The organism is Nocardia sp. NPDC056564 (assembly GCF_042793755.1).
GTDB lineage: Bacteria > Actinomycetota > Actinomycetes > Mycobacteriales > Mycobacteriaceae > Nocardia.
In genome coordinates this window covers 482653-540323 of the sequence record NZ_JBHTUR010000002.1, presented here as the reverse complement: position 1 = coordinate 540323, position 57671 = coordinate 482653, and the positions used below count along the sequence as shown (strand labels likewise).

At 68.5% G+C, this 57671-nt stretch carries 53 protein-coding genes (2 of these 53 only partly in view); 18 read left to right on the top strand and 35 right to left on the bottom strand.

The genetic code is table 11. The annotated features are described in order from the left end of the window. The 8 genes from ACFQ9K_RS06550 to rimP all read right to left on the bottom strand — a co-directional run. Window positions 1-446, bottom strand: the beginning of a protein-coding gene (locus ACFQ9K_RS06550) for an MATE family efflux transporter (RefSeq protein ID WP_378724247.1). It extends 973 nt beyond the left edge of the window; 446 of the gene's 1419 nt are visible here — the first part of the coding sequence; its start codon is at window positions 444-446; its stop codon lies off the left edge, out of view. A gap of 290 nt (window positions 447-736) precedes the next feature. Next, complete coding sequence (locus tag ACFQ9K_RS06545; protein WP_378724245.1) at window positions 737-1738, bottom strand: bifunctional oligoribonuclease/PAP phosphatase NrnA; 1002 nt, start codon at window positions 1736-1738, stop codon at window positions 737-739. A 13-nt stretch (window positions 1739-1751) separates the two neighbouring features. Continuing rightward, on the bottom strand, window positions 1752-2195 hold the full coding sequence (rbfA, locus tag ACFQ9K_RS06540) for a 30S ribosome-binding factor RbfA (protein WP_375903578.1): 444 nt from the start codon (window positions 2193-2195) through the stop codon (window positions 1752-1754). Window positions 2196-2219: 24 nt separating this feature from the next. Further along, entirely contained in the window at window positions 2220-2510 is a 291-nt protein-coding gene (locus ACFQ9K_RS06535; protein ID WP_357378586.1) for a DUF503 domain-containing protein, read from the bottom strand. Between the two features lie 96 nt (window positions 2511-2606). Then, window positions 2607-5639: a translation initiation factor IF-2 gene (infB, locus tag ACFQ9K_RS06530; RefSeq protein WP_378982876.1), complete on the bottom strand. Its 3033-nt coding sequence runs from the start codon at window positions 5637-5639 to the stop codon at window positions 2607-2609. 110 nt (window positions 5640-5749) lie between these two features. Further along, entirely contained in the window at window positions 5750-6109 is a 360-nt protein-coding gene (locus ACFQ9K_RS06525; protein ID WP_378726922.1) for a YlxR family protein, read from the bottom strand. A 68-nt stretch (window positions 6110-6177) separates the two neighbouring features. Continuing rightward, window positions 6178-7209: a transcription termination factor NusA gene (gene nusA, locus ACFQ9K_RS06520; protein WP_364720839.1), complete on the bottom strand. Its 1032-nt coding sequence runs from the start codon at window positions 7207-7209 to the stop codon at window positions 6178-6180. Next, window positions 7206-7880, bottom strand: a complete 675-nt coding sequence (gene rimP, locus ACFQ9K_RS06515; protein WP_378726915.1) for a ribosome maturation factor RimP — start codon at window positions 7878-7880, stop codon at window positions 7206-7208. The genes nusA and rimP overlap by 4 nt, the downstream gene beginning before the upstream one ends. A 257-nt stretch (window positions 7881-8137) precedes the next feature. On the opposite strand from rimP, the gene ACFQ9K_RS06510 reads away from it, so the two are divergent. Next, a complete protein-coding gene (locus tag ACFQ9K_RS06510; RefSeq protein ID WP_378726920.1) occupies window positions 8138-8647 on the top strand; it encodes a hypothetical protein in 510 nt (169 codons plus the stop codon). Further along, a complete protein-coding gene (locus ACFQ9K_RS06505; RefSeq protein WP_378726913.1) occupies window positions 8644-9078 on the top strand; it encodes a ferritin-like domain-containing protein in 435 nt (144 codons plus the stop codon). Before ACFQ9K_RS06510 ends, ACFQ9K_RS06505 begins: the two co-directional genes overlap by 4 nt. A gap of 65 nt (window positions 9079-9143) precedes the next feature. Here ACFQ9K_RS06505 and ACFQ9K_RS06500 read toward each other — a convergent pair whose 3' ends face one another. Then, entirely contained in the window at window positions 9144-10895 is a 1752-nt protein-coding gene (locus ACFQ9K_RS06500) for an acyl-CoA dehydrogenase family protein (protein WP_378727223.1), read from the bottom strand. Between the two features lie 161 nt (window positions 10896-11056). After that, a complete protein-coding gene (locus ACFQ9K_RS06495) occupies window positions 11057-12814 on the bottom strand; it encodes a proline--tRNA ligase (protein WP_378982872.1) in 1758 nt (585 codons plus the stop codon). A 58-nt stretch (window positions 12815-12872) separates the two neighbouring features. Here ACFQ9K_RS06495 and yaaA point away from each other — a divergent pair, with 58 nt between their 5' ends. Beyond that, window positions 12873-13616, top strand: coding sequence for a peroxide stress protein YaaA (yaaA, locus tag ACFQ9K_RS06490; protein WP_378726969.1), 744 nt, complete (start codon window positions 12873-12875; stop codon window positions 13614-13616). 9 nt (window positions 13617-13625) lie between these two features. Here yaaA and ACFQ9K_RS06485 read toward each other — a convergent pair whose 3' ends face one another. Then, a complete protein-coding gene (locus ACFQ9K_RS06485; RefSeq protein ID WP_378726967.1) occupies window positions 13626-14069 on the bottom strand; it encodes a hypothetical protein in 444 nt (147 codons plus the stop codon). Window positions 14070-14476: 407 nt separating this feature from the next. Between ACFQ9K_RS06485 and ACFQ9K_RS06480 the strand changes: the two genes are divergently transcribed. After that, entirely contained in the window at window positions 14477-15208 is a 732-nt protein-coding gene (locus tag ACFQ9K_RS06480; RefSeq protein ID WP_378726965.1) for a hypothetical protein, read from the top strand. A gap of 424 nt (window positions 15209-15632) precedes the next feature. Here ACFQ9K_RS06480 and ACFQ9K_RS06475 read toward each other — a convergent pair whose 3' ends face one another. Together ACFQ9K_RS06475 and ACFQ9K_RS06470 are read right to left on the bottom strand one after the other, a co-directional pair. Beyond that, window positions 15633-16310 carry an NADPH-dependent F420 reductase gene (locus ACFQ9K_RS06475; RefSeq protein WP_378722564.1) on the bottom strand — a complete coding sequence of 226 codons (678 nt, stop codon included), beginning with the start codon at window positions 16308-16310 and terminating at the stop codon, window positions 15633-15635. Between the two features lie 77 nt (window positions 16311-16387). Continuing rightward, window positions 16388-17986, bottom strand: a complete 1599-nt coding sequence (locus tag ACFQ9K_RS06470) for a PucR family transcriptional regulator (RefSeq protein WP_378722565.1) — start codon at window positions 17984-17986, stop codon at window positions 16388-16390. Between the two features lie 135 nt (window positions 17987-18121). Between ACFQ9K_RS06470 and ACFQ9K_RS06465 the strand changes: the two genes are divergently transcribed. From ACFQ9K_RS06465 to ACFQ9K_RS06455, 3 genes are read left to right on the top strand one after another with little or no spacing between them, the layout of a single operon-like run. After that, complete coding sequence (locus tag ACFQ9K_RS06465; protein WP_378722566.1) at window positions 18122-19612, top strand: CoA-acylating methylmalonate-semialdehyde dehydrogenase; 1491 nt, start codon at window positions 18122-18124, stop codon at window positions 19610-19612. 32 nt (window positions 19613-19644) lie between these two features. Beyond that, entirely contained in the window at window positions 19645-21012 is a 1368-nt protein-coding gene (locus ACFQ9K_RS06460; protein ID WP_378722567.1) for an aspartate aminotransferase family protein, read from the top strand. 56 nt (window positions 21013-21068) lie between these two features. Beyond that, window positions 21069-21482: a PPOX class F420-dependent oxidoreductase gene (locus tag ACFQ9K_RS06455; protein WP_378722568.1), complete on the top strand. Its 414-nt coding sequence runs from the start codon at window positions 21069-21071 to the stop codon at window positions 21480-21482. Window positions 21483-21500: 18 nt separating this feature from the next. Here the strand turns inward: ACFQ9K_RS06455 and ACFQ9K_RS06450 are convergent, their stop codons facing one another. The 5 genes from ACFQ9K_RS06450 to ACFQ9K_RS06430 form a co-directional block, all read right to left on the bottom strand. After that, on the bottom strand, window positions 21501-22961 hold the full coding sequence (locus ACFQ9K_RS06450; protein WP_378722581.1) for an MFS transporter: 1461 nt from the start codon (window positions 22959-22961) through the stop codon (window positions 21501-21503). A gap of 160 nt (window positions 22962-23121) precedes the next feature. Next, window positions 23122-24312: a uroporphyrinogen-III C-methyltransferase gene (gene cobA / locus ACFQ9K_RS06445; RefSeq protein ID WP_378722582.1), complete on the bottom strand. Its 1191-nt coding sequence runs from the start codon at window positions 24310-24312 to the stop codon at window positions 23122-23124. A gap of 292 nt (window positions 24313-24604) precedes the next feature. Beyond that, window positions 24605-24757 (bottom strand): hypothetical protein, encoded by a 153-nt coding sequence (locus ACFQ9K_RS06440; protein ID WP_378722569.1) that lies wholly within the window; start codon window positions 24755-24757, stop codon window positions 24605-24607. A 217-nt stretch (window positions 24758-24974) separates the two neighbouring features. After that, window positions 24975-27278, bottom strand: a complete 2304-nt coding sequence (locus tag ACFQ9K_RS06435) for an ATP-binding protein (RefSeq protein WP_378722583.1) — start codon at window positions 27276-27278, stop codon at window positions 24975-24977. Further along, window positions 27275-27940, bottom strand: a complete 666-nt coding sequence (locus tag ACFQ9K_RS06430; RefSeq protein ID WP_378722570.1) for a LuxR C-terminal-related transcriptional regulator — start codon at window positions 27938-27940, stop codon at window positions 27275-27277. Before ACFQ9K_RS06430 ends, ACFQ9K_RS06435 begins: the two co-directional genes overlap by 4 nt. Window positions 27941-28121: 181 nt before the next feature. Here ACFQ9K_RS06430 and ACFQ9K_RS06425 point away from each other — a divergent pair, with 181 nt between their 5' ends. Further along, window positions 28122-29093, top strand: a complete 972-nt coding sequence (locus tag ACFQ9K_RS06425) for a hypothetical protein (RefSeq protein WP_378722571.1) — start codon at window positions 28122-28124, stop codon at window positions 29091-29093. Window positions 29094-29184: 91 nt separating this feature from the next. Continuing rightward, window positions 29185-30570, top strand: a complete 1386-nt coding sequence (locus ACFQ9K_RS06420) for a purine-cytosine permease family protein (RefSeq protein ID WP_378722573.1) — start codon at window positions 29185-29187, stop codon at window positions 30568-30570. A gap of 276 nt (window positions 30571-30846) precedes the next feature. On the opposite strand, the gene ACFQ9K_RS06415 is transcribed toward ACFQ9K_RS06420, so the two are convergent. Continuing rightward, window positions 30847-32379: a PucR family transcriptional regulator gene (locus ACFQ9K_RS06415; protein ID WP_378722574.1), complete on the bottom strand. Its 1533-nt coding sequence runs from the start codon at window positions 32377-32379 to the stop codon at window positions 30847-30849. An 84-nt stretch (window positions 32380-32463) separates the two neighbouring features. Here ACFQ9K_RS06415 and ACFQ9K_RS06410 point away from each other — a divergent pair, with 84 nt between their 5' ends. Further along, window positions 32464-32937: a nucleoside deaminase gene (locus tag ACFQ9K_RS06410; RefSeq protein ID WP_378722575.1), complete on the top strand. Its 474-nt coding sequence runs from the start codon at window positions 32464-32466 to the stop codon at window positions 32935-32937. A gap of 106 nt (window positions 32938-33043) precedes the next feature. Next, window positions 33044-34003, top strand: coding sequence for an isopenicillin N synthase family dioxygenase (locus ACFQ9K_RS06405; RefSeq protein WP_378722576.1), 960 nt, complete (start codon window positions 33044-33046; stop codon window positions 34001-34003). Window positions 34004-34021: 18 nt separating this feature from the next. Here the strand turns inward: ACFQ9K_RS06405 and ACFQ9K_RS06400 are convergent, their stop codons facing one another. Next, window positions 34022-35323, bottom strand: coding sequence for a DoxX family protein (locus ACFQ9K_RS06400; RefSeq protein ID WP_378722577.1), 1302 nt, complete (start codon window positions 35321-35323; stop codon window positions 34022-34024). 397 nt (window positions 35324-35720) lie between these two features. Between ACFQ9K_RS06400 and ACFQ9K_RS06395 the strand changes: the two genes are divergently transcribed. Together ACFQ9K_RS06395 and ACFQ9K_RS06390 are read left to right on the top strand one after the other, a co-directional pair. Next, window positions 35721-36851 (top strand): phosphotransferase family protein, encoded by a 1131-nt coding sequence (locus tag ACFQ9K_RS06395; RefSeq protein ID WP_378722578.1) that lies wholly within the window; start codon window positions 35721-35723, stop codon window positions 36849-36851. A gap of 8 nt (window positions 36852-36859) precedes the next feature. Then, window positions 36860-37957 carry a hypothetical protein gene (locus tag ACFQ9K_RS06390; RefSeq protein ID WP_378722579.1) on the top strand — a complete coding sequence of 366 codons (1098 nt, stop codon included), beginning with the start codon at window positions 36860-36862 and terminating at the stop codon, window positions 37955-37957. A gap of 1 nt (window position 37958) precedes the next feature. Here the strand turns inward: ACFQ9K_RS06390 and ACFQ9K_RS06385 are convergent, their stop codons facing one another. The 7 genes from ACFQ9K_RS06385 to mqo form a co-directional block, all read right to left on the bottom strand. Beyond that, window positions 37959-38351: a VOC family protein gene (locus ACFQ9K_RS06385; RefSeq protein ID WP_378982868.1), complete on the bottom strand. Its 393-nt coding sequence runs from the start codon at window positions 38349-38351 to the stop codon at window positions 37959-37961. 85 nt (window positions 38352-38436) lie between these two features. Further along, a complete protein-coding gene (locus ACFQ9K_RS06380; RefSeq protein ID WP_378715268.1) occupies window positions 38437-38802 on the bottom strand; it encodes a cobalamin biosynthesis protein in 366 nt (121 codons plus the stop codon). A 270-nt stretch (window positions 38803-39072) separates the two neighbouring features. Next, window positions 39073-40494: a cobyrinate a,c-diamide synthase gene (locus ACFQ9K_RS06375; protein WP_378715267.1), complete on the bottom strand. Its 1422-nt coding sequence runs from the start codon at window positions 40492-40494 to the stop codon at window positions 39073-39075. Next, window positions 40488-41102, bottom strand: coding sequence for a cob(I)yrinic acid a,c-diamide adenosyltransferase (cobO, locus tag ACFQ9K_RS06370; RefSeq protein ID WP_378715266.1), 615 nt, complete (start codon window positions 41100-41102; stop codon window positions 40488-40490). Before cobO ends, ACFQ9K_RS06375 begins: the two co-directional genes overlap by 7 nt. Before the next feature lie 144 nt (window positions 41103-41246). Next, entirely contained in the window at window positions 41247-43244 is a 1998-nt protein-coding gene (locus ACFQ9K_RS06365; protein ID WP_378715285.1) for a magnesium chelatase subunit D family protein, read from the bottom strand. 170 nt (window positions 43245-43414) lie between these two features. Next, window positions 43415-43864, bottom strand: a complete 450-nt coding sequence (locus tag ACFQ9K_RS06360; protein WP_378715264.1) for a GNAT family N-acetyltransferase — start codon at window positions 43862-43864, stop codon at window positions 43415-43417. An 18-nt stretch (window positions 43865-43882) separates the two neighbouring features. After that, a complete protein-coding gene (mqo, locus tag ACFQ9K_RS06355; protein WP_378715262.1) occupies window positions 43883-45412 on the bottom strand; it encodes a malate dehydrogenase (quinone) in 1530 nt (509 codons plus the stop codon). A gap of 206 nt (window positions 45413-45618) precedes the next feature. Between mqo and ACFQ9K_RS06350 the strand changes: the two genes are divergently transcribed. Then, window positions 45619-46683: an alpha/beta hydrolase gene (locus ACFQ9K_RS06350; protein WP_378715260.1), complete on the top strand. Its 1065-nt coding sequence runs from the start codon at window positions 45619-45621 to the stop codon at window positions 46681-46683. Here ACFQ9K_RS06350 and ACFQ9K_RS06345 read toward each other — a convergent pair. The 5 genes from ACFQ9K_RS06345 to map all read right to left on the bottom strand — a co-directional run bounded on the left by ACFQ9K_RS06345 (window position 46663) and on the right by map (window position 50473). Then, complete coding sequence (locus ACFQ9K_RS06345; RefSeq protein WP_378715258.1) at window positions 46663-47226, bottom strand: alpha/beta hydrolase; 564 nt, start codon at window positions 47224-47226, stop codon at window positions 46663-46665. The two genes, ACFQ9K_RS06350 and ACFQ9K_RS06345, sit on opposite strands and share 21 nt — an antisense overlap. Window positions 47227-47271: 45 nt before the next feature. Then, the gene (locus ACFQ9K_RS06340; protein ID WP_040737245.1) at window positions 47272-47664 is read right to left on the bottom strand and encodes a PIN domain-containing protein; all 393 of its coding nucleotides are present in this window, start codon (window positions 47662-47664) and stop codon (window positions 47272-47274) included. Beyond that, on the bottom strand, window positions 47661-47954 hold the full coding sequence (locus tag ACFQ9K_RS06335; RefSeq protein WP_378715256.1) for an AbrB/MazE/SpoVT family DNA-binding domain-containing protein: 294 nt from the start codon (window positions 47952-47954) through the stop codon (window positions 47661-47663). Before ACFQ9K_RS06335 ends, ACFQ9K_RS06340 begins: the two co-directional genes overlap by 4 nt. A gap of 97 nt (window positions 47955-48051) precedes the next feature. Then, complete coding sequence (locus ACFQ9K_RS06330) at window positions 48052-49596, bottom strand: cobyric acid synthase (RefSeq protein WP_378715254.1); 1545 nt, start codon at window positions 49594-49596, stop codon at window positions 48052-48054. Window positions 49597-49609: 13 nt separating this feature from the next. After that, window positions 49610-50473: a type I methionyl aminopeptidase gene (gene map, locus ACFQ9K_RS06325; RefSeq protein ID WP_378715253.1), complete on the bottom strand. Its 864-nt coding sequence runs from the start codon at window positions 50471-50473 to the stop codon at window positions 49610-49612. 199 nt (window positions 50474-50672) lie between these two features. Here map and ACFQ9K_RS06320 point away from each other — a divergent pair, with 199 nt between their 5' ends. From ACFQ9K_RS06320 to ACFQ9K_RS06310, 3 genes are all read left to right on the top strand, one after another. After that, the gene (locus ACFQ9K_RS06320) at window positions 50673-51053 is read left to right on the top strand and encodes a hypothetical protein (protein ID WP_378715252.1); all 381 of its coding nucleotides are present in this window, start codon (window positions 50673-50675) and stop codon (window positions 51051-51053) included. A gap of 6 nt (window positions 51054-51059) precedes the next feature. Next, the gene (locus ACFQ9K_RS06315; RefSeq protein ID WP_378715250.1) at window positions 51060-53519 is read left to right on the top strand and encodes an ATP-binding protein; all 2460 of its coding nucleotides are present in this window, start codon (window positions 51060-51062) and stop codon (window positions 53517-53519) included. Between the two features lie 102 nt (window positions 53520-53621). Next, window positions 53622-54632, top strand: coding sequence for an LLM class flavin-dependent oxidoreductase (locus tag ACFQ9K_RS06310; protein WP_378715248.1), 1011 nt, complete (start codon window positions 53622-53624; stop codon window positions 54630-54632). 18 nt (window positions 54633-54650) lie between these two features. Here the strand turns inward: ACFQ9K_RS06310 and ACFQ9K_RS06305 are convergent, their stop codons facing one another. After that, complete coding sequence (locus tag ACFQ9K_RS06305; protein WP_378715246.1) at window positions 54651-55232, bottom strand: hypothetical protein; 582 nt, start codon at window positions 55230-55232, stop codon at window positions 54651-54653. Next, a complete protein-coding gene (locus ACFQ9K_RS06300) occupies window positions 55229-55882 on the bottom strand; it encodes a papain-like cysteine protease family protein (protein ID WP_378715244.1) in 654 nt (217 codons plus the stop codon). The genes ACFQ9K_RS06305 and ACFQ9K_RS06300 overlap by 4 nt, the downstream gene beginning before the upstream one ends. Window positions 55883-56154: 272 nt before the next feature. Between ACFQ9K_RS06300 and ACFQ9K_RS06295 the strand changes: the two genes are divergently transcribed. Further along, on the top strand, window positions 56155-57003 hold the full coding sequence (locus ACFQ9K_RS06295; protein WP_378715242.1) for a C1 family peptidase: 849 nt from the start codon (window positions 56155-56157) through the stop codon (window positions 57001-57003). Between the two features lies 1 nt (window position 57004). On the opposite strand, the gene ACFQ9K_RS06290 is transcribed toward ACFQ9K_RS06295, so the two are convergent. Then, window positions 57005-57671 carry the 3' portion of a GntR family transcriptional regulator gene (locus ACFQ9K_RS06290; RefSeq protein WP_378715283.1) on the bottom strand. It continues 62 nt past the right edge of the window, so only the last 667 of its 729 coding nucleotides appear in the window; the start codon falls outside the window, past its right edge; the stop codon is at window positions 57005-57007.

Genomic DNA, 57671 nt, shown 5'->3' with positions numbered 1-57671 from the left:
ATCTCCCCGCCGCCGGCGATCGCACTGGTCAGCGGCACCGCGAAGACCTGAACCAGCACCAGGATCAGCACCCCGACCGAGATCGCCAGCCAGCTCGCCTGCACCCCCTCGGCCACCGCGCCGCGCTCGTCGCCCGCACCGTGCTTGCGCGCGGCCCGCGCGGTGGTGCCGTAGGACAGGAAGGTGAGCTGCGAACTGGTCTGCGCCAGAATCAATCCGCCCACCGCGAGCCCGGCCAGCGCGAGCGCCCCGAGCCGCCCGACCACGGCGAGGTCGAACAGCAGGTAGATCGGCTCCGCGACCAGCACGCCCAGCGTCGGCACCGCGATCCGCAGGATCCGCCCCGGCCCGGCCTCCGCTGCGGGCTCGACCACCGCCCCGGTGGCCACCGTCGACGGCGCCGCGCCCTCCGCCGGGTCACCCTCGGTCGGCGACTCGCCAATCATGAAACCTCCCTCACCACAACGCATCCAGCGCACCGGCCAACCCGGCACCACGGTTGGATCGCGATCACCCAGCTGCCGGCAACGCACGCCGGCAGCCACTCCCGCTACCCTGCCACGAGCCACCGACAGACCAGCGAATTCACACACCTCATCACGGCTCGCACACCGAACAGGCCGCTCGACGCGTCAGCACTGTGCCGTCGGCTTCGATCGACCGCGGCGCACCGGTCGAGCAGTCCAGGACCGCACAGCCGCACCGTCGGACATCGCGCGACGACGACCGGCAGCGCTCAACCCAACGCGGCCAGCAAGGTGGCGACGAGCTCCTCCGCGGCCCCGTACGCCGTGTACCCAGCGGCAAAGCGATGCCCACCGCCGCCGAGCGCGGTCGCGACCTCCGCGACATCCACCCCGTCATCCGCCCCCGGCCTGCTGTCGCGCGCACGCAACGACACCGTCCACCGATCGGCACCGATCCCGGACTCCTTGAACACCGCGGCGATACCGGCCTCGGAAGTGGTGCGAACGATATCGATGACGCTCTCCGCCTCTTCGGAACTCACCTCGGCGATGTCGTCGAGCCGCACGAACGCGTACACCAGCCCGATACCGCCCCGCACATCCGGCACCAGCTGCGCGGTCGCGAGCACCCGGGACAGCATGGTCAGCCATCCGAACGGATGCGTGTCCAGCAGCGTCCTGGCGATCTCGCCGCCGTCGATCCCGGTGGCCAACAACCGCTCGGCCAGCTCGTGCGTGCCGGGCCGGACCCACCGGAACGACCCGGTGTCGGTCACCAGCCCCGCGTAAAGACAGTGCGCCACTTCGAGATCGATCGGCACGCCCCACACGTCGAGCAGTCGCACGATCAGGCTGGTCGTCGATTCCGCCCCGGCGTCGACCACGTTGATCGTCCCGAACCGGTCATTGGATCGATGGTGATCGATCACCAAAGTCTGTGCGGCACCGTCGATTCGATCGGCGAGCGCACCGAGCCGGCCGACGCTGCCGCAATCCACCGCGATCAGCAGATCGACCGACGCGGGCACCTCGGCGGGCGGCACCAGATGGTGCACCCCCGGCAGTGACCGCATCGATTCGGGCAGCTCCGCCGGTTCGGCGAACGACACCCAGACCGGAATCCCGCGCCGGTGCAGGACCAGCGCCAGCGCGAGACCGCTGCCGACGGTGTCGGCGTCCGGCTGTACATGGCAGACGATGGTGACCGAGCGGGCGGCGTTCAACGCCTCGACCGCAGCATCGAGGTCGACCGCGTCCCGCATTCTCGTCATCGTCTACCGCATGTCACTCGGTGTCGTCGCGTTCGACCTTGTACGGGTCGGCGTCGCCCGCGTGCCTGGCGTTGGCGGCGACCTTGGCCACCTCTTCGTCCGCGGCCTTGGCCCGAGCGAGCAGCTCTTCCATGTCCTTGGCGACCTCGGGGACCTTGTCGAGCACGAACGCCAGGGTCGGCGTGAACTTCACGCCGGTGCCCGCGCCCACCTTCGAGCGCAGCACCCCCTTGGCCTTCTCCAGGCCCGCCGCCGCACCGGCATAGTCCGGTTCGGCGTCCAGGGTTTCGCCCAGCACCGTGTAGTACACCGTCGCGTCGCGCAGATCGCCGGTGACCTTGGCGTCGGTGATGGTCACGAAACCCAGCCGCGGATCCTTGATCTCGTACTCGATCGCGGTGGCCACGATCGAGGAGATCCGCTTGGCGAGTCGGCGTGCCCTGGCTTGATCCACCATGGCTGAACCTTCCTCACTAGATAGTTAGTCTTCGGGTCCGAAGATCCTGCGGCGCACTGCCAGCAACTGTAACTCCGGACGTGCCGCGACGTGCCGCTCACAGCGGTCGAGTACCTCGGTCAGGTGATCCATACCGGAACTGACCAGGGCAACCCCCAGCAACGAGCGACGATGGCGGTCTTGTTCGCCGCCCTCGGCGGCACTCACGCCGAAGCGCTGCAATTCGGCCAGGATCGGCCGGATCACCGAGCGCTTCTCCTTCAGTGAGTGCACATCTCCGAGGAGAAGGTCGAACTCGAGTGCCCCCAGGAACAACTACGTACCTCTTCGTGTCGAAGAGGCCCGAGCTATCGACGGATCGGTCCGCACGTCACTCCGGGCGTGATGCCCGGAGTGACGTGCGGGTCCGAGTCAGTCGCGCGGCTTTTCGCGCAGCTCGTAGGCCTCGATGATGTCGCCTTCCTTGATGTCGTTGTAGGTCAGCGTCAAACCGCATTCGAAGCCCTCGCGGACCTCGGTGACGTCGTCCTTTTCCCGTTTCAAGGAGGAGATCGTGACCGTCTCCGCGATCACCACGTTGTCGCGGAGCAGGCGCGCCTTGGCGTTGCGCTTGACCGAACCCGAGGTGACCATGCAGCCGGCGATGTTGCCGACCTTCGACGAACGGAAGATCGCGCGGATCTCCGCCCGGCCCAGCTCGACCTCTTCGTAGATCGGCTTGAGCATGCCCTTGAGGGCCTTCTCGATCTCGTCGATGGCCTGGTAGATCACCGAGTAGTACCGGATGTCCACGCCTTCGCGGTTGGCCAGCTCGGTGGCCTTGCCCTCGGCCCGGACGTTGAACCCGATGATGATCGCGTTCGACGCCGATGCCAGGTTGACGTTGGTCTCGGTGACACCACCGACACCGCGGTCGATGACCCGCAGCCGAACCTCGTCGTCGATCTGGATACCGAGCAGCGCCTCTTCGAGGGCCTCGACGGTACCGGAGTTGTCGCCCTTGAGGATCAGGTTGAGCTCCGAAGTCTCCTTCAGCGCGGCATCGAGATCTTCCAGGCTGATCCGCTTGCGGCTGCGTGCGGCCAGCGCGTTGCGCTTGCGTGCGTTGCGGCGGTCGGCGATCTGGCGAGCGATCCGGTCTTCGTCGACAACCAGGAGGTTGTCACCGGCGCCCGGCACCGACGTGAAGCCGATGACCTGGACCGGCCGCGACGGGAGTGCCGCGATGACATCCTCGCCGTGCTCGTCGACCATGCGCCGGACGCGACCGTAGGCGTCGCCCGCCACGATCGAGTCGCCGACGCGCAGCGTGCCGCGCTGGATGAGCACGGTCGCCACCGGGCCACGACCGCGGTCGAGGTGGGCCTCGATGGCCACACCCTGCGCGTCCATGTCCGGGTTCGCCCGCAGGTCCAGTGCCGCGTCCGCGGTGAGCAGGACGGCCTCGAGGAGCGCATCGATGTTGATGTTCTCCCGCGCGGAGATGTCGACGAACATGGTGTCGCCACCGTATTCCTCGGCCACCAGGTTGTACTCGGTCAGCTGCTGCCGGATCTTGTCCGGGTTCGCGCCTTCCTTGTCGATCTTGTTGACCGCCACCACGATCGGCACGTCGGCCGCCTGCGCGTGGTTGATCGCCTCCACCGTCTGCGGCATGACGCCGTCGTCGGCGGCGACCACCAGGATCGCGATGTCGGTGGCCTTCGCACCACGGGCACGCATGGCGGTGAACGCCTCGTGACCCGGGGTGTCGATGAAGGTGATCAGTCGATCGTTCTCGCCGAGGTGGGTCATCACCTGGTAGGCGCCGATGTGCTGGGTGATGCCGCCGGCCTCGCCCTCCCGGACGTTGGCCTTACGGATCGTGTCCAGCAGTCGGGTCTTACCGTGGTCGACGTGACCCATGACGGTCACCACCGGCGGACGCTGCTCGAGATCGTCTTCGCCGCCCGCGTCCTCGCCGTAGGTCAGGTCGAACGATTCCAGCAGCTCGCGGTCCTCGTCCTCCGGGCTGACCACGTGCACGACGTAGTTCATCTCGCTGCCGAGCAGCTCGAGCGTCTCGTCGTTCACCGACTGGGTCGCGGTGACCATTTCGCCGAGGTTGAACAAGGCTTGGACCAAGGCAGCCGGGTTCGCGTCGATCTTCTCCGCGAAGTCCGAGAGCGAGGCGCCGCGGGCGAGCCGGATGATCTCGCCGTTGCCCCGAGGCAGCCGCACGCCGCCGATGGCGGGAGCCTGCATGCTCTCGTACTCGGCGCGCTTCGCCCGCTTCGACTTACGGCCACGACGCGGTGCGCCACCGGGACGACCGAACGCGCCCGCCGCGCCACCACGACCGCCGGGACCACCCGGACGACCGCCGCCGCCACCACCGGGGCGACCGCGGAAACCGCCGGGAGCGCCACCGGCACCGGGAGCACCCGTGCCGGCACCAGCGCCACCACCGGGAGCGCCGCCGCGGTAGCCACCGCCACCGCCGCCGCCGGGACGACCTGCGCCGCCACCGCCGCCGGGACGACCGCCGGGACCACCCGGACGACCGGCGCCGGGTCCACCGGCACCGCCCGGACGTGCCGCGCGAGACGGCATCGCACCCGGGTTAGGCCGCGGCGGCATCGAGCCGGGGCTCGGCCGCGGTCCGCCGGGACGGGGACCGCCCTGGCCGGGCGCGGGACGGGAGCCGCCCTGCGCCGGAGTGCCCGGACGCGGCGAACCCTGGGCCGGACCCGGACGGGGACCACCCTGGGCCGGACCCGGACGCGGGCCACCCTGGCCGGGGGCCGGACGCGGCGCGGGCCGCTCGGGCGCCGAGGAGTACGGATTGTTGCCGACCCGCGGGGTCTTCGGACCCGGACGCGGACCCGAACCACCCGGACGCGGCGAACCCTGTGCCGGGGTGGCACCGGGACGCTGCTGCTGACCCGGACGCGCGGCGTTCGGCGTCGGGCGCGGCCCGGCCGGTGTCGCGGGCGCGGAGCTCGCGGGCGCCTCGGTGGACGCCGACGCGGCGGGCGCCGGGGCGACCTCCTGAGCGGCGGCCGGCTTGGGCGCCGGAGCCGGGGTCGGACGTACTGCGGGACCCGGCTTCACGGCCGGCCCCTCGCTGGTCCGCGGGGTTTCGCGGACGGTTTCCTGCTGTGCCGCCGCGGCCGGGGCGGGCGCGGGAGCCGGCGGACGCGGTCCCGGACGGGGACCGTTTCCTGCGGGCTTCGCGGCCGGACGGGCCGACGAGGACGGGCCGGGGCGTGATCCCGACTTGGTGCCGTTCGCGGGGGCTGATTTGGATGCGAACGACTCACGCAGACGGCGTGCGACGGGAGCTTCCACCGTCGAGGACGCCGACTTCACGAACTCGCCCTGCTCCTTGAGCTGTGCGAGTAGTTCCTTGCTGGTGACACCGAGTTCTTTGGCCAACTCGTGCACGCGGGCCTTGCCTGCCACTGCTCTCCTCACTGAGAGGTCGAGCAGGTGCACCCGTTGTTCAGGGACGGGGCCCGCACGACCTCGGGTTATCTCCGATGGACGTTCATCGTTGGTGCTTCACGGTGTGCTCATGAGTGCTCGTGCCTGTTCTCGAGGTACTTCTCCAGGGCTGAGATATCCAGATTTCCGGACACTCTTAGTGCTCTGCCGAATGCTCGGCGCCGTTCTGCCGCAGTCAGACAAGCCGAGACGGGGTGCAACCAGGCACCCCGTCCGGGAAGTCTGCGCCGCGGATCGGGAAGGATCGTGACAGAACGCGGACCGTTTCCGGTATCCGTTTCCCGTGCAACGATCCGCAACAGATCGGCGGCCAACTCGCGCTTCCGGCATCCGATACAGGTCCGAATCGGTTGCGCGTGCTGAACCTGTGTCCACTCTACCGCCGACCCGGTCGGATCAACGAACCGCTCCCCTGCGGAAGTTACCAACATGTCATCCCGACCGTCTGATTCCCGACCCGAACTGCCTGACGAACGGTCCGCCGCGCCGGTTCCGGTCAACTCCGATGCGCCTCCGTCCGCACCGAGCCGCCACCCATGTCCGGGGCGGCGTCGCTGCGGATATCGATCCGCCAGCCGGTCAGCCGGGCGGCCAGGCGGGCGTTCTGCCCCTCCTTGCCGATGGCCAGCGACAGCTGGAAGTCCGGCACCACGACCCGTGCGGCGCGCGCCTCGGGATCGACGATAGTGACCGACACCACTTTCGACGGGGAGAGCGCGTTGCCGACGAAGGTGGCCGGATCCTCGGCGTAATCGATGATGTCGATCTTCTCGCCAGCCAGCTCGCTCATCACGTTGCGCACCCGCTGCCCCATCGGGCCGATGCAGGCGCCCTTGGCGTTGACCCCGGACACGGTGCTGCGCACCGCGATCTTGGAGCGGTGCCCGGCCTCGCGCGCCACCGCGACGATCTCCACCGAGCCGTCGGCGATCTCGGGCACCTCGAGCGCGAACAGCCTGCGCACCAGATTGGGATGGGTGCGCGAGAGGGTGATCTGCGGGCCGCGCGGACCACGCGAGACGCCGACGACGTAACACTTGATCCGGTCGCCGTGCTCGTAGGTCTCGCCCGGCACCTGCTCGGCGGGCGGGATCAGTCCCTCCGCGCCGTTGATCTCGCTGCCGATGCGGACCACGATGGTGCCGCGGGCATTGGCTCTCGCGTCGCGCTGCACCACGCCGCCGACGATGTCGCCCTCGTGCGTGGAGAACTCGCCGAAGGACTTCTCGTTCTCCGCGTCGCGCAGCCGCTGCAACACCACCTGCCGCGCGGTGGTCGCCGCGATCCGGCCGAATCCCTCTGGGGTGTCGTCCCATTCGGAGATCATGTTGCCGTCGGCGTCCAGCTCGCGCGCCATCACCCGGACCGTGCCGGTCTTCTGGTTGATGTCGATGCGCGCGTTGGGCTGGTGGCCCTCGGTGTGCCGGTAGGCGGTGAGCAGCGCCGACTCGATCGCGGAGATCACGGTCTCGATCGAGATCCCCTTGTCGGCGACGATCGCGCGCAGGGCTTCGATTTCGATGTTCATTCCACGGTCCCTTCGGTCGGCGAATCGGACGCTGTTACTGATTCGGGTAGTAATGGTGTTGATCCTCGAACATCCGCGGCGTCGACCGCCGGCTCATCATCGTGCTGGCCAGGTACCGGGCGACCGGGGATGATGCCCCCGGCGAGTTCCAGCTCTTTCGCGCCCGGCTTGGAGAATTCCACTTGCACGACCGCCTCGGCGATGTCGGCGAGCGGGACGTGCACCAGGTGTGGTTTGTGCTTGCCACCGAGCACCAGCGCCACTGTGTCGCCGCTGAGCTCACCCACCCTGGCTTCGAACTTCGCCGCACCGCCCGGCTCGGGAGCGGGCGCCCCCGCGCGGAGCAGGACGCGTACCTTGCGCCCGCGCGCCCGGCGCCAGTGCCGGTCCGCGCTGAGCGGACGGTCCACGCCCGGTGTGGTGACTTCCAGAAGATACGGCGTCTCGCCGAAATCGCCTGCCTCGTCCAGCAACTCCGACAATTCGGTGCTGAGCGTGGCGATGGTGTCCAAATCGGAAGGGCCGTCGCTGTCCACGGTCACCTTCGCTCGAGCCTGCGCGTCCGCATGCTTGCCGGTCGTCGAGATCTCGACGCCCTCGAGGTCGAATCCTCGGCGTTCGACGAGTCCAGCGATCAGCTGGCTCAGCCTTTCCTCGGTCGGCATCGGCATATGGGGCGGCTCCTGGTTCAGTTGTGACGGCGGTGGGAATTACTTATACCGAGGGTCTAGCGTAACGCGCCCAGAGAGTGTAAAGGACCAACGGGCAGCCACTACGCTCGCCACACGATGCCTCGTCCGGAGCGGTCGCGGGAATCTGGCACGATGGTGCCGTGCCTATCCGCCTTCCCGCGCAGCCGATCGTCCTGTGCACCTCCGGCATCCCGTCCGACCGGCACGATTCCCGGTTCGCCGTGGACCGTCGCAGCATGTTACGGCTGGCCGGCGGCGGCGCGGCCGGGGCGTTGGCGCTCGGCGCGCTCGCCGGCTGCGCTACCGAGGACACGGTGTACCAACCGGATCCGCTTGCCGCCCAAGAGGTTCAGGCTCGCGCCGACGCCGCGGCGGCGACCGCGGCCATCGCCCTGACCCCGCAGCGGCACAGCGCGCTGACCGCGATCGCGGCTGAAAGGACCGCGCACGCAGACGCTTTGAAGGCGGAGATCGATCGGGTGATCGGTGTCTACGGTGACGGCACCAAGCCCGTGCACCGCACCAGGGCGAACGGTCCGGGACAGTCCTCGGGTCCGTCCGCGGTGTCTTCCGGCACTGCGATACCACCGAACCCACCACCGTCGGTCGACGCGCTACGCGCACAGCTCACCAAGTCGCGCCAGTCGGCCGCCGATCTGGCCCGCGGCCAGTCCGGTTACCGGGCGGGGCTGCTCGCCTCGATCAGCGCCGCGTGCGCGGTTCAGGCGGGGGTGTTGCTGGCATGACCGATACCGAACGCCAGGCGCTGCTCGACGCGCTGCGCGCCGAATACGGTGCGGTGTACGCCTACGGCGTGATCGCCGCCTACGCCTCGGCCGAGCGCGGCCGCCTGGTCGCGGAAAGCACTGCCGCGCACCGGGTCCGCCGCGACGCCACCATCGATGCCCTCACCGCGGCCGGCGTCACCGCGCCGCCGCCGGACGCCGCCTACACGATGCCGTTCCCGGTCAACGACCCGATCCCGGCGGCCCGGCTGGCCGCGACGGTCGAGACCGACACCGCGGTGGCCTGGCGCTCGGTGGTCGAACGCGGCGACACCGAGAACGTGCGCCGCATGGGCGTCGACGCGCTCACCGAAAGCGCTGTGCGCCTTGCCACTTGGCAGTCGATCCTGGGCACCGACCCGCCGACGATCGCCTTCCCCGGCAAAGCCTGACCCCGCCGACCGAAAGGCCGGTCCCGCGAGTCGTTGCGGGACCGGCCTTTTCGTAGCGGATCGGCTTACGGGCGCATCTCGTACGCACCGTCATACGACGCGACCTCGGCCCAGACCCGGTCGAAGCGCGCCCGGTCGGCCACCGGCGGACGCAACGCCGAAGCGGCCCAGCCCTGCTGATCCGGGGTGGCGGACGGCTTGCCGTAGAGCGTGGTGGCGTAGCTGTTGAAGTCCCGGATCTGGAAGTCGAAGATCTGGTCCAGCAGATCGCGGTCCAGGCCGGTCAGCGCCGCCTGCTCCAGGATCAGCTGCCCGTAGACCACCAGCGAGAACAGGTGGCCGATGGTCAGCATGAAGTCCAGGTCCTGCTGCTGGTCCGCGCTGGGCGCCGCGGTGCTCAGCAGCGTGCGCAGCGCCTGGGCCTGCTCGAAGAAGCGACCGACGTTCGGGATATCGGCGTGCTCGGCGTAGGCCGGGGTCCAGTCGGCGAACTGCACCTTGCCCGCGCCGCGAGCCGGGCCCTGGTGCCAGAAGAACTCGTCGTCGGCGGCGTCCTGCCTGGTGCCGATCTCCGGGTAGTCCTTGGGGTTGAACAGGTAGTTCGGCATGAACTTCAGGATCTGCCCGACGTTCACGTGCACCGTGCCCTCGAGCCGGGGCAGCGTGTTGATCAGCCGGGCCACCTCGGCGAAGTAGGTGTTCTTCTCGAATCCCTTGGCCGCCAGCACATCCAGCAGCAGGGTCATCACGGTCTCGCCCTCGGAGGTCACCTTGGACTTGGTCATCGGGTTGAACAGCAGGTAGCGCCGGTCCTCCAGGCTCGCGCTGCGGAAGTAGTCCACGGCCCGGTCGCTGAACAGCTTCATCGCCACGATGCGCGCGTAGGCGTCGACGAAATTCGTTCGCACGTGCGGGAACTCGGTGACCGGGTTGCCGTAGAGAATGCGGTTGTTGGCGTGCGTGATCGCCTCGTAGAACGAGTGCTCGACCATGCCGATGCCGCCGTGGCAGAGGTTGAACTTGCCGACGTTGACCGTGTTCAGCGCGGCGGAGAACGCCTCGGGCCCGGTGTGCAGGATGTCCGCCGCGCGCACCGGATAGTTCTCCAGCCGGAAGGTGCTGACGTACATCTGCTGGTGCACGACATTGCCGAGCAGCCGGTAGTTCTCGTGCCTGCTGTCCGCGGCGAACCACACATAACCGTCCGCGCCCTCGATGTCCGCGCGCCGGGAGAACACCGACACCATGCTCGCCACGTTGCCGTTGCCGATGTAGTACTTCTCGCCGTTGGCGCGGAACAGGATTCCGGCCTCGGCGTCGGCGCTGCCCGGCTCGCTCGGGGTGAGCACCAGGTCGGTGTTGTAGATGTCGGCGCCGTGCTCGCGCTCGGACAGCCCGAACGCCATCACCTGGCCCTCGGCCAGGTCCGCGGCCGCGCGCCGCTTGGCTTCCTCGTTGTCGCTCTGCCAGATCGGTCCGAGGCCGAGGATGGTCACCTGCTCGGCGTACCAGTAGGCCAGGCCGTAGAAGCCGAAGATCTCGGACAGGGCCGCGTTGCGGGCCGCGTCCCAGCGCCGGTTCTCGTCGCCGTCGGCGTAGGCGGCCGGGGTCAGGAAGGTCGCGAACAGCTTCTCCTTCGCGACGAAGTCCAGGAAGTCCGCCGTCCACACCGCGTCCGCGTCGTCGGCCAGCAACTGCTGCTTACCCCGGGACTCGAACCATTCGACGGTCGCGCGCAGCAGCCGCCGGGTCTCGGCGTCGAACTGCTGCGGGTCGTAGGTGGCCGGGTTGAACAACAACGCGTCGGTGCTCGTCATGCCGTTAACTTACCAGCGGGTAATCGCACGCCGGAGCGGGTCTGTCGTACCTCACACCGCAAATCTCGCCTACGCGACCGTAGGTCCGCCGGTCTGTTCGGCGGGAAAAACAGCGCGGCCCCGATGGGCTGTCCATCGGGGCCGCGCCTGCGTGCGGGTGACTAGCCGCGAACCTTCGCGACGACCGCGTCGACGGCCGACTCGGCGGGGATCTCCTCGGCCTCGCCGGTGAACCGGTCGCGCAGTTCCACCTTGCCCTCGGCCCAGCCGCGGCCGATCACGAGCACCAGTGGCATGCCGAGCAGTTCGGCGTCCTTGAACTTCACCCCCGGCGAGGCGGTGCGGTCGTCGAACAGGACGTCGAGGCCCTGGGCGTCGAGGCCGGCCACGACTTCCTCGGCGCCGGCGCGGGCCGCGTCGTCCTTGTTCGCGATGACGACGTGCACGTCGTACGGCGCGACCTCGGCGGGCCAGCGCAGGCCCTTGTCGTCGTGCTGCTGCTCGGCGATCACCGCGACCATGCGGGACACGCCGAGGCCGTAGGAGCCCATGGTCAGGCGCACCGGCTTGCCGTTCTCGCCGAGCACGTCCACGTCGAACGCGTTGGTGTACTTCTGGCCCAGCTGGAAGATGTGGCCGATCTCGATGCCGCGCGAGGCGACCAGCACGCCCCGGCCGTCCGGCGAGGGATCGCCGTCCCGGACCTCGGCGGCCTCGATGGTGCCGTCGGGGGTGAAGTCACGCCCGGCGACCAGGCCGACGACATGCTTGCCCGGCGCGTCCGCTCCGGTGATCCACGCCGTGCCGGTGACCACGCGGGGATCGACCATGAAGCGAACACCGTTGGCCTGCAACGCCTTCGGCCCGATGTACCCCTTCACCAGGAACGGATTGGCGGCGAAATCGGCCTCGGTGAGCAACTCGACCTCGGCCGGCTCGACCGAGGAACCGAGGCGCTTGTCGTCGACCTCGCGATCGCCAGGGATGCCGATGCCGACGATCTCTTCCTTGCCGTCCGGGTGCCGCAGCTTCACCATGACGTTCTTCAGGGTGTCCGCCGCAGTGACCGGACGGCCGAACTGCTCCGCGATCCCGGCGCCGTTGGCCCAGTCGACCAGCGTCGCGATGGTGGGGGCGTCCGGGGTGTCGTGCACGACCGCCTCGGCCAGTCCGTCCAGCGGCAGCGGCGCGGGCGCGGGCGTGACCACGGCCTCCACGTTCGCCGCGTAACCGGACTCGACGCACCGCACGTAGGTGTCCTCGCCGGACGGGCTGTCGGCCAGGAACTCCTCGGACGCGCTGCCGCCCATCGCGCCGGAGGTGGCCGCCACGATGACGTAGGTGACCTGCAACCGGTCGAAGATCCGCTGGTATGCCTCGCGGTGGGCGTTGTAGCTGGCCTTGAGGCCGTCGTCGTCCAGGTCGAACGAGTAGGAGTCCTTCATGATGAACTCGCGGCCACGCAGGATGCCCGCGCGCGGACGCTCCTCGTCGCGGTACTTGTCCTTGATCTGGTACAGGATGACCGGCAGGTCCTTGTACGAGTTGTATTCGCCCTTCACGGTGAGCGCGAACAGTTCCTCGTGCGTCGGGCCGAGCAGGTAGTCCGCGCCCTTGCGATCCTGCAGGCGGAACAGGTTGTCGCCGTACTCGGTCCAGCGGTTGGTGGTCTCGTACGGCTCGCGCGGCAGCAGCGCGGGCAGCGAGATCTCCTGGGCGCCGATCGCGTCCATCTCTTCGCGCACGACTTCCTCGACCCGGCGCAGCACCCGCAGGCCGAGCGGGAGCCAGGAGTAGACGCCCGGCGCGATGCGCCGCACGTATCCGGCGCGGACGAGCAGTTTGTGGCTGGGCACCTCGGCGTCGGCGGGATCGTCGCGCAGGGTACGCAGGAAAAGTCGAGAGAGGCGGGTGATCACGGATGCACAGGGTAGTCGCTGGCCCGGCGATGGTCACAGCGCATTACCGTTAGCGCTCGTGCTGGTGCTGCTGCCTCCCTCCGAAACCAAGTCCGACGGTGGTACGGACGTTCCGCTCGACCTCGGCTTGTTGTCGATGCCGCAGCTCACAGCGGTGCGCGACCGGCTCATCGACGAGGTGACCAAGCTGGCCACCGACCCGGACGCCAGTCGCGCCGTGCTGGATCTCGGCAAGGGGGCTGACGCGGAGATCGCCCGCAACGCGGCCCTGCGGACCTCGCCGACACGCCCGGCGCTGGAGCGTTATACCGGCGTGCTCTACGACGCGCTGGACGCACGCGCGTTCACCAAGGCGCAGCGCGCGAAGGCGAATGCGCGCCTCGGCATCGGGTCGGCGTTGTTCGGTGCGGTCCGGGCGAGCGATCCGATTCCGGCGTACCGGCTCTCCGGTGGGTCGAAACTGCCCGGCCTGCCGACGCTCTCGGCGCTCTGGCGGGAAACGCTGCCCGAGGCTCTGCTCGCCGAGGCCGCGGGCGAGCTGGTCGTGGATCTGCGGTCGGGGGTCTATCAGCAGCTCGGTCGCGTCCCCGGTGCGGTCACGGCCAATGTCCTGACCGAACATCCCGACGGCTCGCGAACCGTGGTGAGTCACTTCAACAAGCATCACAAGGGCCTGCTCGCCCGCGCTCTCGTGCTGTCTCGCGCCGAGCCCACCGATGTCCGCGGGCTCGCCCGGGTGGCGACCAAGGCGGGCCTGAAGACCGAAATCGCCTCTCCCACCGAGTTGTTGATTCTTACCTGAGCGGTCGAGTCAGCTTGTCCGCTCGGTGAGTTCGGCCAGTTCCCGCTGGAGGTTCGCGCGGGCGGCGGCCTCGTATCGGCTTCGCGCGGTGGGTGTCCGGAACAATCGCGGCTGCTGGACGAGTCCCCGCAGCACCGCCGCGCGGCCGGCCCGGAACAGGGCGTCGGGCACCTGCCCGTACTCCGCCCTGACCGCGGCGGTGTACGCGGCGTAACCGGGTGCGTCGGCGGCCAGTACGGCAAGGTCCGCGTCACACAGGACACCGCCGTTGCGATCGTCATCGGCCGGATCGTGGGTCGCGGTGAGACGCACCAGCCTGGCCACCTCACCGACGAGTTCCGGTGCCGCACCCAGGGATTCGAGCACCTGCTCGGCCAGCACCGCGCTCTGCTCCTCGTTGTCCGGACGATCGACGGCGTAGACGGCGTCGTGGAAGAACGCCGCGTACCGCACCGCGTCGGCATCCGCGGCGTCCCGGCCAGCTCATCGATGACCGGCAGCATCGCGGCCAGGTGCTCGACGGTGTGATAGCGCCGATGCGGCTCCTGATACCGCCGGATCAGGTCGTCCCCGGCGGCCGCGGCCGCCGTCCCCGCCAGTGCCGCCCACCGCTCGCGCAGGTCCGTCTCCGTCGATGTCCCCATCGGCACAGTCTGACGAACCGCGTCCCCGCCGACAATGCCTCGGCCGCTGTGCCGTACAGCACAGCACGGAACCCATCCCGGGAAAATAAGATGCGCGGACCGCACACCGGTCCGTACGGTAACACCGGAGCTCGGGGTTGCCGGAACGGGAGGATTCGGTGATCTCGAGCCGAATGTCGGTGTACCGCGCGGGAATTGCGCGGCGGGGAGGTAGAGATGACGAAGCTGAATCAGATCATCGCGGTCGAGAAGGGCATCAAGAGCGGTGCCCTGCGCGAGCTGGCCGAGGCGCACGGCTCGCTGCAGAAGGCGCCGCTGCTGGCCGGTCTCGCGCGCACCTATCAGCCGAAAGACGAAGAGGGCGAGCAGCTTCCGTCGGAGTCCACCCGGGTGCAGGTGAAGTCCGAGGAGGTGCTGCGCCGGACCGCGGCGACGCTGACCCGCCTGTTCGACGTCACCGCGACCAAGGACTGGGCGAACACCGCGGCCAAGGCCGACGTGACGGTCGACGGCGAGGTGCTGCTGCGCGACGTGCCGGTCTCCTACCTGCTGTTCCTGGAGAAGCAGCTGGCCGAGCTGCACACCTTCGTGAAGAAGCTGCCGGTGCTGGACGCGGCCGAGGTGTGGTCGTTCGACGACTCGTCCGACACCTGGCGCACCGACGCCGTGCGCACCGTGCGCACGAAGAAGGTGCCGCGCAACCACGTGAAGGCCGAGGCGACCGAGAAGCACCCGGCCCAGGTCGAGGTGTACTACGAGGACATCGCCGTGGGCTACTGGACGCTGGTGCGCTTCTCCGGCGCGCTGCCCGCCCGACGGATCAACGAACTGGCCGTGCGAGTCGAAAAGCTCCAGCGGGCAGTGCAATTCGCGCGTGAAGCGGCGAACGGGACCGAGGTCACCGACCGCGAGACCGGTGACGTGATCTTCGGGTACCTCTTCCGCTGACACCGGCGCGGGGCCGACCGCCATCGGCCCCGCGCCCCACAGACTCCCCCGCCGGGTGCGGGGGAAGCGCAAGGAGCGCAAAACTCAATCTGAAGCTGAAACTGAATCACACGGCGTCAGTAGGGGTTCGAGTCCCCTTCCGGGCATCCACGCCCGGGTGGCCCAACGGGTAGAGGCAACCGTGGTCAACCTCAGACTCTCGCTCCAGCACGAGTATCCGCCGCCGAACATCCCGGGATGAGGAAAGGACATGCCCGCGACGAGATGCCGGTTCAACTCCGGTCTTCCGCGCCCATGCGGAGGTGGTCCAACCGTAGGACGCGTCGCTAACCTGAAGCTCATCCGATCCCGACGCCGGGGTGTGCGAATTGGGCGGCATTCGGAAACCCGGGAGCAGGCTACGCTCCCGGGTTTCGCATATCGATCAGCGCTGCGCGGTGGCCAGCAACGCGCGAATCCGCGCGGCACCGGCGGGCGCACCGTCGTTCTCCCAGAACGGCAGCGCCGACGCGTAGACGTCCGCGTATACCGGCGTGTTCACCTGGAAGCGCCAGCTCTCGCCCAACGGTCCGGCGTCGACGGCGTCATAGCCCAGTACGTCGAGCAGTTGGGCCGCAGCGGCTTTCGCGTCCGCGTCGTCGCCGGCGATCGGCAGCGCCGAGCGGTCCGGGGAACCGGCCGGGCGGGCCAGCCCGCCGAGATGCGCGAAGTAGATGTTGTTGAACGCCTTCACCACCTTCGAGGTCGGCAGGTGCTTCTGCAGCAGTTCGCTGCTCGTCGTGGACCCGTCCTCGAGCTCGGGGAACGTGCCGTCCCGATCCGGGTAGTAGTTGTTCGTGTCGATCACGACCTTGCCCGCCAGCGGCGCCACCGGCACCTGCCGGTAGTTGCGCAGCGGCACGGTCACCACCACGATGTCCCCCGCCGCGGCCGCCTCGTCGGCGGTCGCCGCCCTGGCCCGCGGGCCGAGTTCGGCGACCAGATCAGCCAGGGTCTCCGGGCCCCGCGAGTTGCTCAGCACCACGTCCAGTCCAGCAGCGATGGCCAGCCGCGCCACCGTGCTGCCGATGTTCCCGCTACCGATCAATCCAAGGGTTGTCATACGCCGTGGAACACCGCCGTGACCTCGGATGTTCCCCTACCGGACCACGGTGCGTGAGCGAGGTCACCCGCGGGCGTTCATGGCCCGTCGACGTTGGCGGTGAGGTCGCGGATGAGCAGCGCGGCGTGCAGCGACGTGCGCGACTCGCCGTCCTCGAGGTCGACGGCCAGGATGCGCTCGATGCGGGCCAGCCGGTCGTAGAGCGTCGGCCTGCTGATGTTGAGCCGGCGCGCGAGCTCGGTCTTGTTGCCGGCCAGGTCGAGGAATTGACGCAGGGTGCGGGTCAGGTCGGCGGTGTGCCGAATGTCGTAGCGCAGCAACGCACTCAGTTCGGTCTCGGCGAACCGTTGCACGCCCGGTTCGTCGCGGATCAACGACAGCAGCCCGCGCAGCCGCACATCGCCGCTGCGGTAGAACGCCCGCGGCGCCGAGCTCTTCAGCGACAGCGCGACTTCCGCGACGTGCGCGGCGTGCGGCAGCTCGTGCGCGGTGTCGAGCAGCGAATCCGATTCCGCGCCGACGCCGATCACCACCCGCTCGACCCCGTCCACGCGACGCACCTCGCCGGTGATCGCCGTGCAGGCGGTGGTCAGACTGTGGTCGAGATCGCCGGATCGGGGCAGCGCCAGAATCATGCCGACCCGGTCGCCCTGATCGGCGGTGGCGAGCGCGGTCAGTTTGGCCAGGCCGAGGCCGTGGGTGACCGCGTCCAGGATCCCGGCGGCCCGGCGTTGCCTGGCCACCGGATCGGTCTCCGCGATCGCGGCGACGTCGACGGCCAGCGGAACGTAGGCGGCGCGACGGGCCAGACCGAGCGCGGCGGCCCGCGCCACCGCGTCCCGCTCGTCCAGCACCCGGCCGCTGACCAGGTCGTCGATGAGCCCGGTCTGCGCCTGCCGATGCAGGCCGAAGCGGTCCTTCTCGATCATCCGGTGCAGGGTCAAGGTCTGCGCGGCGCGCTCGAGCACCATCCTGGCGCGGGCGGTCGGGACGTCGCCGGCGGGCAGGATCAGCCGCCCCCACCGCTGGGTGTGCGGGCCGACGGCCACCGCGTCCCAGCCGTCGGGCAGCAGCCGCGAGGTGGTCTCCCAGTGGTCCAGCAGCGTCGAGGTGGACGCGTGCCTGGCGGTGAACGTGAGTACCCGGTGTGCCAGGTCCTCCAGCACCACCGACGAATCCAGCATGCCCGCAGCGGTTTTCACGATCTCGGCGAGCGACGCCCGGCGCACGCTGAGGTCGGTGAACGTCTCGTGCACGGTGCGCGCGAACTCGAGCTCGGCGTACTGCTCGGCCACGATGACCCGGTGCACCGCCTCGGTGATCTCGACGAACCGGGTGACCTTGTGCAGCACGATCACCGGCAGGCCGAGCGCGTCGGCGGTCGCGGCCACGACCGGCGCGAGTGCGGGCACGTAACCGCCCAGCTCGAGGACCAGCCCCGCCACCCCGGCGGCGGCCAGCGCGGTCAGATATCCGACCGTCGCGATGTCGCCGTGGCTCATCGCCTGCCCGGTGGTGAGAATCAGCTCCCCGCCGACCAGCAGCTGCGCCACATCCGCCACGTCGCTGACGTGCACCCAGCGCACCGGGCGGTCCAGCGATCCGCCCGCCACGACCTGCGGTTCACCGGCCTGCACCACCGGCATCGCCAGCACATCGGCCACAGAGGGAAGCACCGACGAATCGTAATACGAAATCGGAAATCGCATACAGATCGTCGGGCCGTCCAGCAAGGTTGATGCCGCAGAGTAGTACCCAGGAGGCGTCCACCCGCCGACGCCCGCGACGCTCACGGATCGAATCGAGGAGAAATGCAGACAATCGCGCACTGGCTCGACGGCAAGGCTTTCGCAGGCACCAGCGAGACGACCGCGCCGGTGACCAATCCGGCGACCGGGGTGGTGACCGGACAGGTCGCGCTCGCGAACGTCGCGGACACCCGGGCCGCGATCGACGCCGCGGCCGATGCCTTCCCGGCCTGGCGGGACACCTCGCTGGCGCGCCGCACGCAGATCCTGTTCCGCTTCCGTGAGTTGCTGAACGAGCGCAAGGAGGACCTGGCGAAGCTGATCACCGCCGAGCACGGCAAGGTGCTGGCCGACGCCATGGGCGAGGTGAGCCGCGGCCTGGAGGTCGTCGAATTCGCCTGCGGCGTACCGCATCTGCTCAAGGGCGGGTACACCGAGAACGCGTCGACGAAGGTGGACATCTTCTCCATCCGGCAGCCGCTGGGCCCGGTCGCGGTGATCTCGCCGTTCAACTTCCCGGCGATGGTGCCGATGTGGTTCTTCCCGCTGGCCATCGCCGCGGGAAACACGGTGGTGCTCAAGCCGAGCGAGAAGGATCCGTCGGCGTCGCTGTGGCTGGCCGAGCTGTGGGACGAAGCCGGTTTGCCCGCCGGGGTTTTCAACGTGGTGCAGGGCGACAAGGTCGCGGTCGACGAGCTGCTGGACAACCCGGCGATCAAGGCGGTCTCGTTCGTCGGCTCGACCCCCATCGCGAAGTACGTCTATCAGCGCGGGACCACCGCGGGCAAGCGGGTACAGGCGCTCGGCGGCGCGAAGAACCACATGGTGGTGCTGCCGGACGCCGATCTGGACCTGGCCGCCGACGCCGCGGTGAACGCCGGATTCGGTTCCGCGGGTGAGCGATGCATGGCGATCAGCGTCGTGGTCGCGGTCGGCGACGCGGCCGACGAGCTGGTCGCCAAGATCACCGAGCGGGCCACCACGATCAAGACCGGCGACGGCACCCGCGGCACCGACATGGGCCCGCTGGTCACCAGGGCGCACCGGGACAAGGTCGCCGAGTACATCGCGGCGGGCGAATCCGCTGGCGCCCGTGTGGTTCTCGATGGACGCGGGATCGAGGCCGACGGCGCGGCGGACGGATTCTGGCTCGGGCCGACGATTCTCGATCATGTCGGCCCCGAGATGAGCGTCTACACCGACGAGATCTTCGGTCCCGTCCTGTCGGTGGTGCGGGTGGCAGGCTATGACGACGCGCTCGCGCTGATCAACGCCAACCCCTATGGCAACGGCACCGCCATCTTCACCAACGACGGCGGCGCGGCCCGGCGCTTCCATAACGAGGTGGAGGTCGGCATGGTCGGCATCAACGTGCCGATCCCGGTGCCCATGTCCTACTACAGCTTCGGCGGCTGGAAGAACTCGCTGTTCGGCGACTCGCACGCGCACGGCGCCGACGGCGTGCACTTCTTCACCAGGGGCAAGGCGGTCACCACGCGCTGGCTCGATCCGAGCCACGGCGGGATCAACCTCGGCTTCCCGGAAAACAAGTAACCACAATCCCAGCGACGCAGGAGAACTCGCCGATGACCCTCCCGAACGGATTGACACCGGAGACCGCCCGCGCGGCCGCCGAACGCGCATACGAGCTCGACCGCCGCCACGTCTTCCACTCCTGGTCCGCCCAGGCGAACCTGAACCCGATGACGATCAGCGCCACCCAGGGCTGCTACGTCTGGGACGGGGAGGGCAACCGGTTGCTCGACTTCTCCTCCCAGATGGTGAACACCAACATCGGCCATCAGCATCCGAAAGTCGTTGCGGCGATTCAGGAACAGGCCGCCAAGCTGTGCACCGTCGCACCGCCGCACGTCAACGACGCGCGCTCGGAGGCGGCCCGGCTGATCGCCGAGCGGACGCCGGGCGAGCTGAACAAGATCTTCTTCACCAACGGCGGCGCCGAGGCGGTCGAGCACGCGGTGCGGATGGCCCGGCTGCACACCGGCCGCTACAAGGTGCTGGCCCGCTACCGCTCGTATCACGGCGGCACCGAGACCGCGGTCAACCTGACCGGTGATCCGCGGCGCTGGGCCAACGATCACGGCAACGCCGGCGTGGTGCACTTCTTCGGCCCGTTCCTCTACCGCACGCAATTCCACTCGACCGACGAAACCCAGGAAACCGAGCGCGCTTTGGCGCATCTGGAGCAGACCATCGCGTTCGAGGGACCGAACACCATCGCCGCGATCGTGCTCGAATCCATCCCCGGCACAGCGGGAATCATGATTCCGCCGCCGGGGTACATGGCGGGCGTGCGGGCGCTGTGCGACAAGTACGGCATCGTCTTCATCGCCGACGAGGTGATGTCGGGGTTCGGCCGGACCGGGAAATGGTTCGCGATAGAGCATTTCGAGGGCGTCGTGCCCGATCTGATCACCTTCGCCAAGGGGGTGAACTCCGGGTATGTGCCGCTCGGCGGGGTGGCGATCAGCCCGGCCATCGCCGCGACGTTCGACGAGCGGCCCTACCCCGGCGGGCTCACCTACTCGGGGCATCCGCTGGCGACGGCCGCCGCGGTCGCGACGATCAACGCGATGGCGGACGAGCGCATCATCGAGAACGCCGCCGACATCGGCGCCCGGGTGCTCGGTCCCGGGCTGCGGGAGCTCGCCGAGCGGCACCCGAGCATCGGCGAGGTGCGCGGCACCGGGGTGTTCTGGGCGCTGGAACTGGTCCGTGACCGGGCCACGCGCGAACCGCTCGCGCCGTACGGCGGGACGAGTCCGGCGATGAACGAGGTGGTCGCCGCGGGCAAGGCGGCGGGGCTGCTGCTGTTCGTCAACTTCAACCGGCTGCACGTGGTGCCGCCGTGCATCGTCAGCGAGGCGGAGGCGAAGGAGGGGCTGGCGATCTTGGACCACACGCTGGCCGTGGCCGACCGGCACGCTCGCTGACCATGTCCCGGTGACCGCCCGGAATGCCTTCGGCTTCCGGGCTGTTCCCTTTATGCGTGACCGATACCACTGAGCTTTCCGAAGATCTGAAGAAGTATCTGGACGAGTCCAAGGTGTTCGCGACGGCCGCGACGACGAACCCGAACGGCCAGCCGCACCTCACCGTCATCTGGCTCGAGCGCGACGGCGACGACCTGCTGTTCTCCACCACCACCGATCGCCAGCAGGGCAAGAACCTGGCCCGCGATCCGCGGATCACCATCATGGTCAACCCGCCGGAGAACCCGTACACCTACGCCGAGATCCGCGGCACCGCGACGCTCACCCCGGATCCGGACAAGACCCTGCCGAACAAGCTGTCGGAGAAGTACACCGGGCAGAAGTACCTGGACTTCAACCCGGCCTCGGTCAACGACGGGCCGCGCGTCATCGTGCGGGTGACGCCGAGCAAGGTCGCCGGTCGACTCTGAGCAACCGGCCCAGCGGGCTCAGGCCTGCTGGGCCTCTTCCTGCGCGTGCTGGGCCTGCGCGAGCTGGGCCGGCGTGAAGCGCAGGGTCAACGCGATCAGCCCGGCCACGAACGCGACGATCGCACAGACGAACAGCACCAGCGTGTAGCCGCTGCCGAGCGCGGCGACCTCGGTCGCGTTCATCTCGGTCACCTTGCCGGTCCGCCCGCCGAGCGAGAGGGTGCGCGAGGCCGCGATCGGCGTGAGCAGGCCGATGGCCACCGGCGTGGCCAGGTTCATGAACATCTGCCCCACCGCGGACAGCGGCCCGATGTTCTCCGCGGACACCCCGACCAGCACGCACAGCGGCGCGAGCACCATCGCCATGCCGACGCCGAAGCCGATCACCACGAGCAGCGGCAGCAGGGTGGTCAGGTAGTGCACGTCGCCGTCGAGCGTCGAGCCGAACAGCAGGCCGACGCCGAGCACCACCGCCGCCCCGGCCAGCAGCCAGCGCGGCGCGATGAGCAGGGCGAGCTTGGAGGCCAGCGCGCCGCCGATGCCGATGCCGATGGTGAACGGGATGGCCGCGACACCGGCTTGCAGCGGGCTGTAGCCGATGACGTTCTGCAAGAACTGTGCGACGAAGAAGGTCATCGCGCCGAGCACGCCGCCGGCCAGGAAGATCAGCAGGAAGGTCGCGACCCGGTCCCGGCTGTCGAACAGCGACCAGGGCAGCAGCGGATCCTCGATCTGGCGTTCCATGATCACGAACACCACCAGCAGCAGCACGCCGCCGATCAGCGCGCCGATGATGAACGGGTTGTCCCAGCCCATCTCGGGTCCCTCGGTCGCGCCGAACACGATGGCCGCGCAGGCGAGGGTGCCGAGGATCGCGCCGCGCACGTCCAGCGGCGAGCGGTGATGCGCGGTATCGGCCAGCTTGTAGATCGCGCCGACGATGATCAGCACGCCGATCGGCACGTTGATCAGGAAGATCCAGCGCCAGGACACCTGGGTCAGCGCGCCGCCGACCACCAGGCCGCCGACCGAGCCGATGCCGACCATCGAGCCGACGATCGCGATCGCCTGGTTGCGCGCCTTGCCCGGCGCGAAAGTCGTTGCCACGAGGGCGAATGCGGTCGGGGCCGCGATCGCCGCGCCCGCGCCCTGAATCGCGCGGGCGGCGAGCAGCATGCCCTCGTTCTGCGCCAGGCCGCAGAGCAGCGAGGCGAAGGTGAACAGCGCGACGCCGATGATCAGCATCCGCTTGCGCCCGAACGCGTCGCCGAGCCGGCCGCCGAGCAGCATGAGCCCGGCGAAGGTGAGACCGTAGGAGGTCACCGTCCACGCGCTACCCGCACTGGACAGCCCCATCTCCTCCTGCAACCGGGGCAGCGCGAAGATCACCACGGTGCCGTCCAGCACCACCATGAGTTGCAGCCCGCTCAGCACAAGGATGGCGAGCCCGAAGGCCCGCTGCTTCATCGGATACTGCATCGTCGCAGCGGGATTCTCGAGCACAGTGAGCCACTGTACTTACCCCATCCCCCGCCCCCATACCGGCGGCCTATCACCCCACCCGCACACCTCCTGACAAACGCACGCGTGTTCGCGCGGCGAGTCGGTGTGCGAGAAGTCGGGAGGTGTGCGGCTGGGATCAGCTGTCTGTGGAGAAACCTGCGGTGGGGCCGATGACGACGATGGCGGGTGGGCGGATTCCTTCGTCCTTCACCCGGGCGGCGACGGTGGCCAGGTCGGCGCGTAGGACGCGTTGGGTGCGGAGGGTGCCCTCCTGGATGACCGTGGCGGGGGTGGTCGCGGCGCGGCCGTGCTCGAGCAGGACGGTGGCGAACTGCTCGATGCGTTCGACGGCCATCATCAGGACGATGGTGCCGCGCAGGCGGGCGAGGGCGGGCCAGTCGACGAGGGAGTCCGGGTGGTCGGGGGCGACGTGGCCGCTGACCACCACGAATTCGTGGGTGACGCCGCGATGGGTCACCGGGATGCCCGCGGCCGCGGGGACCGAGATCGGGCTGGTGATGCCGGGGACCACGGTGACCGGGATGCCCGCGTCGACGCAGGCTTCGAGTTCTTCGAAGCCGCGGCCGAAGACGTAGGGATCGCCGCCCTTGAGCCGGACGACGAACTTGCCCGCCTTGGCTCCCTCGATGAGCGCGGCATTGATCGCGTCCTGAGCCATCGCCCGTCCGTACGGGATCTTCGCCGCGTCGATCACCTCGACGTCGGGGCCGAGCTCGGCCAGCAGTTCCGGCGGGGCGAGGCGATCGGCGACCACCAGATTCGCCCGCCCGAGCAGCCGACGACCGCGCACGGTGATCAGGTCCGGATCGCCGGGTCCGCCGCCGACCAGGGCGACGCCCGGTGTGATCGGCGTCGAATCATCGGTCACCACACCGGATTGCAGCGCCTCCAGCAGCGCGTTGCGCACCGCGGCCGAGCGGCGGTGCTGCCCGCCGGCCAGCACGCCGAGGGACATACCGTCATACCGTGCCGTCGCGGGCGTGACCGCCGTGCCGAGCCGGGCGATATCGGCCCGCACGCAGAAGACGCGGCGCCGCGTGGCCTCCTCGACCACGGCCGCGTTCGTCTCCGGCTCGTCGGTGCAGGCGATCGCGTACCAGGCGCCGTCCAGGTCGCCGTCGGCGTAGGCGCGCAGCGTGACGGTGATCTGCCCGGAAGTCGCCATCCCCTCGACCGCCGGCGTCACCTCGCGGCTGATCACGTGCACGTCAGCGCCGGACGCGATCAGCAGCCCGAGCCTGCGCTGCGCCACCGTCCCGCCGCCGACCACGACGACCCGCCGCCCGTCGAGATCGAGCCCGACCAGATAGTTCGGATCGCCCTCCCTGGACGCGGCGGCATCGGATACCGCCTGGTCGGCGCTGCGGTCTGACGTGTTCGGCACAGTTTTCGAGCCTACGGCCTGCCGCCGAGGCCATCGCAATCGACTCGGGTCACCGCTGGTACGGCAGTCTCCTGCTCCACCGGAAAGGATCGCTCTATGAGGCCCGATCTGCCCTCGAAATCCAACGATCCTGCAAACCCGGGCCCACAAGCCATGTTACCCACCAAAGCCCATGAACACCGAAACGATCGCGCCGTCGCCAGACCCGAGGCAGTCAAAGCGATTGTGGCGCAAGCACTCCCAAGAAGTTCCCGACGGCCAGGGGCAGTTCGACACCCAGCACAATTGCCAGCACGAGAAGCCCGACAACAGGGTTCGGCGAATACACGATCAACATGGCCGATACGGCTCCGAGAACGACCAACATCGAACGATGCTGTACGCGAGCTCGACCGAAGGAACGGTGCAAGGACTTTATTTTCGACACAGAATGACCTCTTGGCTTCCTAGGCGCGACCGATGCCGCAGGTATGACAGACGGGCAAGTGAGAACTCGAATGTTCCGAGGTCAACGCTACGGACTGCACACGACGCGCAACATTCCCAATTAGTTGGGAGTGTCTTGGAAACAGCTGCTGAACCCGCTATCCGACCGAAGTGTTCACTGGACGGCCCTCCTGGTCGAAGGAAACCCGCCGTACACCAACGCCACTGCGCGCCACGATAGTTGCCAGGTATTGGCGCCCCGGCGGGTTGATTCGAATTGTCATCGTTCCAGTATTTGCGCGATCGAGCTCTGCGGCGATTCCACGCAGCAACCGATTGCGGACAGCGTCGCCCGCATCGTCGATTCCGTTGTCGTCCAACAGATTTACCTTAACGCCGCGGCGCCGGGCGGCTTCAGCAGCCGGGTTGACGATCGAGTTGACCAGTCCGCTGGCGCGCAGAGTGGCGCGCAACTGTGCTTCGAGGACACGGCAGGCCAGCGCATCCTCGATCGTAAACGCGTCCTCACCAGCGATGCGCAGCAACAACGGTCGTGCGAGCTCGTCGAGGTGCGCAAGTTGGATTTCACGCTCCTTGATGGCCTCCGCAGTGGCGGCCTCGATGGCGAACTGTTCGGCGCGTTGCTCGCGAAGCAGGAAGATGTCTCGCGCGGCCGGACGGATGGTCACCGCGAAGAGAGTCGCCATCGCGAGCGGTCCGCAATTGATAAATGTCCAAAAGAAGCCGGTCCCAGGTCCTAGGCCGCCGAGTGTGGACCAGACGGCCGCTACCACAATCATCGATATCATTGCCGCCCAGGCGGATCCGGTACGACCACGAACACACATGAACGTGCACACCCCGGTGAATCCGCTGACCACCCAGACCTGGTGGGTGTCGTTGATCACCGGTGGAATCAGCATTACCAACGCGCACATCGCCGGAGCGCCCACTGTCAAGGCGAAGGTCGCCGGCCAAGGCAGTGGATCGCCGGGGACAGCGAGCAGTCCCACGGATGCCGCGCCGACAGCCATCACTCCTGCGAGTGCGGCAACCACGACGGATGCCGACAGGTGACGCGTGACTGCGATGGTCGCCAGCGCGGCAATGCCGGTCAAATAGATCGCGGCGACCAGCCAGGCCGTCCGCTCATGCATGCCGAGCAGGAAGCGCACGTCGGGCGAGTTGCGAGCGTAATCCTGCTCGTCTGCTATGTCGGAACGTGGCGTCACCCGGAGCCGCACCCTGGTTCCCCGCCCGGGGCGAGAAGTTACTTCAACTGTGCCACCGGGCAACTGCTGGATCCGCCCGAGATGGCGCTGTCCGCCGTAACCACTGCCAACGGAGGCTGGTTCGAAGCCGATACCGACATCGGTCACAGTGACAACCAGTTCCTTCGGCGTGACCTCGATACTTGTCGTGCACCGCGCGTCCGTTCCGCCATGCCGAACGCTATTGCGGACAGCTTCCGCCGCCGCGGTCACGATCGCTTTGGCCGCCTCTGCCTCGAACCGGGCCGGACCAACGTCGTCGACCGTCCGGACAACGACCGGAATCGCGTCATCGACCTCTCGAACTGCTGCCGCGAGACCGCCGAGCAATCGGTCGATGCCAATAGGCTCGGTGTCGATCTCCTTGCCTATGTCATCAAGTTTTCCCAAGGTGATGACCGCATGCCGACGCACTTTATCCGAGCGCGGTTCCCGGCCTGCGATGCCAAGCGTGAAACTTACCCAGTCGTGCAGCAGGTCACTGAACTTCTCGCGTTCCACCTCGCGAATCGCGAGCACTTTGACCGCAGCGGCGGTAGCGAAATACATATCGCGGGTCTCGTCCAGGGTACGGCCGGTGCGGACTGCCATCAGCGCTGCAGCGACGAACACCAGTGAGAAGCCGAAGCCGAACGCCAGATCGGATAGCAGCGGAGAAATCGCCTCAGGTACTCGGCTCTGCCCAGTGGCCTCCACAAGCAGGATGATTACCGCGAAATAAGTGACCGTCCAGAAGGGGCGCCAGACTACGGTAGCAGCGAGCGCTGCCAATCCCGGGAAAACCACCAACCATGGCGCATCCGGCAGGTGCGTTCCGGTCCAGGCCAACGGCCATCCGAGGACTGCGACAAGGTATCCGATCGCGCACAGTCCGGCCGCTCGGCGCACGAACCCGATGTTCGGGCGAAATGTTGCTGCGAGCAACAGGATCGCAGGACCGAACACGACGCTGAGCGCGAAGGGTGTCCACCACGGCGCGAGGTAGTCCGCATCGTTGCGAACGTGTGGGACCAGCAAGACAAAATACATCAAGTAGCCGACGGCGATAAACCTCGCGAGCAATCGCAAGATCCGTGTTTCGTTGTAATCATCGATCTGATCCGCCGCCGCGACTACCGGTCCCCGAAACGCTCCGAGGCGGACGTTCGACGGCTGTCGCGACCGCAAGTCGCTTACCCCTACCTGTTTCATTGCCACGAGCCGGGTGCTAACCCGTCGCGTTGCGCATGACGCCGGAGAATCGCCTTGCTCTGCGCCGGCCGACCCACTGCGGCGTACTTCTCCTTGATCTTCTTTACATGCGCGTACACCGTGCTTGTCTGTACCCCGAGTAGATCGGCCACATCTTGAGCGCGTTCCCCTGACGCATATAGCGCCAATACTTGCTTCTCCCGCGGGGTCAGCTCCGGTATGAGGGCCTCATCGGAATCCAAAGCGGCGGCCCAATCCATCGATGGCGCCATCTCTCCTTCGGCGGTCATCGCTATTGCTTCGACGACGGCATCCCGCGATTCGTTTTTAGGAACGATCCCAAGAACCCCCGCTTTCGCGGCCTCGCGCACCAGGGCGCGACTACCGCCGTAGGTGTAGGCCAGCACATTGTGGATTCCTGCAGCACGGAGCGCCGCGACATTCTGTGCGGGCGATGACTCGTCCGGCAGATGATGGAGATCAAGGACAACCAGATCGAGTTCAGCAGTAATCGCCAGCAAGTCGGCCACTGTTTTAGCACCCGCGACGACTTCAAGGTGCGAGTAAGGTTCCAGAATCCGCTGCAAACTGGCGACGACAAGATCGGTGTGGTCTTCGACCACGCCGATCCGTCGCCGAGCGGATCCTTTGGTTGGCGACATTACGGCCTCCTCAGTACCTTCACCCCTAAGCATCCCCGCTGCGCGCCGGTAGCTCTAGAGGTGTCGCGACGCGCCGGTCGATGCGTTACTACTTAGGAAAAACCAGTCTTACCAGGGGATTCCGACTGGTCGGGATAATCGGAGCCAGGTGCGACAATCATCCGTCCTTATACTTCAGCTCATGAATCGTTTTGGTCGGGTAGCACATTCGATGGTGGTGGCGACTCTGGCCATCGGGATGATGACCGCCGGTGTCGCGCAGGCTGATCCGGCACCGTACGTTCCGGCGCTGGGGGTTGAGGCGAAGTACTTTCAGCCGGGTCCGGCGGCGGTGACCGAGAAGCTGGGCTTCGGGTGCTGCGACTCCACCGGGGCTAAGTTCGATGTCTGGTATCCGACGGAGCTCGGGGCCACGCGGCATCCGATTGTGGTGTGGGGCGACGGGACCAGTGCGGTGCCGAGCCAATATGCCTACCTGCTGCGGCATTTGGCGTCGTGGGGGTTCGTGGTGATCGGCACCGAGAATCAGAGCACCGGGTCGGGGGTGGATATCCGGAAGTCGCTGGACTACCTGCTGGCCCAGGACGGTGATCCGGCGAGCGTGTTCTACGGGAAGCTGGACAAGGCGGCGGTCGGCGCGATGGGGCATTCGCAGGGCGCCTCCGGTGTGCTGAACGCGCTGCGCGATGCGGGTGGGGCGATCAAAACCGCGGTGCCGCTGGAGCTTCCGGCGCAGCACTTCTGCTCCACGCCGAGTTCCTGCGCCGATACCCGTGCGCTGACAACGGGTTCGGTGTTCTTCGTGAACGGGTCCGCGGACGGGCTGATCTCCCCGTCGCAGCAGTTGCTGCCGTGGCAGGCGGAGGGGTTGCAGTCGAATCAGGCGTACTACGAGGCGACTCCGGCGAATCTGACGAAGGCGTGGGGCACGCTCAACGGCCCGAATCACAACGACGTGCAAGGGCAACCGGACTGCGCGGCCGCGTCGGTGCCGTGCACGACCGGGGTGTACGGCTACCTCGGCTATCCGACGGCCTGGCTGATGGCGCAGTTGCGCGGCGACGCCGCCGCGTCGGCCGCCTTCCGGCCGGGCGGTGAGTTCGGCGCGCCGTCGCCGAATTGGAGCAACCAGGTCAGCGCCGTCGCGGGATGAGCCAGGGGTGGGCGAATTGTCCACCGCACGGTAGCCACTGACGTACGGTTCGTCCGTTGCCGACCGGCCCGGCAGGGACCAGTGTTCATACATGGCTTTGACCGATGACACGCCGCTGGCGTCCGAATACGCCGACCGCGTCATCGCGGTGGAACCGGGCGGCAACGAGCACATTCCCGACGACGCCCGGCACGGCACGCCGCGTCAGCTGTTCTGGACCTGGATGTCGCCGAACCTCGAATTCGCCACGATCTTCATCGGCGTCCTGTCGGTCACCGCGTTCGGGATGAACTTCTGGCAGGCGACACTCGGGCTCGCGGTCGGCGTGGGACTCGGCGCCGCGGCGCACTACGTGCTGTCGGCACGCGGACCCGCGCACGGCGTGCCGCAGATGGTGCTGGGGCGCTTGGCCTTCGGGTATCGGGGCAACGCGCTGCCCGCCGCGTTCATGTCGATCATGTGCGGGGTGGGCTGGTTCGCCACCAACAGCGTGAGCGGCGCGTTCGCGTTGAGCACGCTGACCGGGCTGCCGAAGCTCACCGCGCTGATCCTGATCGTGCTGGTGCAGACCGGATTCGCCGCGTTCGGCCACAACCTGGTGCACGCGTTCGAGCGATTCGTGTTCCCGGTGCTCGCGATCGTGTTCCTGGTGGTCACCGTGGTCATATTCAGCAAGGCCGACCTCGGCGCCGCCGCTCCGTCCGGTGGCGTCGGCGGGATCGGCGGATTCCTGCTGACCGTCGGCACCGCGTTCGGCTATGCGGGCGGCTGGAATCCGTACGCGGCGGACTACTCTCGCTACCTGCCCAGGATCGTGTCCCGGGTCGCCACCGGCGGCTATGCCGGGGCCGGACTGTTCGTCTCCTGTGTGTGGTTGTCGGCGCTCGGCGCGGCCTCGGCCACCATCGCCGGCTCGGCGCAGGGCAGCCCGACGGAGGTGTTCACCGCGAATCTGCCCGGCGCGCTCGCGAACCTGACGCTGCTCGCCATCGCGCTCGGCGCGGTCGCGGCCAACGCGTTGAATGTGTACTCGGGCGCAATGGCATTCGTGACGATCGGCATCAAGCTGCCGGTCCGTACACAGCGGGCGGTGGTCTCGGTCTGCTTCGGCGCCATCGGTTTCCTGGTCGCGTGGTGGGCGCTGCCCGACGCCGCCGCCAGCTACGAGGCGTTCCTGCTGATCGTCGCGTACTGGATCGGCCCCTGGCTCGGCGTGATGTTCGTCGACCAGTACCTGCGCCGCGGCCGCCGGATCGATGATCTGCTCTACCACCGCGCGTACACCAATTGGCCTGGCGTAGCGGCGTTCCTGCTGGGCCTGGCCGTCTCCGTGCTGCTGTTCTCCAACCAGGCCAAGTTCACCGGCTACCTCGTCCGCCAACTCCCCGACCTCGGCGACATCACCTTCTTCGTCGGCTTCGTCCTCGCCGCGGCCGCCTACTTCGCGCTCGGCCGGCGCCGGGTTACTACAGGCTGAGCACTGGTCGACAAGCGACGCGGTGCGGTAGGCGCGAGCGGCCGGCCGTATGTCCGAGGCGCAGGTTCTCGAAGTCCGCAGTCGGTGGTGCTGCCGCGCGGAACGCGGTTGATCGTCTACGACAGCTTCGTCTAGCTGGCGCGTACCGAATTCTGTTTGTTTACTTTCAATTCGGCCATTCGGGGCGGCGGTCTCGGCCCGGATCCTGCCCGGCCGTTACGACGTCGGGCGGATCGAGAACTCGGCGGAGTTCGGTCACCACTACCATGCGACAGCTCACGGGGTGGCAAGGCGGTGGGCGCACAGCGCGAGCAGAAGCGTGCCGGTCAGGGCGGGGGTGGCGGGGTCGTAGCCGAGCAGCTCGCGGATGCGGTCCAGGCGCTGATAGAGGGATTGGCGGCCGATGTGCAGAGTGGTGGCGCAGCGGGTGGGGCTGGCGCCGTGCCGGAGGTAGACCTCGAGGGTGCGCGCGAGGTTGCTGTGATGGGTTGTGTCCCAGGCGATCAGCGGGGCGACCGTGGTGGCGATGAGGCGAGTCCGTTCGGCGGCGGGCAGGGATTCGACGACCAGTTCGGTGGCCAGTTCGCGGCAGGTGGAGACGGGGCTGCCGACCAGCCAGTCGCGGCGGTGCCGGGTGGCCAGGCGCAGCGCGGACCGGGTTGCTTCGAGTGAGCCGGTCAGCGCGGCGGAGGTGAAGTCGCACGGGTCGCCGACGACCAGGGTGACGCCATCGATGCTGTTGGTGGCGAACGCGTTCCGCAGCAGGCGGACCGTCGCACCGACCGGGTCGGCGACGGCCTGGTCCAGCGCGAGCACCCCGTAGGTGGTGGCGTGCACCTCGGCCACCAGTCCCGGCCTGCCGAGTTCCTTTGCCGCGGTATCGATCAGGCGGGTCGCGATGCGCGCATCGGGCGCGTCGACCGCCACCGGTACCAGCGTGCGCCCGGTCAACGCGGGCACACCAGCGGCCGCGGCCCGCACCTTGAGATCGGCTTGTCGAATCGCCTTGCCGTCCAACAGATCCGCGAGCAGCGTGGTCGCGGCCAGCTGCGGCCGTCCGGTCGGTGCGCCCGAATTCGCCAGTGCGAGGCCGAGACTCGGCGCGGACTGATCGAGGACCACGGCGAGAGTCGCACCGTCCAGTGCCGAGCCCGGCCCCGCGGTGAGCGTCCCCAGGGTGTTGTCCTTGACCCGGATCGACGCGGCGGCGGCGCCGGATTCGACCGCGGCCCAGGCCGATCGATCATCGTCGACGCCATGCGCGGCGATCAGCGCGCCATTGCCGCTGGTCACGATCAGCGCGCAGCCGGTGACCTGACCGATCCTGGCGAGCAACTGCGCGAGACCGTTCCCCGCGGCCAGCTCACCGGTCAGCTCGCGGGCCAGCTCGTTGAGCAGCCGCAGCGAACGCACCTCCCGCGACACGATCTCGGTGTTCGCCGCGCGACACAGATCGATGAACGGCACCACGCTGCGCAACGCGATCAGCGGCAGGCTGTGCCGCGACGCCTCCGCCACCATGTCCGGCGGGATGGCGTCGAAGGTGCGGCCGAGTTCGAAGGCGACGCCGGCCACCCCGCGCCCGGCGATCTCGCGCAGGTAGTGCCTGCGCATCCCCGCGTCCACCCCGGTCAGCCCGAGGCCGGTGGTGAGCAGCAGTTCCCCGCCGGACAGCAGCGGACTGATCTCGTAGATCTCGCTCGAATGCACCCACCGGACCGACCGCCGGAGCGCGCCGTGACCGGCCAGAACGAGCGGATCGGCGGCGACGAACTGATCGTCGAGCAACTCGCGCACAGTGGGCAACATACGGTCATCCTGTCATCCGCGTGCCCGGACCGGGCGGACGATCTGTACGTTGCGGCCGCAGCGGTTCCCTTGGAGGCTGGACCCATGACGCAGGCGATATCGGCACGACAACTGCTCGAGGTGGCATACGACGAGGCCCAGCTCGGCCTCGCCGAGGGCGGCATCCCGATCGGCGCGGCGCTGTTCGCCGCCGACGGCACTCTGCTCGGCCGCGGCCACAACCGCCGCGTGCAGTCCGGCGATCCCAGCATCCACGCCGAGACCGACGCCTTCCGCGCCGCGGGCCGCCGCCGCGACTACGGTTCGACGATCATGGTGACCACCTTGTCGCCGTGCTGGTATTGCAGCGGGCTGGTCCGCCAGTTCGGCATCGGCTCGGTCATCATCGGCGAATCGCAGACCTTCCACGGCGGCCACGACTGGCTGGCCGAGCACGGCGTCGCGGTGACCGTGCTGGAGGACGACCGGTGCGTGGCGATGATGACCGAGTTCATCACCGACCACCCCGCGCTGTGGAACGAGGACATCGGTGTCACGAACGAGATAGAGGCGCACTGAGCAGGGCCTGCCCTGGTCGTGAGCCCGGCGACCCGCACGTGAGCGGCCGACAGGCGGGAGCGCGCCGATCCGAGCGGGCCGACGCCAGCACAGAGAGTGAGACGCAGTGAACGCGATCGCAACGATCGACCTGTCCCGGTGGCGTAGCGGCGGCCCTGCCGCGGCCGAGGTCGAGCGCGAGGTGGACGAGGGGTTGCGTCGCGCCGGGTTCCTGCTGGTCCACGGGCATGGTGTGCCGGAGGGCCTGGCCGGTTCGGTGCGCGCGGCGGCGCGGCGGTTCTTCGCGCTGCCGGACGCGGTGAAGGAGCGCTACGCCGTCACGGTCGGCGGGCGCGGGTGGATCGGACCGGGCAAGGAGGCCAACGGCTACGCCGAGGGGACCGCGACGCCGCCCGATCTGAAGGAGACCTTCGCCGTCGGCGCGGACACCGCCACCGGCGATCCGCGCGTCGACGCGGTGTGGTTCCTGCCCAATGTCTGGCCGGACGAGGTGATCGAGCTGCGCGAACTGCTCACCGCCTACACCGACGCCGTGCGCACCCTGTCCGACGAGTTGCTCGCGCTCTTCGCGGCGGCACTTCAGTTGCCCGCCAACCCTTTCCAGGATCTGGCCGGCCGTCCCACCTGGACCTGCAACATCAATCACTACCCGCCGATGACCGTGGTCGGCACTCCCGAGCCCGGCCAGTTCCGGATCGGCCCGCACACCGATTTCGGCACCGTCACCGTGCTGGACCGCGAGCCCGGCGCGGGCGGATTACAGGTCTACACCGAGGCGGAGGGCTGGGCCGACGCACCCTACGACGCGGCCGCGCTGACCGTGAATATCGGCGACCTGCTTGCCTATTGGAGCGGCGAACGCTGGCCGTCCGGTCGCCATCGCGTGCTGCCCCCGCAAGCGGCGGCCCCCGAGGAAGACCTCGTCTCGCTCATCTACTTCTACGAACTCGACCACGACGCGGTGGTCACCCCGCTCGACCCACCGGTCGGCCGCATCCCCGGCCTCCCACCCGTCGTCTCCGCCGACTTCCTCCGCACCCGCCTCGACGCGATCACCATCGGCTGACCGAGGCCGCACCAGGTGTCAGCTGAAGTGGGGGTAGTCCTGGACCCATTTGAAGCCGGTGCTGCGCAACGGGAATGAATTCAGGTCGACCTGGTCGAGGGCGAGTGTGACGTGGTGGCCGTTGAGTTCGCCGTCCAGGCTCAACCGGTCCGGCGTGGGCCGGGTGTAGGTGAACGTCGCGATCTGCGTCGGCTGCGCCTGGGCGAGGTGTCCGGGGAGGGCGGCTCCGGTCGCCTGGGACACCGTGAGGGTGTGCGCCTGGGCGTCGACCGTGCCGACCGCGGGCACCAGCGTGCCGTCCATCTTCTGGTAGTTCATCCCGCCGATGTCGAAAACCACCCGCTGCCAACGGTTCTGATCGGTGATCAGCGGAGCGAGCGGCCGGCCGTCCTGGGTGAACTCCGAGACCTTCCAGATGCCGTACAGCTCGGGCTTTTCCGCGCCGCCGCTCTGGTCCCAGAACTCCAGGTCTTGTTGCACCTGGCCGATCAACACCCAGATGCCGAGCACGACGGGGACCCCGGCGGCGATCATCCGCAGGCGCCGCGAACGGAACACCTCCGGCTGGGTCGCGGGCTCGGACGGACGTTGCAGGACAAGCACATTCGCGAGCCGCCGCGCCTGCGGCGCGAGCAGCACCAGCGAGATCAGCATGAGGTGACCGGCCAGGATCTTCACCGGCACATCGAAGGTCATGTTCAGCACGAACACCTGCAGCATGCTCACCAGGCTGATCATCGCGCCCAGCGTCGCGGTCCGCGGCAGGAACAGCAGCAGCCCGCCGAGCACCTCCGCCGAACCGAGCAGGATCTCGTAGACCGGCGAACTGCCGACCTGCATCCAGAGCACCGCCGCCGGGGTGAAGTCGCCGTACTGCGTGAGCAGGGTGGCCAGCGGCGGCTCCGGCATCTGCGACGGAATGACCTTGGCCATGCCGTAGAAGAGCATCTGCCCGCCGAGGCAGAGGCGCAGGAACAGCAGGAACCAGGCGTTCAGCCGCTGATAGTTCGGGCGCCGGCGATCCAGCACGGTCCACAGTGCGGTCGTCGCCACGGCGACCACCAGGATGCAGAACAGGAACACCCAGATGATCGCCTGATCGCCACTGCCCGAATCCAGGTGCAGCTCGACGTCCGCGCCGAAGACGTGCTGGCCGACCCACTCCCAGATCGGGCTCAACGGATCCAGGAACCCGTTGATCGCCCGCTCGGGCAGCTTCGGACCGAGCGGCCCCGTATAGACGAACAGGAACTGCGGAAAGATCAGGCAGAACAACCCGAAATAGGTGAAGCAGAACCGAAAGGCGATGCGGGTCGGCAAATTCCATCGCGTGTCCGAGCGAACAGCGGAGGCTTCCGTGTCCCAATCGACCGACACCGTTCCGACAGCACTCAAAACGAACCCCTCAATCCGAAAACCTCCGCGTGCGGCCAACGGTATTGCGGCGAGGAGTCACCGGCATCCAGGAAATCCCCGGTCTTTCCCTAGGTAATCAGTCGTACGTGCTACCCGCACCCAGGCCGTCGTGCCACCTCGCGCGGCATCGAGTACTCGCATGTCAAGGCCCGGTTCCGGCCAGTGAGCGAGTTCGGGAACCTCGATCGTTTTCCACCCGCGGGCCGACTGGAACGCGTTACTGTCGCGTATCGCGGCGGACCGCCGTCGATGCGGGCTGTGCCGAGGCGGGCCCGCGTTTCATGGCGTCAGGAGGACAACGATGGCCGAAGATCCGGATCCCGCCAAGCGGCAGCAGCTGACCGTCAGCGAGCGCGATCTCGACGTGCTCGCCGGGGATCTGGCGCGCTGGCTGGATTCGCGCGTCTCCGCCGATCATCCGCCGAAGATCTCCGGGCTGTCCCGGCCGCAGTCGGGCGGGATGTCGAGCACCTCCATCCTGTTCGACGCCGAATGGAGCGTGGACGGGCGGCAGGAGCGCGGGTCGTTCGTGGCCAGGATGGCGCCGGAGGACGGGTCGTTCCCGGTGTTCGAGACCTACGATCTGGCCACGCAATACCAGGTGATGGCCGGCGTCGCCGAGACCACCGACGTGCCGGTGCCCGGCCTGTGCTGGCTGGAAGAGGACGAGAAGGCGCTCGGCACACCGTTTTTCGTGATGAAGCGGGTCGACGGCCGGGTGCCGACGGACAACCCGCCGTACGTGTTCATCGGCTGGCTCTTCGACGCCACCCCCGAGGAGCGCGCGCGGCTCACCGCGAACACCGTCGAGGTGATCGCGAAGGTGCACGCCATCCCGGATCCGGCGATCCGCTTCCCGGCCCTGCGCGGCCCGGGGCAGTCGCTGCGCAGGCATGTCGAGGCGCAGAAGGCGTGGTACCGCTGGGCGCTCGCCGACGACGGCTACCAGATTCCGTTGCTGGAGCGGGCTTTCGCCTGGCTCGACGACAACTGGCCCGCCGATCCCGGACCTGACGTGCTCAGCTGGGGCGACGCCAGGCCGGGCAACATCATCTTCGACGAGTTCGAGCCCGCCGCCGTATTGGACTGGGAGATGGCCGCATTGGGGCCGCGCGAACTGGACGTCGCCTGGGTGATCTTCATCCACCGGTTCTTCCAGGACATCGCCACCCGATTCGACCAGCCCGGACTGCCCGACTTCCTGCGCCGCGCCGACGTGGTCGCGAAATACGAAGAGCTGACCGGTCATACGGTCCAGAACCTGGACTGGCACATCATCTACGCCGCGCTGCGGCACGGCATCGTGATGGCCAGGGTGAAGCGCCGGATGATCCATTTCGGCGAGGACACCGACACCCCCGACCGGGACGACTATGTCATGCATCGAGCGAGCCTGGAACGGCTGCTCGATGGTACCTACGAGTGGGATTGAGATCCGCCATGCCAGTTCCGTTGGACGAGTACCCGATTCACCAGACCGGTCTATCGCTGGCCCGGGTAGCCAGCACCGACCGCAACTTCTACGACCGCAGCTATTTCAACGGTCACAACCGCGACGGCGGCACCTTATTCATCACCGGCTTCGGCGTCTACCCGAACCTCGGGGTGACCGATGCCTACGCGCTGGTCCGGCGCGGCGACGTGCAGCGCAGCGTCCGCTTCTCCGACGCGCTCGGCGACCGCAGCCTGGACCAGCGGGTCGGCGGCTACCGCATCGAGGTGGTCGAGCCGCTGCAACGGATCCGGGTGATCTGCGAGCACGACGACCTGTCCTTCGACCTCACCTGGGAGGGTGCCTTCCCCACCGTGCAGGAGCAGCCGCACCTGATCCTGGCCGGCAACCGGCCGATCATCCAGGCGTCGCGGTTCGCTCAGCTCGGTTCCTGGGCCGGGACGATGAACGTGGACGGCGACGACATCACCGTCGACCCGGCGGTGTGGACCGGCACCAGGGACCGGTCCTGGGGCATCCGGCCGGTCGGCGAGAGCGAGCCGCCCGGGCGGGTGGCCAGCGAGCCGGCCGGCGGCTTCTGGTGGATGTATGTGCCGCTGCGGTTCGACGACTTCGCGGTCGTCGTCATCGTGCAGGAGGACCCGGACGGGACCCGCACGCTGAACGACGCCGTGCGAATCTGGCCGGACGGGCGCACCGAACAGCTCGGCTGGCCGCGCATCTCGATCGACTACCGTTCCGGCACAAGGATTCCCGTCGGCGCGCGACTGGAGCTGAGCACGCCGGACGGCAAGCCGCTGGAGATCGAGGTGAGCACGGGCACCAATGTGCCGCTGCACGTCGGTTGCGGTTACGGCGGCGATCCGGACTGGCAGCACGGTCAGTGGAAGGGGCGCGACTGGTCGCTGTCGAGCGTGTACGACCTGACCGACCCGGCCATCGTCGCCCGCACGCCGTACGGCGTCATCGACCATGTGGCGCATGCCCGCTGCGGCGACGCCGAGGGCTGGGGGCTGTTCGAACACGCCAGCCTCGGCAGGCACGACCCGACCGGCTTCGCCGACTGGGGTTCGGTCGCGCCGTAGGTCAGAACGCGGGACGGGCCAGTTCGGGGCGCTTACTGTAGTCGGTCAGGCCGATCACATTGCCCCACGGATCGGTCACCTCCACGCTCCACCCGGTCGCGACTTCGAAGGGCGCGGTGCGTATTTCGACACCGCGCTCTTCGAGTTCGGCCGCCGCGGCCTGTGCGTCGGGCACCTCGAGCCAGACCCGCATCGCGGGTGGCCCGCCCTGACCCGCGGCCGGATCGGTCATCGCCATGATGCCCGGGGTCTCCGCGGCGACGCCGAACAGCGCGATCCCGCGCTCCGGCACCGTGAATCGCACCGAGAGACCCAGCCGGTTCGCGTAGAAGTCCACTGCCGCAGTGAGATCCCCGACCGGCACCAGCACGTTGTCGATCCCGCGGATATCCACTCCGTCATCAAACCACTCGGTGGTCGCCGATTCACCTGGTTCCGGGTGCAGGTAGCGCCGGTCCGAGTCGAGGAAGCGTCGCCGTTCAGTCCGCGTTACGCCGAGCGGCAGCGATGACAACACCGTGCACGGTGCGTTTGGGGACGACCAGGTCGCCACCGCCCGCCGCGAGGATGGCGGCGGCCTCCGCGACACTCGCCGTACCCACGGCGGCCACCGTCCGCGAATCCGGGTTCGGTACCGCCACTTCCGCCAACTCGGCGGCGGTGAAGGTGCGGATCGGCACGCCGAGCACAGCCGCCGCATCGATCAACCCCGGCTCCGCTGCCCGTCGATCGATGGTCGCCAAACAGCTGACCTGATTGAACGCCAGCACTTTCCGCACCACCACCACGATGCGATCAGCAGGGGTACCCGGCCGCAACCCGAGGCCGACGATCAATTCAGACACTGGTCACCTTCATGCGTAGCAGAGCGGAGAGTCGCACACGGCGTGCGCGGAATGGCATTGCGGCAGCAGTAGCTCGGCGCATCGAGATCACGCCGACGCATCCCCGAGTACCCGCTTGGGTCTCGGTTTTCCGCCACCCGATAACCTCCCGAGCACCGGCCGCCGCCACGAAGCGGATCGCGACTCGAGGCACCCATCCCTTCGGCGGTGTGCGACAGCACCCACCAACTCGGTTGCGCCACAATGTGGTCGCGGCTCGGGTCCGCTCGCTCAGTGGTCGGCAAGAGTGCCCGCGTACTCGGTAGCAGACGCTACGAAACGGGTTGTGGCTTCCGGGTTTCCGGCCGGGTGGGTGTGCAGGTACGAGGCATGGACCCGGTGGACGAGCGCGCCCTCGCGGGCCGGTGCGCCGTCGCTGCCGCGCCACGCCCAGGCCGGGGGCGCCGAGGCGGCTCCGGTCAGGCGGGTTCGATGGAATTCGTGTCCGCGGACGCGTTCGCCGGCGCGCCACAGCGGAGAATCCGCCAGGGCCACCGCGTCTCGGTAGCCGAGGGTGAGGCGGGGGCCGAACTCGGCATCGGCGTCGATCACGCCTGCCATGGGGTGCCCGTCGAGTGAGCGGGTCAGATACAGCAATCCCGCACATTCCGCGTGCACGGGCATGCCGCGTCGAGCCTGCTCCGCCACCGCGGTGAGCAGCGCGGTATTCGCCGCCAGTTCTGCCGCGTGCTCCTCCGGGAATCCGCCGGGCAGCACCAAACCCCCCGTCCCACTCGGCAATTCGTCCCGCAGGGGATCGAACACCACCACCTGCGCGCCCGCGGCCAGCAGCAACTCACGATGCTCGGCGTAGCCGAAGGTGAACGCGGGCCCACCCGCCATCGCGATCAGCGGCCCGGCACCCGCCGGAGCTTCGGACGAGACAGACTCACCCCGAACCGCTTCCGCGGGATCCCAAGCAGGACCGTCCGCGGTCGACCGGGCCAGGGCCGCGATCGCAGGCAGATCGACATGGGCGGCAACCAGATCCGTCATCGCCGATACCGCGGCGGTGGCGGCGGCGCCGTGCTCCACCGCGGGGATCAACCCGAGATGCCGTGACGGCACCTCCAATTCGGTCATCCGCGGCAGCGAGCCGAGCACCGGCAGCCCGACCCGATCGCAGGCCGCACGCAGAACCTGATCGTGCCGTTCGCTGCCGACCCGATTCAAAATGACCCCGCCGAGCCGAATTCCGCTGTCGAAGGTAGCGAAACCATGCAGCAACGCCGCCAAACTCTGACTGTGCCCGCGCGCATCGACCACCAACACCACCGGCGCGCCGAGCAGACCCGCGACCTGCGCGGTAGATCCCTCGGCGACCGCCCCGGCCTGGTTCTCATCGATGCGCCCGTCGAACAGCCCCATCACGCCTTCGACCACCGCGAGATCGCATTCCAGCGCACCGTGCCGATACAGCGGCACCACCCGCTCCGCCCCCACTAGCACCGGATCGAGATTGCGCCCCGGCCGCCCCGCCGCCAACCCGTGATACCCCGGATCGATGTAATCCGGCCCCACCTTGAACGGAGCCACCCGATGACCGGCCCGCCGCAGCGCCCCGATCAACCCCGTCGCCACCGTAGTCTTCCCACTCCCGGAAGCAGGCGCGGCAATCACCACCGCGGGCACCAGGTTGCGGGAGTTCACCATTCGATGCCGCGCTGGCCCTTGCGGCCCGCGTCCATGGGGTGCTTGAGCTTGGTCATCTCGGTGACCAGGTCGGCGGCGTCGATAAGCGCTTGCGGTGCGTCGCGGCCGGTGATGACCACGTGCTGGTTGCCGGGGCGGGTGCTGAGGGTTTCGACGACCTCGTCGAGGTCGACCCAGCCCCACTTCAGCGGGTAGGTGAACTCGTCCAAGACATAGAAGCGGTGCTGTTGATCCTGCAGCCGACGGACGATCTCCTGCCACCCGGCCAGCGCGGCGGCGGCGTGGTCCTCGTCGCTGCCCTGCTTGCGGGTCCAGGACCAGCCCTCGCCCATCTTGTGCCATTCGACCGCGCCGCCCGCCCCGGTCTCCTCGTGCAGCGTGCCGAGGGTGCGAAAGGCCGCCTCCTCCCCCACCTTCCACTTGGCGCTCTTCACGAACTGGAACACCGCGACGTCGAAACCCTGGTTCCAGGCCCGCAGCGCCATGCCGAACGCCGCGGTCGACTTCCCCTTGCCCGGCCCCGTATGCACCGCGAGCACCGGCTGATTGCGCCGCTGTCGCGTGGTGAGACCGTCGTCGGGCACGGTCTCCGGAACACCCTTAGGCATCGAAACTCCTTGTCAGTCCACGACTCGTCAGTGAGCCGCCCACATCGCGCCGATCCACCGGACGGCCGTGGCCACCACGCCGGTCGCGCAGCCACCGAACTCCTGCGAATCGCCGACCGCCGCCCATCTCCGAGCCGACACGCATCAAGCCGCGCGCACCGAGGCCGAACCAGGCCGCCCGGATCCGGCGCGCACCACGTCGGCGACCGAATCACCGGTCAGCTCAGCCAATCTCAAATACCCCCCGCGCAGTTCGCGGGCCAGCTCGGCCGCGAGACCGAGCCGGATCATCCCGCGCTCGCAGTCGACCACGATCGAGGTGACCCCCTCGTTGGCCAGGCGAGCGGCGGCCGCGCGGGCGCGCGGCAGCGGATCGACACCGCCGGTGGCGCGGCCGTCGGTGAGCAGCACCAGCATCGGGCGGCGGCGCGGGTCCCGGACCCGTTCCCGCAGCACGATTTCGCGGGCCTTCACCAGGCCGGCGGCCAGCGGCGTCTTGCCGCCGGTCCGCATCGAAGACAGACGGCGCACGGCGATATCGACCGAAGACGTAGGCGGCAGCACGAGTTCGGCGTCCTGCCCGCGCACCGTGATCACCGCGACCTTGTCCCGCCGCTGGTACGAGTCACGCAGCAGGGTGACGACCGCGCCGGTGACGGCGGAGAGCCGATCCCTGGACGCCATCGAGCCGGACGCGTCCACCACGAAGACGACCAGATTGCCTTCGCGCCCTTCGCGATACGCGCCACGCAGATCCTCGGCGGCCAGCTTCAGCGGCCCGTCGCCCCGCCCTCGTGACCACTGATGCGGCGCGGCGGCGAAGACGGTGCCGAGCAGATGCAGGCCGGTCGAGGTATCGGTGCTCGGCCGGACGACCCGCCCGTGCCGCGACTCCGCCCGGGACCGCCGGCCGGGTGCTCCTTCGCCGATGCCGGGCACCTCCCAGCGCGGCGGCGGCGCTGCGGCGGAATTCGGTGTGCCGCTGCGGCCTTCGCGCGCGCTGGGCCGCTGCCCGTCGCCGGGGCCGTCGGGCGGCGAGTCCGGGTCGTCGTCCGGATCGGTGTCACCGGCAGGCCCGGACGCGTCCGGCGTCGAGGGATCGCCCTCGCCCGTTTCCTCGCTCGATCCGGATTCGTTTGTCTCGCTGGGCGACTGCGCCTCGCGCTGCACTTCCTCGGCCGCATCGCGCATCGCGTCGTCGAGCTGGTCCTCGCTGATCCCCGGCTCGTCGAACGGATCGCGCCGACGCCGATGCGGCAGCGCGAGTTCCGCGGCGACCCGCACGTCCTCCTCGGTGACCGCGTCCGCGCCACGCCACGCGGCGTGCGCCGTCGCGGTCCGCGCGACCACCAGGTCCGCGCGCATGCCGTCGACGTCGAACGCGGCGCACAGCGCGGCAATTCGGCGCAGCTCCCCGTCGTCGAGCCCGACCTCCGCGACCCGATCGCGCGCGGCCAGGATGCGCTCGGCGATCGCTCGGTCCGCGGCGGCATAGCTCTCGGCGAACCCGGCCGGATCGGCCTCGTAGTCCAGCCGCCGCCGCACCACCGACATCCGCACGTCCACGTTCCGCGAGGCGGCCACGTCGACGGTGAGCCCGAACCGGTCCAGCAGCTGCGGACGCAGCTCGCCCTCCTCCGGGTTCATGGTGCCGACCAGCACGAATCGCGCGGGATGCGAATGCGAAACACCGTCGCGTTCGATGTGCACCCGCCCCATCGCCGCGGCATCGAGCAACACGTCGACCAGGTGGTCGTGCAGCAGATTGACCTCGTCGACGTAGAGCACGCCGTGATGCGCGGCCGCCAGCAGGCCGGGCCGGAACGCTTGTTCCCCGTCGCGCAGCACCCGCTCCAGATCCAGCGAGCCGACCACGCGGTCCTCGGTCGCGCCGACCGGCAGTTCCACCAGTCGCGCGGGGCGGGCGCCGGTCTCGTCGACGACCGGCGGCAGCAGCTGCGCCAGCGCGCGCACCACGGTCGACTTCGCGGTGCCCTTCTCGCCGCGCACCAGCACGCCGCCGATGCCGGGGTGCACCGCGCACAGAATCAACGCCAGTTGCAGCCGCTCCTGACCGACCACGGCGGAGAACGGAAAGCCCACCTCGAGGTCACTGCCCGGACGCGTACGTGATCCGGTCAACGAGTGAGGCGACGGCGCGGTTTCGGCATGGGACAACGACACGCCCCAACTCTATGCGCCGGGGGCCCGGTCCCCCGACGCTGCCCTGCGGATCGAGTCGCCCCTCGGATACACCACCGCCCCCGTCGCGGGTCTGCGACGAGGGCGGCAGCCGATCAACGGCTCGACGATCACCCCTTGCGCATCGGAATGTGCAGGATCCCGTCTTCGTCGAATTCGTCGCCATCGGGCTTGAACCCGTGCTTGGCGTACATGTCGACCAGGTAGGACTGCGCGTTCAACCGCACGGTGGCCGAGCCGACCTCGGCGAGCGCGGCCTGCAACAGGCGCGTGGTGTAGCCGTGCCCGCGGGCCGGCGCGACGGTGCAGAGCCGGCCGATGCGGAAGGACTTCACCCCGTCCTCGTGTTCCTCCAGCAGCCGCAGCGTGGCGATCACCTCGCCCTCGTCATCGAGCCAGAAGTGCCGGGTCTCCGGCAGCAGATCCAGGCCGTCCAGCTCCGGATACGCGCACTTCTGCTCGACGACAAAGACTTCGACGCGAAGTTTCAACAGCTGATAGAGGGTGGCGTTGTCGAGATCCAACGCCCATGACCGTTTGAGAGCAACCGTTGACATCATCGCCTGTTGCTATCACACCTAGCGGTTTGCCGCGACCCCCGCGTGCTCGGGCGTGTTATCTGTGCCACCCGTGAGGTTCAGCGTCTTGGAGGTCCAATCCCATACTTCGTGGAACAACGCCGGATTCTCGGACAGCTTCACGCCGAGTGAGGGAATCATCTCCTGCAGCTTCGGCGTCCACCCGGCGTACTCGGTCGGGAAGCAGCGCTGCATCACGTCGAGCATGGCGGTGACGCCCGTCGACGCGCCCGGGGAGGCGCCGAGCAGACCGGCGATGGAGCCGTCGGCGGCGGCGACCACGGCGGTGCCGAACTCGAGCACGCCGCCCGCACCCTTGCGCCGGATCACCTGGACGCGCTGGCCCGCGGTGATCAGCTCCCAGTCCCGGCCGTCGGCGCGCGGGATGAACTCCTTGAGCGTGTCCACCTTGCCTGCCTCGGACTTGAGCAGCTCACTGACCAGGTACTTGGTCAGGCCGAGCTCGGTGACGCCGACGCCGAGCAGGGAGAACAGATTGTTCGGCTTCACCGACTTGAACAGGTCGGTGAGCTTGCCCTCCTTGAGGAACTTCGGCGTCCAGCCCGCGTACGGGCCGAACAGCAGGCCGGGCACGCCCTTGATCACGCGAGTGTCCAAGTGCGGCACCGACATCGGCGGCGCGCCGACCGCGGCCTTGCCGTACACCTTGGCCTCGTGCTGGTGGATCAGCTCCGGATTGGTGCAGCGGAAGAACTGGCCGCTGACCGGGAAGCCGCCGAACCCGTCGATCTCCTTGATGCCGGACTTCTGCAGCAGCGGCAGCGCGCCGCCGCCCGCGCCGACGAAGACGAATTTGCTGATGAGCGTGCGGGTTTCGCGGGTACGCAGGTTGCGCACCTTGACCAGCCAGGAGCCGTCGGACTGCTTGGACAGGTCGCGCACCTCGTGGCCGAAGGCCAGGTCCGCGCCGCTCGCGCCGAGGTAGGCGAGCAGTTCCTTGGTGAGCGAACCGAAGTCGATGTCGGTGCCGCCGTCGGTCCAGTTCAGCGCGACCGGATCGGAGAAGTCACGGCCGCGGGCCATCAGCGGCAGGCGGCGGGCGAATTCGTCGGGGCTGTCGATGTACTCCATGCCCTCGAACAACGGATGCGGCGCCAGCGCCTCGTAGCGCTTGCGCAGGTACTCGACGTTGTCCGCACCGTGCACGAAACTCACGTGCGGGATCGGATTGATGAACCGGGACGGGTCACCGAGGATGTTGTGCTCCACGGCGTAGGACCAGAACTGGCGCGACACCTGGAACCGCTCGTTGATGTCGACGGCCTTGCTGATGTCCACCGAACCGTCGGCGTTCTGCGGGCTGTAGTTCAGCTCGCACAGCGCGGAGTGGCCGGTGCCCGCGTTGTTCCACGGGTCGCTGCTCTCCGCCGACGCGGCGTCGAGCCGCTCGAACAGGGAGATCGACCAATCGGGCTGCAGCTGGCGCAGCAGTGCACCGAGAGTGGCACTCATGATGCCGGCGCCGATGAGTACAACATCGGTCTTTTCAGTCATGGCAGCGTTCGGCACGGCTAGATCGACTTCCTTGTCCTTCTACGCGGGCCCACCGGGCGGGTGGACCTGCCTGGGCACGGTGCTTGCGAGTTATTGCCTCGGTCCGGGTTCCTAAACCATGGCGGGAGTTAGGTTACCCGCCGTTCACCTAGCCCCAATTGTGCACCTCACCACGTCGATCCCCCGCGCCGAACCCGCCGAATGTGACCTAGATTGTGTGTGTGACAAAGGAAACTTCACTCGCCGCTCCGATATCCGACACCCAGGGCGATGGCCAGTGGAAAGCCGATGTCCTCGGCGAGAAGTACCAGCAACGCACGCTGTCTTTCGGGGCAGATCCGGACGGCGAAGGCGAGGCCGTTGCCACCCTGGTGCGCTATCTGCCCGGCGGAAAAGTCGAGGCGGGCGCGGGCGCCGTGCTGTACGTGCACGGGTTCACCGACTACTTCTTCCAAGAACATCTCGCGGAGCATTTCGCGGCACAGGGCTACCAGTTCTACGCGCTCGATCTGCGTAAATGCGGACGGTCGCTACGCGACGGGCAGACGCCGCATTATGTGACCGATCTCGCACTGTATGACGACGAGCTGAACGAGGCATTGCGAATCGTGCGGGAAGAGACCGGCGCACCGGTCGTGCTGACCGCGCATTCCACCGGCGGGCTGATCCTGCCGCTGTGGCTGGACCGGCTCAACCGCGACCGCGGCACCGCCGCCTCGGGTGTGGCCGGCTTGGTCCTCAACAGTCCCTGGTTCGATCTGCAGGGCCCGTCCTACTACCGGACCGTCGGAACGCCGATCATCAAGGGGCTCGGCCGGTTTCGGAAGATGTTCCAACTGCCCAGCGCGAAGGTCAGCACCTACGGCGACAGCCTGCATCAGAGCGTGGCCGGTGAGTGGGACTACAACCTGGACTGGAAACCGTTGCACGGCTTCCCGGTTCGGTTCGGCTGGCTGCGCGCGATCCGCAACGGGCACGCGAAACTGCACGGCGGGCTCGACATCGGGGTGCCGTCGCTGATCCTGCGTTCCCGGATGACGAAGTTCGCCCGCCGCTACGGTCCCGCCGTCGACGTGGCCGACGCGGTGCTGGACGTCAAGCAGATCCAGCGCTGGTCCGGCTGCCTCGGCGACCGCACCAACATCGTGCCGATCGACGGCGCGAAGCACGACGTGTTCCTGTCCTCGGCCGAGCCGCTCGCGCACGCGTTCGCCGAACTCGACAATTGGCTGAAGTGGCTCGCCGGTTACCGAGCCGCGTCCGGCTCACCAGGTGCTGGTGCGTAGCACGATCTCCGTGGCCAGCTCCTGGTCGGCCTCGGTCGCCACATTGGTGACGTCGACGTCGACCACGCGGAACTCGCCGTAGACGAAGCGGCCGGAGGCGTCGGCCACCGAGCGCGGCAGGTTCTTGGTCACCAGCACCGTGGTCGGCAATTCGACGGGACGGACCGTGGCGTCGGCGACGGTCCCGTCCGGCCCCGGAGCCGCCGGATGGCCGTGATCGGCCACCACGAGGCTGATGAAGCGCCCGAATCCGGCCGCGCAGGCTCGCCACGCCAGTTCCGCGCCGGTGCCGCGCGCGGCCACGTTGGCCCAGGGCACGCCGATCTGATCCAGGATCGCGGTGACGCCCGCGGCGTCGAGCCCCTCGATCGACTCCAGCACCACCGTGCGCAGATCCGAATTGTGCAATCGAGCACATACCTGGTCGTAGACGTCCGCCGGGTCGTTCGCGTCGGGCAGCAACAGCACGCTGTGCCGGGATTCCGGGCCGTCTACCCGCACGGTCCACGCCCGATCGCCCACCGTGATCTGCCGAGATTTCATGCCGAATGACGCTACACGGGTCTGCTGAACGAGGCCCGGTCTTCGTCAGGCCAACAGCCGCATACCGGCTCGTTCACCGGCGTTGTGGTCGAAGGTGACGGTGAGGTCGCAGCCGGCCTCCTGACCGAGCTGCTGGATGAGCGCGTCGGCGAAGTCCGCGCCGTCGGCGGCCCGGCGCAGCGCCTGGCGCACGGTGTCGGCGCGTTCGACCACGATCTCGGTGGAGTCGAGCAGGCCGAGCAGCACGTCGGTGACCGCCTCGGGGTCCTGCTTGTAGCCGCGGCGCAGCACCCAGTGGATCTCCGCGAGCACGATCATCGTCACGTAGCCGGGACGGCTTTCGCTGAGACCATCGATCACCTGGTTGGCGCGCGCGGACTGCTCCGGATCGTCCTGGGTGAGGTAGCGGATCAGTACATTGGCGTCCAGACCGATCATTTCTGCTTGCCTTCCACGACGTTTCCGGTGATCGCCTCGTTCATCTGCGCGAGGCCGATCGGCGAGCCGGACCAGCCGACTATCCCCTTGAGCGACTTGATGGTTCGGGTCTCGGGCACCAGTTCGTAGGTGCCGTTGACGGTGGGCACGAAGGCGACCCGGACCCCGGCGCGCAGCCCCATGGCGACCCGGACATCGATCGGGATGGTGATCTGGCCCTTGCTCGTCACGGTCGCGGACACCACGTTTCCCGCCCTGCTGTTGGACTTCTTGTCTGCCACTTCAGTCACCGACCCGTGCTACTCCCACGCCCATCGCCCCGCGCGCCTTACCCGGAGCCGAATTCCTTACTGAAAGGTAAGGGGCGAGGTACGCCGCGTCAACAGTTCAGCCGCGCGAGGTTGCCGAACTGGGGAGCGCCTGGGTCGCCAGGATGGGCAGCTCGAGCGGCGCGCCGTCGGTGAGCAGGCGTTCCAGCCGGTCCAGATCGAGGTGCTGCTCGACGAGGTCGGCGAGCAGATCGAGCTGAGTCGCGCGCACGGTGGCGACGGAAGTGTCTTCGGCGGCAACGAAACCCGTGCGGCCGGCCGCGACGGCCACCGAACGCAGCCAGGTTCGGCGGAATTCGTCGGATTCGAGCAGGCCGTGCAGGTGAGTGCCCCAGAGGGCTTGACGCACACTGCCTTCCGGTTCGCCGTCGAGGTCGAGCCACGGACGGTCTCCGTTGCCGGTCACCCGGCCGTGGTGGATCTCGTAGCCGTGCACCGGGATTCCCGTGGTGTCATGACCAGTGCTGCGGCGCAACACCTTCGGGTCGGCGAACTCGATCTCCAGGTCGAGCAGGCCGAGTCCGTCCACCGGGCCCGCGCCCGATTCGATCGGGTCGACGATTCGGGTGCCCAGCATCTGATAGCCACCGCAGATGCCGAGGATCGGGCGGCCTGCCGCGGCCCGTACGCGCAGTGCGTCGGCGATTCCGGTGCGGCGCAACCACTCCAGGTCCGACACCGTCGCCTTGCTGCCGGGCAGCACGACCAGGTCGGCCTCGGTCAGGCGGGACGGTTCGCTCGCCCAGCGCACCGCGACGCCGGGCTCACAGGCCAGCGCCTCGATGTCGGTGGAGTTGGAGATGCGGGGCAGCCGGACGGCGGCGACGGTGAGCCATTCGGTGCCGACCGGCGGCCGCGGGCGGCCGACCGGCGTGTCGGCGAGGGTGCTCAGCGAGTCCTCGGCGTCGATCCAGAGATCGTCGCGGTACGGGAGCACGCCGAGGGTGGGCCTGCCGGTCAGTTCGGTCAGCCGGTCCAGGCCGGGACGGAGCAGTTCGACGTCGCCGCGGAACTTGTTGATCACGAATCCGGAAATCAGTCGCTGGTCCTCAGGTTCCAGGATGGCGACGGTGCCGAACAGGTGCGCCAGCACGCCGCCGCGATCGATGTCACCGACCAGCAGCACCGGAAGCCGGGCGGGCCGCGCGAGGCCCATGTTCGCCAGATCCGTTGCGCGCAGATTGATTTCGGCGGGTGATCCGGCGCCCTCGCAGATCACCACGTCGAATTCGGCGCGCAGCGAGGCGAGTTCGTCGGCGACCACCTCGCGCAGCCGCTGCCGGTGCTGGAAGTAGTCCCGCGCGCCGACCGTGCCGATCGCCTTGCCGCGCACCACCAGCTGCGAGCGCCGATCGCTGCCCGGCTTCAGCAACACCGGGTTGAACCGCACGCTCGGCTCCAGCCCGCAGGCCTGCGCCTGCAACGCCTGCGCGCGGCCGATCTCCCCACCGTCCAGGGTGACCACGGAGTTGTTCGACATGTTCTGCGCCTTGAACGGCGCCACCCGCACCCCGCGCCGGGCCAGCATCCGGCAGATGCCCGCCACCACAACGCTTTTGCCCGCGTCCGACGTGGTTCCCGCGACGAGCAGCGCGCCCTTCACCGCGCGGTTCGGTTCACGGGAGGGTGAGGATTTCCGCGCCGGTGTCGGTGACCACCAGGGTGTGCTCGAACTGCGCGGTCCACTTGCGGTCCTTGGTGACCACGGTCCAGCCGTCGTCCCAGATCTCGTAGTCGATGCCGCCGAGGTTGATCATCGGCTCGATGGTGAAGGTCATGCCCGGCTCGATGATCGACTCGATGGCCGGCTGGTCGTAATGCAGGATCACCAGGCCGCTGTGGAACGTCGGACCGACCCCGTGCCCGGTGAAGTCGCGGACCACGCCGTAGCCGAACCGGTTCGCATAGGACTCGATGACCCGCCCGATGACGTTCAGCGCCCGGCCCGGCCGGACCGCCTTGATCGCGCGCAGCGTGGCCTCTTCGGTCCGTTCGACCAGCAGCCGGACCTCCTCGTCGACGTCGCCGGCCAGGTACGTCTTGTTCGTGTCGCCGTGCACCCCGTGGATGTAGGCGGTGACGTCGATATTGACGATGTCACCGTCCTCGATCACCGTCGAGTCCGGAATGCCGTGGCAGATGACCTCGTTCAGCGAGGTGCAGCAGGACTTCGGAAAACCCTTGTAGCCCAGCGTCGACGGGTACGCGCCGTGGTCGCACATGTACTCGTGCGCGATCCGGTCCAGCTCGTCGGTGGTCACGCCCGGCGCGACCGCCTTGCCCGCCTCTTCCAGCGCCTGCGCCGCGATCTTGCTCGCGATCCGCATCTTGTCGATCGTCTCCGCCGTCTGCACCCAGGGCTCGCGACCCTCGTTGACGGTCTTCTTCCACGCGTACTCCGGGCGCTCGATCGTGCGCGGAACCTCGCGGGTGGGTGACTGGGTGCCGGGTACGAGCGGCTTGCGAGTGCGGACAGACATAACGAACAGCCTAATCGGCCCCGATCCCCTGCGCTCGAGCGCCGGACCGGTAAGGCCGACAGACCGCGCGCCGACGTGGCTCGGACGACCCAGCGGCGTGTCGTTCCGGTGTTGCGGCGCCGGTGCTCTTGGTTCGGCTGCGTCGCGCCGGTCGGCGGTCTTAGGCTGGATGACGTCGGTCCTAGAACTGAGGTGGGGTATGGATCCGGTTTCGCTCGGGATTGCGGCCGCGGCACTGCTGGCTTCGAAGTTCGGCGAAGAGCTGGCCAAGGATGCCGGCGCAAGCACGTCACGAGCGATCGGACGGCTGCGCGAACTGGTGGCCGCCCGGTTCCGCGACGAGCCCGAAACCCTTACCGCGCTGACGACTTCGGCCGATACGCCGCAGGCGCGAGCGATGGTCGCCGACCGGGTCGCCGCGGTGGCCGGACGTGATCCCGGCTTCGCCGATGACGTACAGCGCCTGGTGAGCGCGGCGCGGCGGGATCGGACGGCGGAGGTGTTCGTGGCGCAGGCGTTCGACGACGCCAGGCAGGTCAACATTCACGGCGACAACACCGGCACCATCAATCTCGGGTAGGGATCCGTGCCCGAGTTCGACGCTCGCGAGCAGGCTCGGCAGATCAACGTGGCCGGCGACAACTCCGGCACGATCGACGCCTCCGTGCACGAGGCGCCGCTGCCGCCGCGTCCGGTGGTGACCACCGCCCTGCGTCGCGATGTCGGGGTGTTCATCGATCGAGAGCTCGAACTGCAACGCATCCTGGACGCGGCGGGACCGGGGGCGATATCGGTGCACACCGTCGACGGCATGCCTGGGGTGGGTAAGACGGCGCTGGTCACCCGGGCCGCCCACGTCCTGGCGCCGCAGTTTCCGGATGGCCGTTACTTCATCGATCTGCACACCCACACGCCCGGGCACAGCCCCGCCGACCCCGCGGACGTGCTGGGCAGGTTGCTGATCGGCCTGGGGATCGAGCCACGCAATATTCCGGACGGCCTCGATGGTCGCCGCGATCAGTGGCGTGATCGGCTCGCCGGTAAACGCGTGTTGCTGGTGCTGGACGACGCCCGCGATCATGCCCAGATCGAGCCGCTGCTGCCCGCCGGTCCGGGCTGTCTGACGTTGGTGACGAGCCGTCGGCGCCTGATCGCGCTCGACGCGGCGAAGCCATTGGCGTTGGAGGTGCTCGACCCCGAGCTCGCCGTCGAGCTGTTCTGCGTGCTCGCGCACCGTCCCGCCATGACCGACAACGATCGTCAAGCGGTCGCCAGGATCACCCGGGCGTGCGGCTGTTTGCCCTTGGCGATCGCGTTGCTGGCCGGACGGCTCGCCCACCACCCCGCCTGGACCATCCCGGACCTGGCCGCCGGGTTCGCGGCGACCAGCGATCGGCTCACCGAGCTCGACGCCGGCGACCGCGCGGTGTACGCGGCCTTCACGATGTCCTATCAGCACCTGCCACCCGGGCGGCAGCGGTTGTTCCGGTACCTCGGCCTGCATCCGGGCATCGATATCGACAGCGCCGCCGCCGCAGCGCTCGCCGGTCTCCCGGTAGTTGTGGTGCGGCGCGAACTCGATGCGCTCTACGTGGACCATCTCATCGACGAGACCCTGCCCGGTCGGTACCGGCTGCACGATCTGCTGCGCGAGTACGCCCGGACGCTCGCCACCGAAGACCCACTCGACGACCGGGCGCTGGATCGTCTGCTGGACTACTACCAGCACACCGCCGTCCACGCGGACCGGCGGGTGGCCCATGTCACGCGCCCCACCGGGTCGATCACCGCGGCGGTCACTCCGGACGGGGCGATCCGGGATTTCGATGACGAGGCGCAGGCGTTGGCCTGGCTGCGCGGCGAGCGGGTCAATCTGCTGAACTGTATCGATTACGCGGTCGCCCATCAGCTTTCGCGGGTCGCCGACCTGACCGGGGTGCTCGCGGCACTGCTGGAACACGACGGACCGTGGCCGCAGGCCAGGCGACTACACCGGCAGGCGCAATGCGCGGCCGACCGGATCGGCGACCGGGTCGGTGCGGCGAACGCGCTGACCGACCTGGCCCGCGTGCACTCGCTGACCGAGGACCACGCCGTGGCGATCGACCTGTACGAGCAGGCGCTGGCCCGCTATCGCGATCTCGGCAACCGCCTCGGCGAGGCCAACGTCCTCACCTATCTTGGCGCGCTACGGCAATGGGCCGGGGACGACGCAGGCGCCGGCGAACTGCGCCAGGCACTGACCATCTGCCGCGCGATCGGTGATCGACTCGGCGCGGCCAACGCCCTGGTCTACCTCGGTGCCTTACGGCAGTGGATCGGCGGCGACAGCGGAGTCGTGGAACTGCGGCAGGCCCTGGCGCTCTATCGCGACGTCGGCTATCGCTTCGGCGAAGCGACCACGCTGATGAATCTCGGCTTCAGCCACCAGCGTGCCGGAGACCACCCGGAGGCGGCCGACCTGTGCCGACAGGCGCTGACGATCTATCGCGACCTCGGCAACCGTTTCGGCGAGGGCACTGCGTTGACCAATCTCGGCATCGTGCACCACCGCACGGGCGACTACGCCGAGGCCATCGCCGTGCTCCAGCAGGCGCAGGTCATCCTGCACGAGATCGGCAATCGCGTCGGCGAGGCCAACGCGCTCGGCAATCTCGGCATCGCACACCGGTTGACCGGGGATTACGCGCAGGCCTCCACTCTGTTCCAGCGGGCGGTCACGATCCTGCGCGAGCTGGGTGGCGGCTTCTGGGAAGCCATCGCGTACAACGAGATCGGGCAGTTGTTGCTCGATACCCGCGAGCTGGGCAAGGGGGTCGAGGTGTTCACCGACGCACTGGAATTCGCCCGCAGCACCCGCAACGCGTTCGAACAGGCCCGCGCGCTGGAGGGGCTCGCCCGGTGCCGGACCGGCCTCGGCGAGAGCAGCGCCGCGCTGGCCCCCTTACGCGAAGCGGTCGAGATCTACCGGCGACTCGGGGTTCCCGAGGCGGGACCGGCGGCCGCGTACCTCGCCACGCTGGAGCGGGACCTGCCGGCCTCGTGACCCGATGCCGGTCGGCTCCCCGACCCGCGCGGAATACCTGCGGACCGTGGTCCGTTTAAGCTACTGGTTGACATAGACACTACTGAAGGAAGAGGCTCGACCGTGGAATTGGGACTCACGACGTTCGCCGAGCTGTATCCGGCCGGGGACCGGCCCGCGCCGACCGCGGCCGAGCGGTTGCGCGAGGTGGTCGAGGAGGCGGTGGCCACCGAGCAGGCCGGACTTGCCGTCTATGGCGTCGGGGAACATCATCGCAAGGATTTCGCCGCCTCCTCGCCGGCCGTTGTGCTGGCCGCGATCGCGGCGCGGACCGAGAAGATCCAGCTGACCAGTGCGGTCACCGTGCTCAGCTCGGATGATCCGGTACGGGTGTACCAGGATTTCTCGACGTTGGACGGACTGTCCAACGGCCGCGCGGAGCTGATGGCCGGCCGCGGGTCGTTCACGGAGAGCTTCCCGTTGTTCGGGTACGACCTGTCCGACTACGACGAGCTCTTCGAAGAGAAGCTGGCGCTGCTGCTGCACCTGCGCGAGGACGAGCCGGTCACCTGGAACGGCAAGTTCCGGGCGCCGCTGCACAACGCCACCGTCTACCCGCGCACCGACAACCGCCCGCTGCCGGTGTGGATCGCGGTCGGCGGCTCCCCCGAATCCGTCGTGCGCGCCGGACTTCTCGGCCTCCCGCTGGCCATCGCGATCATCGGCGGACAGCCCGCCCGGTTCAAGCCGCTGGTCGACCTGTACCACCGCGCGCTCGCCGAGGGCGGCCACGAGAAGCAGCCGGTGGCGGTGCACGCGCACGGCTACATCGCCGATACCGAGGAAGCGGCCATCGCCGACTTCTACGAGCCCTACGCCCGCGCCATGAGCGTCATCGGCCGGGAACGCGGCTGGGGCCCGATGACCCGCGCCCAATTCGACGGACTCCGTTCGAAGGAAGGTTCACTGTTCGTCGGCAACCCCGACTACGTCGCGGAGAAGATCGCCGACATCCGCGACACCCTGGGCCTGGACCGGTTCATGCTGCACACCAGCGTCGGCACGCTGCCGCACGACAAGGTCCTGCACAACATCGAATTGCTCGGCGCGAAGGTCGCCCCGCAGGTCGGTTGAGCCGGAACCCGGTGCGGGTCAACGGTTTCGCAGCCAGGCGTGGAACTGCGCGCTGTCGAATGCCGTGCCCGCCAACGCCGGGGCCGTGCCCGAGGAAATCACGGTGACCCTGGTTCGCGTCCACGCGAACCAGGTGTGGGTCGGATAGTCGAGCAGCAGTCGCGCGTCGGCGGCCCGGGGTTGACTCGTCTCGTCCGATCCCGTGGCCATGGCTCGGGGTAGATACGGCGAGGCCGGTTCCAATTGCACCGTATCGGCGGTCTCGCGTCCGGCGATCCGCACCGGCACCGCGATGTAGGACTCGATTCCGGCGTGCTCGAGCGTCGGATCGGCGGCCGACCTCGGATCGGTCGCGTACACCGTGACCGGTGCGCCGTCTCGCCGAAGCGCCACGGCCCCAACATCATTCGACGCACCCGACGATCGAGCGAACGATGCCACGAGGCGCTGCGCGGCCGGAGTGTCGATCGCGCGGTCGATGACGCCGTCGTCCGGCTCGCGCTCCCACGCCGGCGCGGGCGCGCCGCGATCCGCGCACCCGGCCAGGGCCAGACCGGCGGCCAGCAATCCGGCCGCGACCCGCAGTGCAGGCCCGGTCATCGGGGCGCGATGCCGTAATCCTCGCCGAACCACGTCCAGTCCGAGTTCCGGGTGTAGGAGTCGATCGACTGAGTGACGGTGCGCCGCGAGGACGGCCAGGGATCCCCGTAGGTGATGGTGCCCGCGTCCACGTCGAAGCCGTAGATCACCTGTGCGTGCCCGCCACCGGCGGCCCACGCGATGCCGGTGAGGATCGGCCGATCGGCCGAGATCTCCTCGACGACCTTGGTCATCGACAAGGGTGCGCCGACGGCCGCGGTGAAGCCGATCCCCCGGAACGCCGAGGCGATCTGCTCGAGCGACGCTTCCTCGTTGGGGCAGGCACCCGCGGCGCTGACGCCGTGTACCAGCGCGCAGTACTGGTTCTGACTGATGGGCCGGTGCAGATAGGTGGCTATCGATGAGCCGTCGGCCGCCCAGCACCATTGATCCGCGGTCTGGGCCTGCTGGAGATACGGCAAGGTCTGCGCGCCGAAGACCGCGACGCGCGGCTCCGGCACCCGCGGCAGATTCGGCGTCACCGTCAACCCGTGCGAATGCCCGGCCGCGGGCCCATCGACCGGACCCGGGTCGGCGACGGCGGAGCCGTGCAGCGCCAAGGCGAGGAACATCGCGACCGGGCCGCCGCACAGCTTCCATTTACGCGTCATGCCGCATCCTTCCGAGCGGAAATACGATGGCACGCTACATATCCGCGCACTCGGTCGCAATATGTTCGCGCGGATGCACCGGAAGAATGGGCGACTTGGGCGAATTTACTTGCGGGACACCGCCGTTAACCATGACTTAAATGAATCATGGTGACTTTTATATTGTCGTCGCCCGAATGCCGTGGAACACTCCCTGTTCAGTTCACCGATCATTCCATCCGGAAATGATGGATCATGGGGGCTCAGCAGGAGGAACCTTGCACTATTCGCGCTTGTCCACCGCTTTCGTAACCGCCCTGGGAATCGGCCTCGCGGTGTCCGCCACCGCGCATGCCGCCCCGGACGAACCCGCTCCGCAGATCAAGCACCACGCGTTCGGCCTCGACCGCGCGGCCGCGAAGGACAGCCTCGGCCGGGATACCACCGTCGGCACCACGCTGCCGGTGCAGTTGGGCGCCGTCGGCGCACCACCGGCCGCATATTCGTTGCGCCAGTACGCATTACCCGCAGGCGATCAGGGTCCGGTCGGCTCCTGCGTCACCTGGGCGACCGGATACACCGGGTACGGGGTGCTGATGAACGAGCAGCAGATCGCCGGCGATCCGATGGCGCCCATGTTCATCTACGCGCAGATCGCCCAGGGCAACGACCAGGGCACCTACGCCGGAGTGGCCCTGCCGCTGGAACAGCAACAGGGCATCGACACCAAAGCCGACTACTGGCAGGGCGATTTCGACTACACCACCCAGCCCGACGCGAAGGAACGCGCCAACGCCATCCATTACAAACTATCCGGCGCACAGGATCTCACCAAGGGCGATATCGTCACCAACATCAAGAAGGCGATAGCCGCCGGCCTGCCCGTCCCCTTCGGCTTCGACGCCAGGGAAAGCTTCGAAAACTTGGACAGCACCAACGACAACTACAACCCGTCGCCCCGTGAGAAAATCCTCGGCGGCCACGAGGTGACCATCGTCGGGTACGACGCGAAAGGCGTGACGGTCGAGAATTCCTGGGGCCCGAACTGGGGCAAGAACGGTTTCTTCACCGCCCCCTGGTCCTTCATCACCGGCGCCGACGTGAACGAAATCCACTCGATGGGCCGACTACTGCCCGCCTGAGCTATTTGGTGAGGTGGGCCTCGAAGGCGATCCGGTCGCCGCGGTAGAGGCCGCGGACGCGTTCGATCGGGTCGCCGTCGGCATCGAGGCTGCGGCGGTGCAGGAGCAGAAGCGGTAGGGCCGTGGTGCATTCGAGGAGGGCGGCCTCGCGCGGGGAGGCGAGGACGGTCTCGATGCGCTCGGTGGCCCGGCCGAAGCTGACACCGGAATCGCGGACCGCGGCATACAGCGAGGTGGTGGGATCGTAGTCGGCGCGCAGGCCGGCGAAGCGGTGCAGCGGTAGGTAGGTGCTTTCCAGGCCGATGCGCTCGCCGTCGGCGAGCAGGACCCGTTCGAGGTGCATGACCGAAGTGCCCACGGGGACAGCCAGATCGCGGGCGGTGTCGGCGTCGGCCGGGACGTCGTCCCAGCTGACCAGCAGGCGTCCGGGAACGCGACCGTAGCTGATGGCGCCTTCGGTATAGGAGCGAAGCGACAGCGGCTGAACCATTTTCGGGCGCGAGACCACGGTGCCACGCCCCTGCCGGCGAATCCGGCCCTCCACCAACAGGTCTCGCAGCGCCTGACGGACGGTCTCGCGCGCCACCTCGAAGCGGACCGCCAGATCTCGCTCCGACGGCACCGGATCGCCCTCGGCCAGGTCGTCGAGGATCCTCTCCAACTCGGTG

Coding starts and splice junctions, on each gene's coding strand:
- ACFQ9K_RS06390 (WP_378722579.1), top strand. CDS start 36,860: ATGCCAGTTCCGTTGGACGAGTACCCGATTCACCAGACCGGTCTATCG.
- ACFQ9K_RS06345 (WP_378715258.1), bottom strand. CDS start 47,226: ATGAAATCTCGGCAGATCACGGTGGGCGATCGGGCGTGGACCGTGCGG.
- ACFQ9K_RS06475 (WP_378722564.1), bottom strand. CDS start 16,310: ATGACAACCCTTGGATTGATCGGTAGCGGGAACATCGGCAGCACGGTG.
- ACFQ9K_RS06435 (WP_378722583.1), bottom strand. CDS start 27,278: ATGAAACAGGTAGGGGTAAGCGACTTGCGGTCGCGACAGCCGTCGAAC.
- ACFQ9K_RS06375 (WP_378715267.1), bottom strand. CDS start 40,494: ATGGTGAACTCCCGCAACCTGGTGCCCGCGGTGGTGATTGCCGCGCCT.
- ACFQ9K_RS06305 (WP_378715246.1), bottom strand. CDS start 55,232: ATGACCGGGCCTGCACTGCGGGTCGCGGCCGGATTGCTGGCCGCCGGT.
- ACFQ9K_RS06300 (WP_378715244.1), bottom strand. CDS start 55,882: ATGACGCGTAAATGGAAGCTGTGCGGCGGCCCGGTCGCGATGTTCCTC.
- ACFQ9K_RS06440 (WP_378722569.1), bottom strand. CDS start 24,757: ATGTTGGTCGTTCTCGGAGCCGTATCGGCCATGTTGATCGTGTATTCG.
- ACFQ9K_RS06320 (WP_378715252.1), top strand. CDS start 50,673: ATGGATCCGGTTTCGCTCGGGATTGCGGCCGCGGCACTGCTGGCTTCG.
- ACFQ9K_RS06430 (WP_378722570.1), bottom strand. CDS start 27,940: ATGTCGCCAACCAAAGGATCCGCTCGGCGACGGATCGGCGTGGTCGAA.
- map (WP_378715253.1), bottom strand. CDS start 50,473: ATGTCTGTCCGCACTCGCAAGCCGCTCGTACCCGGCACCCAGTCACCC.
- ACFQ9K_RS06505 (WP_378726913.1), top strand. CDS start 8,644: ATGACCGATACCGAACGCCAGGCGCTGCTCGACGCGCTGCGCGCCGAA.
- ACFQ9K_RS06465 (WP_378722566.1), top strand. CDS start 18,122: ATGCAGACAATCGCGCACTGGCTCGACGGCAAGGCTTTCGCAGGCACC.
- rimP (WP_378726915.1), bottom strand. CDS start 7,880: ATGCCGATGCCGACCGAGGAAAGGCTGAGCCAGCTGATCGCTGGACTC.
- nusA (WP_364720839.1), bottom strand. CDS start 7,209: ATGAACATCGAAATCGAAGCCCTGCGCGCGATCGTCGCCGACAAGGGG.
- ACFQ9K_RS06415 (WP_378722574.1), bottom strand. CDS start 32,379: ATGTTGCCCACTGTGCGCGAGTTGCTCGACGATCAGTTCGTCGCCGCC.
- ACFQ9K_RS06450 (WP_378722581.1), bottom strand. CDS start 22,961: ATGCAGTATCCGATGAAGCAGCGGGCCTTCGGGCTCGCCATCCTTGTG.
- ACFQ9K_RS06410 (WP_378722575.1), top strand. CDS start 32,464: ATGACGCAGGCGATATCGGCACGACAACTGCTCGAGGTGGCATACGAC.
- ACFQ9K_RS06460 (WP_378722567.1), top strand. CDS start 19,645: ATGACCCTCCCGAACGGATTGACACCGGAGACCGCCCGCGCGGCCGCC.
- ACFQ9K_RS06500 (WP_378727223.1), bottom strand. CDS start 10,895: ATGACGAGCACCGACGCGTTGTTGTTCAACCCGGCCACCTACGACCCG.
- ACFQ9K_RS06545 (WP_378724245.1), bottom strand. CDS start 1,738: ATGACGAGAATGCGGGACGCGGTCGACCTCGATGCTGCGGTCGAGGCG.
- ACFQ9K_RS06395 (WP_378722578.1), top strand. CDS start 35,721: ATGGCCGAAGATCCGGATCCCGCCAAGCGGCAGCAGCTGACCGTCAGC.
- rbfA (WP_375903578.1), bottom strand. CDS start 2,195: ATGGTGGATCAAGCCAGGGCACGCCGACTCGCCAAGCGGATCTCCTCG.
- ACFQ9K_RS06360 (WP_378715264.1), bottom strand. CDS start 43,864: ATGATGTCAACGGTTGCTCTCAAACGGTCATGGGCGTTGGATCTCGAC.
- ACFQ9K_RS06510 (WP_378726920.1), top strand. CDS start 8,138: ATGTTACGGCTGGCCGGCGGCGGCGCGGCCGGGGCGTTGGCGCTCGGC.
- ACFQ9K_RS06420 (WP_378722573.1), top strand. CDS start 29,185: ATGGCTTTGACCGATGACACGCCGCTGGCGTCCGAATACGCCGACCGC.
- cobO (WP_378715266.1), bottom strand. CDS start 41,102: ATGCCTAAGGGTGTTCCGGAGACCGTGCCCGACGACGGTCTCACCACG.
- ACFQ9K_RS06480 (WP_378726965.1), top strand. CDS start 14,477: ATGACGAAGCTGAATCAGATCATCGCGGTCGAGAAGGGCATCAAGAGC.
- ACFQ9K_RS06425 (WP_378722571.1), top strand. CDS start 28,122: ATGAATCGTTTTGGTCGGGTAGCACATTCGATGGTGGTGGCGACTCTG.
- ACFQ9K_RS06340 (WP_040737245.1), bottom strand. CDS start 47,664: ATGATCGGTCTGGACGCCAATGTACTGATCCGCTACCTCACCCAGGAC.